The sequence below is a fragment of the Anaerostipes sp. 992a genome (assembly GCF_001940245.1).
GTDB lineage: Bacteria > Bacillota > Clostridia > Lachnospirales > Lachnospiraceae > Fimousia.
Map to the genome: position 1 here is coordinate 173015 of NZ_MJIG01000005.1, position 57671 is coordinate 230685.

A 57671-nucleotide genomic window follows, 5' to 3' on the forward strand; every position below is an offset into this window, starting at 1 on the left:
TGTGATGGCTTTTTCATTGGCAGCATGCGGAAGCAAAGAAGATGCGAAGAAAGATGACACTGCAAAGGAAAGTTCCAGTGATTGGGAAGCAATTAAGAAGTCTGGCAAGTTAAAGATTGGTATTACTATATATGAACCAATGAACTATAAGGACGAAGATGGTAAGCTGATTGGCTTCGATACAGAATATGCAGAAGCAGTATGTAAGAAGCTTGGTGTCGAACCAGAATTTATTGAAATCAACTGGGAAACAAAAGAGACGGAATTAGAATCTGGCAACATCGACTGTATCTGGAATGGATTTACCATCAGAGATGATTTAAAGGAACAGATCACATTCTCTAATCCATATATCAAGAACAAACAGGTTGTTGTTATCCAGAAGAAGAATGCAGATAAATATACAGATGCTAAGAGTTTAGAAGGTGCATCCGTATCTGCAGAAAAAGGTTCTGCAGGAGAAAAGGTAGTAACCGATGAAAAGGCATTGGGCGATGTAGAATGTGTGACTGTGTCTAAGCAGACAGATGCTTTAACAGAAGTAAAAGCAGGAACTTCTGATGCAGCAGTTCTGGATTATACACTGGCATCTTCTATGGTTGGCGAAGGAACAGATTACGATGATCTGATGATCGTTGATGGACTGGAACTGGCAGTAGAAGAATACGGAATTGGATGCCGTCTGAATAGTGATCTGGTAGATCAGTTGAACGACAAGACAGATGAATTAGTTAAGGACGGAACATTAGATAAAATTGCTGAGAAGTATGACTTAAAGGCATCATTAATTTCTAACCAGGAATAAGAAGTAACAATAGTATAAAAAGAGATCAATAAGCAACGAGGTGAGTACGAGGCAGTTCTTACCTCGTTGCTTATTGGTGATTAAAGTGAGGATGTATTTATGAGTTTGTATAATGTAACATTAAGACTTCTGGAGGGGTTTTCTGTTAGTTTTCAGCTGTTTTTTGGAACACTGATCTTTGCGATCCCTCTTGGACTGATTATTTCTTTTGGCTCTATGAGTCGGTTTAAGCCTCTTAGATGGCTGGTCCGTACATATGTATGGATTATTCGTGGAACACCGTTGATGCTGCAGCTGATCATCGTATTTTACGGGCCTGGGCTGATGTGGAATGCCACTGCTTTTTCTCGTATGAATGCAGCATTTCTGGCATTTATCATTAACTATTCTGCCTATTTTTCAGAGATTTTCCGAGGTGGGATCGAGGGTATTCCACGGGGACAGTATGAGGCAGGACAGGTTCTTGGAATGACCAAGACACAGATTTTCTTCCGGGTAGTATTGCTTCAGGTTGTAAAGAGAATCGTCCCTCCAATGAGCAATGAGATCATTACGCTGGTAAAAGATACCTCTCTTGCCAGAATTATTGCAATTCAGGAGATTACATGGTTGGCACAGGAGTATATTGCCAGTCAAGCGATCATTTGGCCACTGTTCTATTCAGGAGTTTTCTACCTGGCGTTCTGTGGTATTTTGACACTGTTGTTTGGATATATAGAAAAGAGATTAAGTTATTTCAGGGTATAAGGTATGGCAACATTAGAAGTAAAGAATATTAGTAAAAGTTTTAAAGAGACAAAAGTATTAAAGGATATTTCCTTTTCCATGGAAAAGGGAGAGGTAGTAGCGATCATCGGATCTTCTGGAAGCGGTAAGACCACACTGCTCCGTTGTCTGAATTTCCTGGAAACACCGGATAACGGACAAATTCTCGTGAATGATGAAGTGTTATATGATGCAGAAGATTCTGCTACGAAATCAGAAGCGGAGATCAGAAGAAATCGTCTGCATTTTGGTCTGGTATTTCAGTCCTTTAACTTATTTCCTCAATATACAGCAAAGGGAAATGTTATGCTGGCAGAGCAGCTTCTGGCAAAGAACAGACCAGATTATAAGAAACGGAAGAAGGAGATTTTGACAGAAATCGAAGAAAAAGCCATTCGTATATTGTCTAAGGTGGGACTTCAGGATAAGATGAATAACTATCCGCATCAGCTTTCCGGTGGACAGCAGCAGCGTGTGGCGATTGCCCGTGCACTGGCGCTTAATCCGGACATTTTATGCTTTGATGAACCGACATCCGCATTGGATCCGGAGTTAACAGGAGAGGTACTTCGGGTTATCAAGTCTCTGGCAGATCAGGATACGACCATGGTCATCGTAACCCATGAAATGGATTTTGCAAAGGACGTAGCTGACCGGGTATTATTCATGGATGGTGGAGTGATCGTGGAGCAGGGGCCACCAGAAGAAGTGTTATTAAATCCGAAAGAGGAACGGACCAAGCAGTTCTTATCACGAGTGCAGAGTATATAACGTTTTGGAATTGTAAAAAAATGAAAATCTCCTAGCCCATAAAGAGGATTTATGATAAAATAATAGTACTATATATTGTACCTAAAATTTTATGCGAGGAGGGTGAAACATGACAGTAAAAAAGGCATATGAAAATAAAGATGGCGTATTTATTGAATTTTATACGAATGATGAACTTTATTGTGGAGAGATATTAACGATTGACGGTAAAAACTATAATTCTGGTGAACACGTATTTGAGATTGTAGAGATCGATGCTGGATTAGAGAAATGTAAAATAACTGCACAGTATTTGAAGAAGGTGGATGCACCAGCAGAAGGAAAAGCGGCTAATATTACCGGTTCTCTCAAGTTAAGAAATGCAACTGGATGTTATATATACAAATTCCAGAACACAGGACAGATGTAGAATCAAGACACAAGGCCAGTGGTGATTATTACCGCTGGCTTCTTTTATTGCTAAGGAGAAGTATGTTATCAAAAAGAATTAGAACTATGACACCGTCCGCTACGAATGTATTGTTTGCCAAAGTGGCACAGCTTAGGGAGGCAGGCGAGGATATTATTTCTTTCAATGTGGGAGAACCTGATTTTCAAACACCCATAGAGGTGAGGGATGAGTGTAAAAAAGCGTTGGATGCAGGCAAGACCAAATATGCTCCTGTATCAGGGATTACCCCATTAAAAGAAGCGATTTGTGAGAAGTTTTTAAAGGACAATCGAATTGAATATGAGAAGGATCAGATCTGTATTTCTACGGGAGGAAAACAGGCAGTGTATAATGCAGTGATGGCTGTATGTGATCCGGGAGATGAGATCTTATTGCCTACTCCATGTTGGGTCAGCTATGTGGAGATGATCAAACTGGCACAGGGAATTCCAGTTCTGATACCGCCAGGAGAGGATTATCAGCTGGATTTTCATGCATTGAAGAATCGTATTACAAAAAAGACAAAAGCGATCATGATCAATACGCCCAATAATCCTACAGGTGTCTGTTATACAAAAGAAGCGTTGTTGGAGTTGGGGAAATTGGCTGTAGAGCATGATTTTTATATTATTTCGGATGAAGTATATGAGAAGCTGGTGTATGATAACAACCGTCATATTTGTATTGCAGGACTTTCAAAGGAAATTTATGACCGTTCTATTATCATCAATGGATTCTCAAAGTCACATGCAATGACTGGATGGAGAATTGGCTATACAGCAGCCTCTAAAGAAATCAGCAGGGGGATTGCTGCGCTACAGGGACATATTACTTCCAATAGTACGACTTTTGTGCAATGGGCAGCATTGGAAGGATTAAAAACCTGTGATGATTCGGTAGAGTATATGCGGAAAGAATTTGAAAAGCGCAGAGATTTTATATATGAGGCTATGAATCAGATTTCGGGTATCCATTGTACAAAGCCGGAAGGAGCGATTGTTAAGCAATCAAAAATACAGACAAATATGTTTATATGTGATACAATGTGTTTATAAAGAAAGGAGAATTATTTATGAACACATCAAATATCACAAATTATAAACCAAAAGATTTTGCTGAATTACTTGGAGTGTCAGTAAAAACTCTTCAACGTTGGGACAGAGATGGAATTCTCAAAGCAAATCGTACTCCAACTAACAGAAGATATTATACTTATGATCAATATTTACAATTCAAAGGTATCCAAACAGAGAATGATATAAGGGACACAGTAATATATGCAAGAGTTTCTACAAGAAATCAAAAAGATGATCTACAAAATCAAGTAGAGTTTTTAAAACAATTCTGTAATGCAAAAGGTATTATTGTAAATCAGTGTATTGAAGATTTTGGTAGCGGATTAAATTATAATCGAAAAAAATGGAATAAATTATTAGATGAAGTTATGGAAAATAAGATTAAAACAATAGTAATTTCAAATAAAGACAGATTTATTCGATTTGGATATGATTGGTTTGAAAAATTCTGCGAAAAATTCAATACAAAAATAATTATTGTAAACAATGAAACTCTTTCACCGAATGAAGAATTAGTTCAAGATATTATATCAATATTACATGTGTTCAGTTGCAGATTGTATGGATTTCGCAAGTATAAAAATCAGATAAAGGAGGATGAGGAAATTGCGAAAGAGTTACAAAACGGAAATAAACCCAACGCAGGAACAAATACAAAAGATAAATAAAACAATTGGAACTTGTAGATTTATTTATAATTTTTATATTGCCCATAATAAAGAACTTTATAACAAAGGTGAAAAATTTATGACGGCAAAATCTTTTAGTGTTTGGCTTAATAATGAATTTCTACCCAATCATCCGGAATATTTATGGATAAAAGATGTGAGTTCTAAGTCAGTTAAAAAATCCATGGAAAATGCGTACACTGCTTTTTCTAGATTTTTTAAAAAGCAGAGTAGATTTCCCAGATTTAAAAAAAAGAATAAGTCAGATGTGAAAATGTATTTTGTGAAAAATAATCCAAAAGACTGCTTCTGTGAAAGACATAGAATTAATATCCCTACTCTTGGATGGGTCAAATTAAAAGAAAAGGGGTACATTCCAACAACAAAGCAAGGATATGTGATCAAAAGTGGTACAGTCTCCTGCAAGGCTGGGAGATATTATGTATCAGTTTTAATAGAGATTCCTGATCAGAATAAACCACAATTAAATGATTTTGGATTAGGGATTGATTTGGGACTTAAAAATTTTGCAGTTATTAGTAATGGTATTACAAAGAAAAATATCAATAAAACTGAAAGAATAAGAAAATTAGAGAAACAATTAAAAAGAGAACAGCGTTGTCTATCGAGGAAATACGAAGACTTAAAGAAACGCAACAATAAAATGAAAGGAGAAGCCACTAGACAAAATATTCAAAAGCAGGTCTTAAAGGTACAGAAACTCCATCATAGAATAGATAATATTCGTACCGATCATATCAATAAATGTGTAAATGAGATAGTGAAAACCAAGCCATCTTATATTACCATTGAAGATTTGAATGTAAAAGGAATGATGAAGAATAGACATCTCTCTAAGGCAGTTGCTTCACAGAAATTCTATGAGTTTAGAACAAAACTTGAAGCAAAATGCAAAGAACTGGGAATGGAATTAAGAATTGTAGACAGATGGTATCCATCAAGTAAGTTATGTCATGAATGTGGTTGTATTAAGAGAGATTTAAAACTTTCTGATAGAGAATATATTTGTGAATGTGGATATCATGCTGATAGAGATTATAATGCAAGTCTTAATTTAAGAGATGCAACATCCTACAAAATAGCATAAAACAAGCGTTTGTAGGCATGTACCGATGGCTTTAGTCGGGAATTTACGACTGTGGACTGTACAAGAACTTGTGAGTAGCGTATTACTTGTAATCGCAAAAGCATACAGGATGAAGCAGTAAGAAAAGTTTGTGAAAACTTTCAATATCTCGATATGGGTATATTTGTCCATATTTTGAGTGGCAGCTTTTTATCTGATGCCGGATGTAAGCAGCTATTTTGGGAAAATGGCCTGTGGACGGAAAATAAAAACTGTGGATGATCTTTGTATGTATCTGCTGGAAGAAGCTAAAATTGCAGTTGTTCCGGGAAGTGCGTTTTGGATTCCAAGTGCCGTTCGATTTGCATATACAGATTCCATGGAACGATTGGAAGAGGGAATGGAGCGTTTTCGAAACGCTATGGAAAAATTACAATAGGATACATAGGCAGTCTTTCCTTGATATGGAAGGACTGCCGTATTTGTTACATAAGAAATTCTTCGTGAGGATTATTCTTTTTCATTCTCAAAAAAGATTGACAAAATTTTCCAAATAAATTATAATACAACTACATCAGAAAGGAGGAGATGTTATAGAAGCAAAGCTATTAACAGAGGAACAGTTTGGGCCGTTATATCCACTGATTCTGGATCATCAGATTACGGATATTAACTGGAATGGCAGACAACTTTGGATCGACCATTTAAAGCGCGGCCGATATCGTTCGGATATGACTTTAGAGACATCATTTATTCAGCAATTCACATCTCATGTGAGTAATGTTGTCAGTCTTAATTTTAATAAGCATATCCCTCTTTTGGAGGCAGAATCCAATGGCCTCCGCATTTCTATTATTCATGAAGCTTATGCCAGAAGCGGCAGGAGCATATCAATTCGAAAATCACCACCAGTCAAGCGTTTGAATGATGAATATATGATTCAACAGGAATATTGCACAAAGGAAATGCTGATATTCTTAAAGAACTGTATTCGGGCTCATATGAATCTGATCATCTGTGGTCAGGTCGGAAGTGGAAAGACAGAGCTGCTCAAGTATTTGACGGGGCAGATTCCAGCCTATGAAAGGGCGATTACCATTGAGGATAATTTAGAGATTCATTACAGTACCATTAATCCTGGAAAGGATTGTGTGGAGATTAAGGTGGATCCAGATCACTTTTCTTATACACAGGCCATTAAGGCTTCTCTGCGGCAGCTCCCCACGTGGATCTTGCTTTCCGAATCTAGAGGCGATGAGGTGCGATATTTGCTGGAATCTCTGACTACGGGCCATTATTGTCTGACGACGATGCATACCGATGATGTTCGTAAGATTCCGGAGAGAATCAAGAATATGGTTTCAGACAGCCATGCAGCCATCAGAGCAGGAAAGGAAGTGTTTATCTTTCTGGACATTTGTATTCTGCTTCGGAAGAAGGTGGATGGAAATGGGAATATCGTCAGATATATTGATCAGATTGGATGTCTCTCTTCACTGGAAGGGGGAAAACGGCAGGAAATCATTCTGCTTGCAGAGGATGGAAGGTTCGTAAATCATCAGATTCCGGCAGATGTCATGGGCAAGTTTGAGAGAAATCAGATTTATCATCCATTTGAGACAGAAGAGAGGTGAGCGGATGAAAAGAAGTTCCTGGAAATATCTTAGATTCCGACATCTGCAGACCAGAATCGAAGGATATGGATACCATTATTCTTTTTCCAGATATGCATCCATGTTGGCAGCAGGAAGTGCAGCGGTTATCGGAATCGGCAAATTAAATGGATTGGAGACCGTATTTATAGGAATATTAATGGTGGCCCTTTTGGGAGTGATACCGATACTGGTATTAAAGCAGTTTGCCTATTTGTATGATCAAAATCGTTTTCAGGATCTGGTTCGTTATATGGAGCAGATGATTTATTCTTTCCAGAAGCATCCGAAGATTATTTCTGGTCTGGAGGAGACGGAGGGGCTTTTGGATGGAGAGATTCAGTTACAGGTCCGAAAGGTCAGAGAAAGAATTGAGATGTCTCAGGCCATTACGTATAAGGAAGCGTTTTATCCCATAGAAGAAGCATATCCATGTGAGCGGTTAATGGAAATGCACGATTTCTTTATCAAGGTGGAGGAAATCGGAGGTGACTATCAGAATGCGTTAGCGGCAATCCTGGAAGACCTTAAGATGTGGACAGAACGGACATATCTTTTTCAGAGGGAACGGAGTCAGATGAAGAAAAAGATCATATGGAGCATTTTATGTGTCATGCTCTTATGTTCGGTATTATTTCGGCTTATGGCAGGCAGTTTGGAAATGATGAAGACTATGGATTCTTTCTTTTATCAGATGGGAACGACAGGGATTTTGCTAGGATTTTTATGCTTATTTGTTTTCTCTCAATGTGCATTGACCGGTACATGGCTGAAGAGGACAAAAGAGATTTCAAAGGAGCAGATACAAAAGGACTGGAGCCATATAAAGGAAGCACCAGGACAGTATCAAAGAGCGCAGAAGCGTTTACAAAGGGAAGTGGAAAAGCAATTTCCAAGGTGGCTTCGAACGATGATCTTAGGCCTTCAGACCGATAATGTATACCGGGCTATCGTAGAATCAGCGGATGATGCACCTTATGTGCTGAAGCTTCCGTTAGAAATTCTCATAGAAGAGCTAAAGGAAGATCCGGTATCCATGCGGCCATATGATCATTTCCTAAAGGAACTGCAGGTTCCCGGAATCCATTCCGCTGTAAAGATGTTATATGCTTATACAAATACGGGAACAGAAGAGGCGAAGGAACAACTTGGCCAGATCATAAAACAGAATATTCAGCTAACGGATCGGGCTGAGCGTATTCAAAATGAAGATGAGATTGCCAGGTATTTTATGCTCTTTTATGTTCCGATGTTCCTGGGAACGGCGAAAATTATGCTAGATATGTCCATGCTGTTTCTCGTAATGTTTTCGTTATGGGGAAAGATGTATTGAGAAAGAGGGAGGAAATTTAGATGAAGCATTTTTTAGAGGAATATGGAGAGACGATTTTTTTTCTTCTGTTGGCACTGACCATTGTAGCAGTTTATCGTGGACTTGTGAATCTGTCTTTGGTGTGAGGAGGAATTTTATTGAAAGAAATCATAGAAGAATATGGAACGTATGTAGCAGTGCTTTTTGTAGGAACAGGAATGCTGATTGGGTATCGACAGGTGGTAGAGTGTCTGAAAATGGCAACCTTGGTCTTTTTGGAGCAGCTCTGCTGAGGAGGAAGAAAATACGATGAAAATATGGATCGGTGAATATGGAAGATTGGTGGTTATGGTATGCTTGGGAACCTGTCTGCTGGTGTTTCTTCGGGGAGCTTTTTTGAATCAAATGAGAGAGAGGATATCCATCGGAGATGCTCCTGTAAAATCGGATCGGCCGTCTATCTCCTATGGAAGTGTACCGATTTTAAAAGGACTTGATAAGAATGGAAAGGCATTGGCACTAAAAATACCAGCAGGGGCCAAGTTTTCCCCATTGTATACAGAGGATATGATTCAGGTACAGGCAGTGGATGAAAAGGATGGGGATATTACGGACCAGATCCAGGTTTATGTCGTAGGAGAGAAAGCTGTAAAAGAACGGTTGACAGGTAATCTGGATACTTCGGGAAAGAAGCGGCATTATATCTTATCCTATGAAGTCACCAATTCTTCTGGCTTTTGGACAGGAAAGCGAATCAGTGTATTGATTACGGAAAGTGGAGGGAAAGGATGAAGCTTCCAATGTCCATGCTTTTTGGCACTATTTTATTGCTGATGACAGTGTTCGTTTTGATCGGGTGCAATCAGATTGCCTATAATACCAAAAGGGCGTGGAATTATTATGAGAAATGTGTACAGGCAATGGAAGACAGTCATTTTCAAACAGAGGTAATGGAAGAAGTCATAAAGGCGGGAAAGAAAGAGGGATACGAGATTCTGATCTGGGAGGACGGCGCCTATGAAGAGGTAAAACGGTATCGGATTACGTTGGTTTATACCATCCGCCTGCCGATACTTTCTTTGGAAAAGCAACGGGAAATCAGTGGATATGCATTATAGGAGATGAAGATGAAGCTTGGGCTGGAGACAATGATTGGAATGTTATTCTTATTAACAGGAATACTGTTCTCCTTTTCCGTCTATCACGCAGGGGTGAAAGCTTCTGATGCCAAGCAGTACCATGCGTGGGTAATGGAACGGCTGGAAGGGGCAAAATACGCCAAAGTGGTGAAGGAAGCGTGTATAGAGGAAGCCAGAGAACAGGGATATCGGCTTATCTTACAGGAAGAAACAGAAGATGAAAGAAGAATAGAAAAGGTGAGTCTGTGCTATAGTGTGGAGCTGCCATTTCTGGAAGAAGAACAGCAGTATCAGGTAAGTGGATATTCCCATATAGAGGGGAGGTGAGAAGGATGAAAGAGTTCATGGCAGAATATGGATCAGTAGTAGTAACCGTTATTATCGTATTAGCAGTCTGCGCATTTGTGGGGGCGGTATTTACTCCACAACTTCAGACCGCCCTTACAGATACCCTGAATACCTTTTTTAAGGAGTCAGGAGCAGTGCATAGCTGATGAAAATGGAGGTGCAATATGAAGCAGATGATTTTGGGAGGGTGCTGTCTTCTTCTGGTGATATATGCCGTATATATCAATGCTAATTTTACTGGAATGGCTTCTAGAGAAGTGGAGATATCGATGGCATTGTCACATGGAATCTCCCAAACATTAGAAGCTCATAAAAGTGAAAGATTTTCATCAGAGGGTGATATGGAGAAGTATTTTTACAAGGTATTTCAGGCACAGGTGATGTCGGATGGGAAGCTGGAGATTCATATAATTACCTCGAATTGTCAGTACGGCCTGCTGGATGTTGAGGTAACCCAGTATTTTCAGACATCGGATCAGAAGGAAAGGAAGATTACAGTTCGAAAATGTGGAATTATCGAAGAATAAATAAGCTGGCATTGACTGCTCTGGCTGGAATCGTCCTTGTGGGCAGCTGTTTATTGGGGGAGAACAAGACAGTAAGTGCAAAGGAGATATATGTGTGTAGTACGGAAGAGGAACTTTCCAGAGCAATTACCTACAGTAATCAGCACAAAGAGACATGGGTTTCTATAAAGATCCCTCGTATGATTGAAATCTCAAAGGGGTATGAGATCGAGGGGAAGGTGAGGATGTTTGCTTTGGAAGACTCACATGGGAAAATCAGGCGAAAAGGATTTGAGGTTTCTATGTTCTCGATTACTGGAAGGCTACAGTTGGGCAGTGCTTCTGAGGAAACCTGGATCGAAATCGATGGAGGAGCCAGACAGGGAGAACGGGGAAATGCGGCTGTAGAAGTAAAGAACGGTGGAAAACTGGAAATGCTTCAAGGGTGCAGGATTCAATATAATTATAACAAATCTGAGGATAAGGAAGTATTTCCAAGAGGTGGCGGTGTTCTGGTAAAAAGCGGCGGAACATTTATTATGAATGAAGGACAGATTCATGACTGTTGGTCTAAAAATACGAAGATTCTGGATGTAAGGGAGAAAAATGCAGCAGTGGGAGGTGGAGTGGCAGTGGAATCTGAAGATGAAAGTCATTATGGGACTTTTCTCATGTATGGTGGTAGGATTTACCATTGTGCCTCCCAGCAGGGCGGAGGAATCTTCTCTTGTGGAAAGTTTCTAATGGACGGCGGAGAGATTTGTGAAAACTATGCGGATGTAAAGAGTCATGGTAGTGAAGGCTGTCGGGTTTCTTATGAAGAATGTGCCTATAATACTGGAGGAGGAATCAAACTTCAGGGGTATTTGGATGAAAGTTCTCCAAGGTTATATGCCAGAACGGAGATTACAGGGGGAAATATCTGTCATAATGAAGCGTATAATGGAGGTGGGATCCGAATCACCAATGGAGCCAGATTAAAGATTACAGGGGGAGATATATTCCAGAACCAGGCTGCAAACAGAGGAGGAGGACTGGATATTGGAAATGGAAAATATGAAAAACGAGCGGTGACGGAAGTTCAGATCACAGATGGGAGCATTAGTGGATGCCAGGCGAAGCGGGGAGGCGCCTGTGCGGTCTCCCATGGAAAATGTCATCTTCTTGGACTTCAGGCCGGTGCGAATAAGGCAAGAGAAGATGGCAGTGGGATTTATCTTTCAGCAGATGGGAAGCTATATCTTCAAGGGACGACTTATCTGGCAGAGGACGATGATATTTATCTTATGAAGGATGCATGGATTCGTTTATCCGGGGAATTGTCTGCTGATGGAAGGGTCGCAACGGTCAGCATGGCAGAATCTCAGTATCAGGCGGGAAGAAAAGTGGCAGAAGTGATCTATGATGCCAGTGGCTCTGTGGGATTGTATGGAGATACCAGGACGTGGAGCGGAGAACATCTGGTCTTAAAAGATAACACGAAGGGGTGTTCCCTTTTGCGGCCGGGAGATTATCTGAAAGCTTCCAGAGTAAAAAAGGAACAGGAGATCAGTCTTGCAAAAGCCGATATTTTTATATCTGAGAGTTACCCGGTTCGATATAAAAGGAACAGGGAGGAAGAGGTCAGAGAACTGCCAGAGGATAGTGTAAAATACTGGTATGAGGATTATCGGATTTCCAAGAAGATACCTGTAGCGGATACGGGAAAATTTTCTTCCTGGAATACAAAGTCATCCGGTGGGGGGAAACGCTATTCTGCAGAAAGCCTTTATGAAGATAATCAGTCATTGACTTTATATGGAATCTGGGACTATGGGATGAAGATTGTAGTGAAGGATACGGCTGTATTTTATGAAAATCAGATTGTTGGAAAGAAAGAGTTGACGGGGAGCATTCTTCGTCTGGAGGATCAGGAGGATGGAACGATCAAGGACGCAGAAAGCATTGACCGGTGCGTTTCTGTATGTAAGATTAGCTATCAAAAGGCGGAGAATGGGTACCAGCCGGTGGATCAGGTGTTTCCGAAGGGAATGCAGGAGGAAAAGATGGATACATACTTCATGAATCTGAAAGAGGAAGAAAGGGTCGGCGTAACGGTACTTTTTACTGCCCAGGATCAGGCAGGGAATGTAACAGAAAAAGAAGCCTTGATAAAGGTGTGTTATAATCATCCGCCCGATATTCAGGTCTCTGATTATTCTTATTATGACTTTGAAATTGCAGATCAATGGGAAAAAGTGAAAAAGGAGTTGGAAGGAAATGGAGAGGTGAAAGATCAGGAAGATCAGATCTTGTGGAAGCGAAATCCACAGATTTCAATAAAAAAACCGGAATCGTTTCATCAGGATGATTTCCGGATTCCGGCTATGTACAAAATTATCTATGAAGCAAAAGACAGTCTGGGAAAGATTTCCCAGGCACAGGCGGTGGTCTATGTGGCGGATAGTAATCCATATGGAGATGGTATGCAAGGCTGTGTTCGTTTTATCAGTCAGAAATACCTGTCTACGTTAAAAAACAACAGTCCATGGAAGACCAATCCCGAGCAATACCAGTTATTGCAAAAAAGTCTGACTTCTACAAAAAAAGACGCAAAAAAGACAATTACGATTCCGTAAAGTAATTAGCTGCAATGCAGTACCACGGTTTGACCGGACAGGGTCTTTGGTACGTCGATGACTCTCTGATTTGAACTTCCACGCCAGTGGAGCTTGGTATCATTTTGTGCATCTATATAGTTTCCATCTACCACAACATCTACAAAGTTCATGATCGGCAGAGTCGAAACCTCTTCCCATTCAAATCCAGTGTAAAGCCAGATGGTCTTATGGGGAAAGCGTTCTCTGACTTCCTTTGCCAGTTCTGTAACAGTCTGGCAGTTGGCTGGATGCAGAGGGTCTCCACCGGATAAGGTCAGACCGGCAATATAGTCTTTCTCCAGTTCGGTAAATAGCTCTTTTCTGGCATCTTCATCAAAGGGAATACCACCTTTGATATCCCATGTAATCGGATTATGACAGTTTTTGCATTTATGAGTGCAGCCAGCTACCCATAGGACTACTCTTAAGCCATCTCCATTGAGCATATCGTCTTTTGTTATGTTATGATAATTCATGGTTATCGTCCTTTCAAAATTGTATTTTCCGTACTAGTATAAAACATAAAAAAACCACAGTCAATGTCTTGCATAGAAATCAGATAAGTGATATGATAAGATACGTGTCTGAGAAAAGGCACAATATGATGTGGAAATGAAAGGAAATAGTCACAAGATATAGTGATTGGAGAATATAAGCGAAAGGTGAGGGATTATGCGGATTGAAGATGTTCGGGTGATTAAAAAAGACAATACGAAAGAAGTATTTAATGTTCAAAAAGTGGTAATTGCAGTTAATAAATCTGCATATCGTGCTCTGGTCACATTTACGGAGGAAGAGATTGATTTTATCTGTCGCTTCGTGGAAGAGAAAGTGTTGGAATTGAATAAGCCAGAGGTTCATATTTCTGAAATGCACAATGTAGTAGAGGGAGCTTTGGAGCAGACCAATCCAGCAGTTGCAAAAAGTTATCGGGATTACCGCAATTATAAGCAGGATTTTGTTCAGATGCTGGATGAGGTATATAAAAAGAGCCAGTCCATTATGTATATTGGGGATAAGGAAAACAGCAATACGGATAGTGCTTTGGTTTCTACCAAGAGAAGCCTGGTCTTTAATGAGCTGAATAAGTCCTTATATCAGAAATTTTTTATGACGACAGAGGAGCTTCAGGCGTGCCGGGATGGTTACATCTATATCCATGACATGTCAGCAAGAAGAGATACCATGAACTGCTGTCTATTTGATGTACAGAACGTATTAAAGGGTGGATTTGAGATGGGAAATCTCTGGTATAATGAGCCAAAGACCCTGGATGTAGCCTTTGACGTGATCGGAGATATCGTCTTAAGTGCAGCAAGTCAGCAGTACGGTGGTTTTACAGTTCCAAGCATTGACAATATTTTAGAACCATACGCACAGAAGTCATATAAACGTTCCATGGAACGCTATGTATCCTTAGGATTATCCGAAGAAAAAGCCAGAGAAGAGGCCTTGAAAGATGTGGAACGGGAATTCAGACAGGGCTTCCAGGGACTGGAATATAAGTTTAACAGTGTATCTTCTAGCAGAGGGGATTATCCTTTTATTACGATTACAGCGGGAACTGGAACAAAGCCATTTGCTAAGATGGCTACGAAGATCATGTTGGAAGTGCGTAAGAATGGACAGGGCAAAGAAGGGCATAAAAAGCCGGTTCTTTTCCCAAAACTGGTATTTTTATATGATGAGAATCTTCATGGACCTGGCAAGGAGATGGAAGATGTATTTGAGGCTGGAATTGAATGCTCCAGCAAGACCATGTACCCAGACTGGTTAAGCCTGACTGGAGAAGGATATGTGGCATCCATGTATAAAAAGTATGGAGAAATTGTCAGTCCGATGGGCTGCCGGGCATTCTTATCTCCCTGGTATGAAAGAGGAGGAATCGATCCTGCAGACGAGAATGATAAACCAGTTTTTGTAGGCCGATTTAATATTGGAGTTGTAAGTCTGCATCTGCCAATGATTTATGCAAAGGCACAGCAGGAAAGCAGAGATTTCTATGAAGTTCTGGATTATTATTTGAACCTGGGAAGACAGCTGCATCTGCGTACTTATGATTATCTGGGCGAGATGAAGGCATCTACGAATCCACTTGCTTATTGTGAAGGCGGATTCTTAGGAGGTAATCTGGGACTTCATGATAAGATCAAACCGGTTTTAAAATCAGCAACAGCTTCCTTTGGAATTACCGCACTCAACGAACTTCAGCAGTTGTATAATAAAAAATCTCTGGTAGAGGATGGAGAATTTGCTCTTGAGGTCTTAACTTATATTAATAAAGAAATCAATCGATTTAAAAAAGAAGATGGAAGGTTATATGCCATCTATGGAACACCAGCAGAGAATCTGTGCGGGCTTCAGGTGAAGCAGTTCCGTAAGAAGTATGGAGTCATTGAGAATGTTTCTGACCGGGAATATGTAAGCAATAGCTTCCATTGCCATGTATCAGAGGACATTACTCCGATTCAGAAACAGGATCTGGAAGGAAGATTCTGGGATTTGAGTAATGGCGGAAAGATCCAATATGTCAAATATCCGATCGATTATAATAAAGATGCTATCCGTTCACTGGTTCGCAGAGCCATGGGCAAAGGATTCTATGAAGGAGTCAATTTGTCTTTGTCTTACTGTGATGACTGTGGTCATGAAGAACTGGACATGGATGTATGTCCGAAATGTGGCAGCAGAAATTTAACTAAGATTGACCGCATGAATGGATATCTCTCCTATTCTCGTGTAAAGGGAGACACCAGACTGAATGATGCCAAGATGGCTGAAATTGCAGAACGAAAATCTATGTAGGAAAAGAACAGGTAATTATTTAGAAAGCAGCCTTCCCGCTGTTTGAAAGAGAAAGCAGCAGGGAAGACTGCTTTTTATGATGGGATTGTAAAAAGCAGTTGACAAGACGTTTGGTTATATGCTACATTAATATAGCTATATTTTAGCAATGGAAGAGGTCTTTTTTTACGTATGGTAATCCATAGGTAAAAACACTCCGCAAGAATTGCGCTGCGAAGGAAGAATATATGAATATATATATGAGCCATCGCAGGCGGAGAATCTCGCAATGTGGGATTCTTTTTTAATGCCCAAAATTGAAATTAAGTAATGGAGGTGGAAGTTGTGCGCACAAGAATCACATTGGAATGTACAGAATGTAAACAGCGTAACTACAATATGACAAAGGATAAGAAAGCTCATCCAGATCGAATGGAAACAAAAAAATATTGTAGATTCTGTAAAAAGCATACAATGCACAAAGAAACTAAGTAGTCAGTTGATTTTTTAAATGAGGTGAAACAAATGGCAGAACCTAAGAAATCAGGAGTCTTTCAGAGAATTGCACAGTGGTGTAAAGGGCTGAAAGCAGAGTTTCAAAAAATCATTTGGCCTGACAAAGAAAAAATCTATAAGGAAACTGTTACAGTTGTATCTGCAACAGTATGTCTTGGAGTAGTCATTGCCTTATTTGATTTGGTACTACAGTATGGCATGAAACTACTCGTTGGTTAGAAGGCAAAGGTGATCGTATGGCAGAAGCAAATTGGTATGTAGTTCATACCTACTCAGGATATGAAAACAAAGTAAAAGCCAATATTGAGAAGACAATTGAAAACAGAAAATTACAGGATGAGATCTTAGAGGTCAGAGTACCGCTTCAAGAGGCAACAGAGATCAGAAACGGTGTGAAAAAACAGGTTTCTAAGAAGATGTTTCCAGGATATGTTCTTATTAATATGGTAATGAATGATGACACCTGGTATGTAGTTCGTAATACAAGAGGTGTTACAGGCTTTGTTGGCCCAGGATCAAAACCAGTACCGTTAACAGAAGCAGAGATGCGTCCGCTTGGAATCGAAGATGAACCAGAGGTTTCCATCGATATTGAAGTTGGAGATGAAGTTATCGTTACTTCAGGTGCTTGGGAAGGCACAGTCAGCGCTGTTAAAGCGATTAATCCGCATAAACAGTCAGTAACTATTGAAGTAGATATGTTTGGACGAGCTACTTCTGTAGAAATTGGATTCTTAGATATTAAGAAGAGTAACTAATAGGAATGTCTGCACAATAGAGAAACGAAAGAGAATGCAGACAGTGGGAGGGAAATCCCCGCAATTACCACAATAATCAGGAGGTGCGCTATCATGGCGAAGAAAGTAACAGGTTATATTAAATTACAGATCCCTGCAGGAAAGGCAACACCTGCTCCACCGGTTGGACCAGCTCTTGGACAGCATGGTGTAAATATCGTACAGTTTACAAAAGAATTTAATGCTAGAACAGCTGATCAGGACGGAATGGTTATTCCAGTTGTTATCACAGTATATCAGGATAGAAGCTTTAGCTTCATCACAAAGACTCCACCAGCTGCAGTATTGATCAAAAAAGCTTGTAAGATTCAGTCTGGATCTGGTACACCAAATAAAGTAAAAGTAGCTACTATTTCTAAAGAAGACATTCAGAAGATCGCTGAATTAAAAATGCCAGACTTAAATGCAGGAAGCCTTGAAGCTGCTATGAGCATGATCGCTGGTACAGCAAGAAGTATGGGTGTAGCTGTAGAAGAATAGGCATTGAACACTTAATGAAAAATGGCGAAAGCCGCATTAGGTAACTTTAGAAATGAGTCATAGACAGGTGGGAGGGTAGCTCCCGATAAGACCACAGGAGGAATTTAAAATGAAAAAAGGAAAAAGATATGCAGAAGCTGCAAAATTAGTAGATAGAGCAGCTACTTATGAAGTGGCAGAAGCAATTGATTTAGTAAAAAAATCAGCAAGTGCAAAATTTGATGAAACAATCGAAGCACATATCAGATTAGGTGTTGACGGACGTCATGCTGATCAGCAGGTTCGTGGTGCGGTAGTATTACCACACGGAACTGGTAAATCTGTAAAAGTTTTAGTATTCGCAAAAGGACCAAAAGCAGACGAAGCACAGGCTGCAGGTGCAGAATACGTTGGAGCTGAAGAATTATTACCAAAAATCCAGAAAGAAGGCTGGTTAGATTTTGACGTAGTTGTTGCTACTCCAGATATGATGGGTATCGTAGGTCGTTTAGGTCGTATCCTTGGACCAAAAGGATTAATGCCTAACCCTAAAGCTGGTACAGTAACAATGGACGTTACAAAAGCGATCAATGATATCAAAGCTGGTAAAATCGAGTACAGATTGGATAAGACAAACATTATCCATGTTCCAATTGGAAAAGCTTCTTTCTCAGAAGAACAATTAGCAGACAACTTCCAGACTTTAATAGATGCAGTTATCAAAGCTAAGCCAGCAGCTGCAAAAGGTCAGTATTTAAGAAGTGTAACAATTACTTCTACAATGGGACCTGGTATCAAATTAAATACAACAAAATTAGCTTAAGCTTAGTAAAAAAAGAGGATTGTTACGGGGCGGTAACAATCCTCTTTTTATATGTCAAAAAGTGCAATAAGTAACGTGTCTATAATTAACTGCGTTAGGAGTAGGGGGTAGAATAAGCAGTAATAGATGGTTCTTCTTTTTCCATATCAGGTCGTATACGGAGAAAAGAATGCAGGTAATTCTTAAATGCACTTCTTGCCTGCTGATAATGCGTTCTTCCGATTGGAATAAAGGTATGATCGGAAAGCTGCAAATTTGTACGTGTAAAATTAGTTATATGAGCCAGATTGACCATATAGCTTCTGTGGCATACGATGAAATTATCATTTAACTGTTTGGAAAGCTCTGAAAAATTGGCAGAAGTCTTAAAAGTGCCATCTGTCGTTATGATCATTGTAATTCTTTTCGAGCGTTCTAAATAAAAAATATCCTTCTGTGCCATAATGGTATATGCACCATTGAAGGATACGACCAACTTATCTGTATCCTGTGTCTCTATATTGTGATATGCAGCATCCAAAGCATCCGTCAGATAAAGATTCCATTGGTCTTTCAATAAATAAAATGCGTGTCTTGTGCTGTAAGCCCTGCAAATGGCTTGACTATCCCTTGTGTTAAAAATAATCTGTGTGTTAGCATTCACATGATTAATGTAATCTGCAATCTCAATACCATCTTTTGTACCAAAATGAACTTCTATAAAAACGATATCGTAAATACAGCCCTTGCGCTGTATCTCCTTTAATAAGGAATCCGGTTTCTTCAAAATAGTAATAGAAGCATTAGGGTCATAGCCCTGAACGAGCTGATATAAAGATTCTCTGTCATCTTTGTTAGAATCGCAGATGGCAATCTTGTACATAATCATTCCTCCCCTGTGCTTTATGTAGTTCGAAAGAGAACTTTATGCTAGTTCTCATCGTTATAAATAGGATACCATAAAATGGTAAAACTTAGGAAACTGTTCATTACCTAAAAGCAGTTGTTGGTGCAATATTTCCCAGATATGAAAGGGAGAAAAAAGAATTTAATGCAAAAAAGTGTTGACAAATGATAAAAATAATGATATTTTAGTTAGGTAAGACTGCCGAAGACAGTAGGTGCTCATGGAGCGTAACGTAGAACAACCTACCGAGGATATGAAGTTTTAGATGATTAGTATCGCTCTTTGTCTACAGGTATGTGGAGAAAGAGCTTTTTTTATCCAAACAGGCGGCACTACACCGAAACAAAAATTGTATAAGGAGGTGCACCAGAGAATGGCAAAAGTAGAATTAAAACAGCCTATCGTTGAAGAAATTAAAGAACTTTTAGACGGAGCTGCTTCCGCTGTATTAGTTGAATACCGTGGTATTACAGTAGAAGACGATACAAAATTACGTAAAGAATTAAGAGAAGCAGATGTAATTTATAAAGTATATAAGAATACAATGATCCGTTTCGCAGTTCAGGGAACAGAATTCGAACCATTAACAGCTGATTTAGAAGGACCTACAGCGATTGCAGTATCTAAGGATGATGCAACAGCTCCAGCAAGAATTCTTGCTAAATATGCAAAAGCAGTAAAACCTTTTGAATTAAAATCAGGTGTTGTTGAAGGAACATACTACGATAGAGATGGAATCAAGGTTATCGCTACTATCCCTTCAAGAGAAGAATTACTTTCCAAATTACTTGGAAGCTTACAGTCTCCTATGGCTAACTTCGCTCGCGTGATCAACCAGATTGCAGAAGCAAAAGAAGAAGCTTAGGAAAGATCGGAACCATAAGGTTCGTGATGTTAAATAATTAGAAAATTAATGGAGGAAATAAGAATGACAACTCAAGAAATTATTGAAGTTATTAAAGGCTTATCAGTATTAGAATTAAACGAATTAGTAAAAGCATGTGAAGAAGAATTTGGTGTTTCTGCAGCAGCAGGTGTTGTAGTAGCAGCAGGTGCAGCAGGCGGAGATGCAGCTGAAGAAAAGACAGAATTTGATGTAGAACTTACAGAAGTAGGAGCAGCTAAGGTTAAAGTTATCAAAGTTGTTCGTGAAATCACAGGTTTAGGATTAAAAGAAGCAAAAGCTGTTGTTGATGGAGCTCCTAAAGTTGTTAAAGAAGCTGTATCTAAAGAAGAAGCTGAAGAAATCAAAACAAAACTTGAAGAACAGGGTGCTAAAGTTACAATTAAATAATTTGATTGTAAAATCCGGAATTCAGGAAATGAATGACGCATCAGAAACCAGAATGGTTTCTGATGCGTTTTTTTGTTACATAAAAAATTTTTTGAATTTCTTATGTAACAAAAAACTCTGTGAGGACCGAACTGCGGCAGATAAGAAGATGTCGCAAGAGCGACCCGCCGCAGGCGTAGAATCCTGCAGAGCAGGATTCTTTTTTTCTGTTGATTGGAAAATAGTATGAAATCATGTATAATATTGATTAAAATATGAAAAGGAGTAGGAGTATGATAAAAGCAATTATCTTCGATATGGATGGCGTTTTGATCGATACGGAAAAACATTTTGTCAAAGCGTGGCAGGATGCAGCTCATGAATGCGGAGTAATGGAATTTGGCTTAGAGCATGCTCTGATGTTGCGCAGTATGGCTGCAGAATTTGCAGAGCCTGCAATGAAGGAAATCTTTGGAATAGATTTTCCATATAAAGAAATAAGAACAAGAAGAAAAGAACTCATGGAGCAGCGTCTGAAGGGACGGAACATCGAGGCAAAGCCAGAGGCGGAAGAAGTGTTACGAGCATTGCAGATTCATGGATACCGATTTGCTATTGCAACGGCCAGTGATTTTGTTCGTGCAGTCCGGTACTTGACTCAGGCAGGGTTGATAGAGTATTTTGATCGCAAGAACATCATCTGCGCCACGGAACTGGAACATGGAAAGCCGTATCCGGATATTTATTTGTATGCTTGTGAAAAATTAGGTGAAAAGCCAGAAGATTGTGTTGCCATTGAGGATTCGCCAAATGGCATTATGTCTGCATATCGGGCAGGAACGAATGTGATCATGGTTCCTGATCTGACACAGCCGGATGAAGAATTATCAAAGATGCTGACTGGTAAGATAGGTTCGCTGGGAGAACTCCTGAGCTATCTCAATATAGAAGAACAGGGAGAGAAAAGATGACAAAAGCAATTGTATTTGATATGGATGGAACCTTGATTGATACAGAGAAATTTTTGGTGGAAGGTCGGGTAAAGGCCATGCATGCGTTGGGGTATCATGACTTTACATGGGAAGATTCCCTGTATTTTCGAAGCCTGCCGCCAGAAGAAGTGGAGAGGATTCTAAAGGAACGATATGGAGAAGGATTTCCTTATATGTCCGTGCGATTAAAACGCAGGGAGATGGCAAAGCAGTTGCATGAAGAGTTTGGATTTGATAAAAAGAAGGGCAGCGATAAGGCCTTAAAGGTATTGAAGGCAAGAGGGTATAAGATTGCTGTTGCAACAGCCAGTGATTATGAGAGAGCAAAAAGGTATTTACAGAAGGTAGGGCTGTTTGAATATTTTGAGCCAGAGAATATTATCTGTGCTACGGAGCTAGAGCATGGGAAACCATATCCGGATGTTTATCTGTATGCATGCAGGCAGTTAGGGGAGCGTCCGGAGGACTGTATTGCCGTAGAGGATGGACCATTTGGAGTAATGTCTGCATATCGGGCAGGAATGCAGGTGATCATGGTTCCTGATCTGACACAGCCAGAAGAAGAACTTAGGAAAATGCTATATAAGAAGATCGACGGCTTGGAAGATTTGATCGATCTTTTTGAATAAAATACGAAAAGAGGGATTGGGTTATGCCAGGGTATATTATGCATATGGCAGAAGCGAATTTGATTATGAGTAAAATGCAAAGGAAGCAGACAGCAGAATGGAAAAGAGATTTTATTGCTGGTAATCTGCTTCCTGATACGAAGAAAAAGCTTGCGAAAGTAACATCACATTTCTGGGATCCGGCGACAATGGACCGGATGGCTATTAGTCCGGATCTTTCTCGATTTTTGCATAAATATGAGTCTATGCTTGAGAATCCGGTTGTGCTGGGCTACTATGCTCATTTATATTTGGATGAGCAGTTTGTAAAAGCATACTGGCCACAGATGGCAACCTTTTATGATAATGCCGGAAGAGTTCGAGAGAAAAAGGAGAATATTACGAAAGTAAGAATTGGAAAGAGTGGAAAAATAGTTTCCAGGGATGACTTCTTTTCTGGTGCCTATTATTATGGGGATTATTCAAAGCTGAATAATTATTTTATTGAGAAGTATCAGATCAATCTGAATATGGATTATACGAAAATCGATGACTGTCCGGTTGTGGAAGTAGATAGCAGGGATCTTTATCAGGTTATGCAGGAGCTGTCTGCAATTATGAGCCTTTGTGATCGGACAAAGGAGGATCAGATTCAGGTATTTTCCAAAGAGAAGTTATGTCAATTCTTAGAAGAGGTATCTGAATCTTTTGTGCAGATGATCTGTTAGATACCAGAAGGGAGAATGGACATGGAGCTTATAAAAATCATACAAAAATATGAGCCGTGGAATGAGGAAGAGAAAAAAGACCAAAAGATATTTTTAAAATATTTACGACAGTTTCCGGACATTCTAACAAGAGAAAATGAATTTGCACATGTGACCAGCTCATCCTGGATTGTTAATCAGGACAGGACCAAGGTGCTCATGGTCTATCATAATATTTATGATTCCTGGTCCTGGACGGGAGGACATGCAGATGGCGATGAGGATGTTCTTCACGTGGCTATGAAGGAGGCAAAGGAGGAGACAGGTATTCAGACGCTTGTACCGGTGAAGGAAGCACTTTTTTCGCTGGAGCTTATTTGTGTTCATGGGCATTGGAAGAGAGGGGCGTATGTATCTCCGCACATTCATTTGAACACCACGTTCTTATTAGAGGCGAAGGAAGGAGAAACACTTCGAATCAAACCAGATGAAAACAGCCAGGTTGCCTGGATTCCCATAGAGCAGGCGGTGGAGGTGTCTAATGAACCATGGATGCAGGTCATTTATCAAAAGTTAAATCAGAAGTTGGAGGAAAAACAATGGTAGAAGCAAATATTCATCCCAATACATGGATTGCAGATGATGCGACGGTAAAAGGGGATGTAGTCATTGGGGAAGAAGTAAGCATCTGGTACCAGGCGGTGGTCCGTGGTGCGTCCAGGCAAGATCATAATGGAAGGATTACGATTGGAAGGAGAAGTAATATTCAGGATGGATGTGTCCTCCATGTGGATGTGGATACACCGATGGAGATTGGAGAAGGTGTTACAGTAGGGCATAAGGCGATTCTTCATGGATGCAGTATCGGGGAGAATTCTTTGATCGGAATGGGCAGTATTGTATTAAATGGTGCTCAGATCGGCAAGAATTGTATTATTGGAGCTGGTTCCCTGGTGACACAAAATACCGTGATTCCAGACGGCTATCTGGCCTTTGGAAGTCCAGCCAGGCCGATTCGTCCATTGCGTCAGGAAGAAATTGAAGACAACCGGGCCAATATGGAGCATTATGTGCAGGAAGCGAAAGAATTTTACAATGACTGTGATATTTGATATAATGGTAAAAATAGAATGTACGAGGGACAACCAAAAAAGAAATAGGGTGTAAGTAGAAGTATTTTAGGAGGAAAAATTATGAAGAAAATTTTATTTGCGGCATCAGAATGTGTACCATTCATCAAAACCGGAGGATTAGCGGATGTATGTGGTGCGTTGCCAAAAGAATTTGACAAGAATGAATGGGATGTAAGAGTGGTAATTCCAAATTATGAATGTATCCCAAATAAATATAGAAAAGAGTTTAAATATATTACGCATTATTATACGAATCAGGGAAGTGTCAATAACAGCGTTCATGTTGGGATTATGGAATATGAGATGGACGGCATCAGATATTATTTTATCGATAATCTGATGTATTTTGGTGGTTCCACACCATATACCAACGATATGAAATGGGATATTGAGAAGTTCAGCTTTTTCAGCAAAGCGGTATTATCCATTCTTCCAATTATTAATTTTAAACCGGATGTGATTCACTGCCATGACTGGCAGACAGGACTGATTCCTGTTTATCTGAAGAATGAATTTTCTGCAAATTTATTCTATCATGGCATTAAGACGGTTATGACGATTCACAATCTTCGTTTCCAGGGAATCTGGGATATTGAAACGATGAAAGCGATTACTGGTCTGGATGATGGATTATTTACAGCGGATAAGCTGGAATTCTATAATAACGGAAATATGCTGAAGGGTGGATTGGTTTATGCAGATGCCATTACTACAGTAAGTGATACATATGCAGAAGAGATTAAGACGATGGAATATGGAGAAGGTCTGCAGGGTATCTTAAATGCAAGAAGTCATCAGCTTACAGGAATTGTCAATGGAATTGATTACGATTCCTACAATCCTGCAACCGATGAGAACTTATTTGTTAATTATACGAAGGACGATTTCCGTAAGAAGAAATTTAAGAACAAGCTAGAGCTGCAGGAAGAATTAGGACTTCCAGTGGACAAGAATAAGTTTATGATTGGACTGGTTTCCAGACTGACGGATCAGAAGGGATTGGATCTGATCGAAGCAGTGATGGATGGTATCATTGATGAGAATACACAGTTTGTTGTTGTAGGTACTGGACAGGAACAGTATGAAGCTATGTTCAGACATTATCAGAACCTGTATCCTGATCAGGTTTCTGCAAATATCCTCTATTCCGATAAGCTTGCCCGCAAGCTGTATGCAGCTGCAGATGCGTTCTTAATGCCATCCAGATTTGAGCCTTGTGGATTGACACAGCTGATCTCTTTCCGCTATGGAACAGCACCAATTGTTCGTGAAACAGGTGGATTAAAGGATACGGTCATTGCTTATAATGCAGAAGATAATAGTGGAGATGGATTCTCATTCGTAAACTATAATGCAGAAGAAATGCTGTATGTGATCAATCTTGCTAAGGAACTGTTCTTCGACAATAAGAGAAGATGGAATCAGTTGGTAGAACGTGGTATGAACAAGGACTTCTCATGGGGTGCATCTAAAAAACGTTATGAAGAATTATACAACCATCTGATGGCAGTACGTGCAGAAGAGTTGAGAATGCTGGAAGAAAAGCGCGCAGAAGAATTAAGAATTATGGAAGAAGAAAGAAAGCGTGCAGAAGCAGAAGCAAAGGAAGCACTTGCTAAGAAGGAAGCAGCTGAGGAAGAAGAATAAGGAAGATTCGGATTTTAGAATAAGATATACCGGTCTGGCCTTTTGGTCAGGCCGGTTTTGTCTGTTATCGCTTAGTAGGAGATGCCCCGCCACTATGTAGCGGTGGGATAAGAAACAGGAGGAAGAGAATATGCCAGGAAAAAGAAGTGATTATTTATCTTGGGATCAATATTTTATGGGAGTAGCCATGCTATCTGCACAAAGAAGCAAGGACCCCAATACTCAGGTAGGAGCCTGCATTGTCAATAAAGAGCACAAGATTCTATCTATGGGATATAATGGCATGCCAGTAGGATGTGACGATGAGGATATGCCATGGGAGAAATGCGAAAATCCATTGGAATCCAAATATCTCTATGTCTGCCATGCAGAAATGAATGCGATTCTTAATTATGGAGGAGGAAGCCTGAAAAATGCCATTCTTTATGTCACTTTATTCCCATGTAATGAATGTGCCAAAGCAATCATTCAGACTGGCATAAAGGAAGTAGTGTATTTATCTGATAAATATGCTGAATCTGACTCTACCATTGCATCAAAAAGAATGTTTGATATGGTAGGGGTGAAATATCGTGCTTTTGAAAAAGAAGAGAAAGAGATTCGTTTAAAGTTATAACTCAATACAGAGCATGGACTTGGAATAAGGAGTAAGAGCTTAAATATGGACATTATAAAGAAATTACAGGAAGAATTAAACATTCGTTACGAACAGGCCCAGGCAGCGGTCAGATTGATGGATGAAGGGAATACGATTCCTTTTATTGCACGTTATCGAAAGGAAGCAACCGGGTCTCTCAATGATGAGGTACTGAGAAATCTAAGTGAGAGACTGAGTTATTTAAGGAATTTAGAAGAACGTAAGGAAGCCGTATTAAAAAGCATTGAGACACAGGGCAAGCTGACAGCGGAATTGAAAAAGGAGATTCAGGATGCCCAGACATTGATTGCCGTGGAGGATCTGTATCGTCCATACAAACAAAAACGGAGGACCAGAGCGATGATCGCCAGGGAAAAAGGATTAGAGCCGCTGGCCAATCTGATCCTGCTTCCGACGATAAAAGGAGAAATCGAAACAGAAGCAGAAAAATTCCTGACAGAAAAGGTGGCAACCATAGAAGAAGCCATTCAGGGAGCAGAGGATATTATTGCCGAAGGGATTGCCGATCGTGCAGATTTTCGTACTTACATCCGGAAGTATACATGGAATCATGGAACGATCATTTCTGTAGCTAAGGATGAGAAGCAAAGCTCTGTATACGATATGTATTATGATTTTGAGGAAGGCGTAGCGAAAATTCCGGGATATCGAATTCTGGCTATCAACAGAGGAGAAAAGGAAAAGATTCTAACAGCAAAGATTCAGGTGGAAGAGGAACGGATCTTAGGATATCTGGAGAAAAAGCTGATTACAAAAGACTGTGTAGCCACCAATGCACTGATGAAAGAGACGATTCTGGATGCCTATAAGCGTCTGATCGCTCCCGCCATCGAAAGGGAGATTCGATCAGAATTGACCCAGAGGGCAGAGGATGATGCCATTAAGGTGTTTGGAAAGAATCTAGAGCAGCTCCTGATGCAGCCGCCAATTGCCAACCAGGTCGTTTTAGGCTGGGATCCGGCATTTCGTACTGGATGTAAGCTTGCTGTGGTAGATGCTACAGGCAAGGTGTTAGATACGGTGGTGGTATATCCTACCGCACCTCAGAATAAGGTCAAAGAGGCGAAAAAGACGGTAACGGATATGATAAAAAAATATGGAGTGACATTAATCTCCATTGGGAATGGGACAGCCTCCAGAGAATCTGAGCAGATCGTAGCGGAGATGCTAAAGGAGAATAAACTTCCAGTTTCTTATATTATTACCAACGAGGCAGGCGCATCTGTATACTCTGCCAGCAAACTTGCCATGGAAGAGTTTCCAAACTTTGATGTCGGACAGAGGAGTGCGGCATCCATCGCGAGAAGGGTACAGGATCCATTGGCAGAATTGGTAAAGATTGAACCAAAGGCCATCGGTGTGGGACAGTATCAGCATGATATGAACCAGAAGAAGTTAGAAGAAGCCCTGCAGGGAGTCGTAGAGGACGCGGTAAATGCAGTAGGCGTTGACTTAAATACTGCTTCTGCTTCTTTGCTGGAATATGTATCTGGCATCAGTAAAGCAGTGGCGAAGAACATTGTATCCTATCGGGAGGAGCATGGAAAATTTACCACCAGAAAACAGCTGTTAAAGGTTGCCAAGCTAGGACCAAAGGCGTACGAGCAGTGTGCTGGATTTTTAAGAATTTCAGAAGGGAAGAATCCGCTGGATGCCACAGGGGTACATCCAGAATCCTATGAGGCTGCAGAGCACCTTTTGGAAAAGTTGGGATATGAGCTTAACGACCTTACCAAGAATGGACTGAGCGGTATTTCCAAAAGGGTAAAAAATAAAAAAGATCTGGCAGCACAGCTAGGAGTTGGAGAGATTACCCTTGCAGATATTGTAAAAGAATTGGAGAAACCGGGAAGGGATCCAAGAGAAGAGATGCCAAAACCACTGCTTCGCCATGATGTCATGGAGATCAGTGATCTAAAAGAAGGCATGATCTTAAAGGGAACGGTGCGCAATGTCATAGATTTTGGTGCCTTTGTGGATATCGGTGTCCATCAGGATGGGCTGGTCCATATCTCCCAGATGGCAGATAAATTCATCAAGCATCCGATGGAAGTCGTATCGGTAGGAGATATTGTGGATGTCAAAGTTATGAGTGTGGATGAGAAGAAAAAGAGAATTCAGCTTACGATGAAGGGAATATAATGTGCATAGGGAACCCTCTTTTTATACAAAATTACCATAATAAATAAAACTAGTCATATTGTTTTTGAATAAAATAAAGAAAGTGTAGAAAAATAAGATTTAAAATGCAAAAAAATATACATTATGCATAATAAAATTTGATATTCAAACCAAATATATTGACAAAATAAATAAAAGTTGCTATATTGAGATTAACGTACTGCAGGGGGGAAACTGTAGTAAAGGTATTTTACATTTTGAACTGTAAACAGTTATTTAGAAAGGAGAATCAAAATGAAAAAGTTACTTGCCTCATTATTCGCGATCGTTATGTGCGTTGGTCTCTTAGCTGGATGTGGTGGAGAGAAGAAAGCAGATGACAGTAGCAAAAACAGCGACAAAAAAGGTTCTGTTTATTATTTAAACTTTAAACCTGAACAGGACGAAGCTTGGCAGAATCTTGCAAAAGCTTACACAAAAGAAACCGGTGTGAAAGTTACCGTTGTAACAGCAGCTTCCGGTGAATACGAAACTACTCTTATGGCAGAAATGGGTAAATCCGATGCGCCTACATTATTCCAGGTTAATGGACCAGTAGGTCTTGAAAACTGGAAAGATTACTGCTATGACTTATCTGACGCAGAAATCACGAAGAATCTGACTTCTGATGCTTATGCATTAAAAGATGGTGATAAAGTAGCTGGTATTGCTTACGTTATCGAATCTTATGGTATTATTGTAAACAAAAACTTATTAAAAGATGCTGGATACAAAGTAGAAGATATCAATTCTTTTGCAAAATTAAAGGAAGTAGCAGAAGATATTACAAAACGTGAAGATGATTTAGGATTTGCTGCATTCACATCTGCAGGTATGGATGGATCTTCTGACTGGAGATTCAAGACACACCTTGCAAACCTTCCAATCTATTTTGAATATCAGAAAGATGACATTGGAACAACTGATGCGATCAAGGGTACATACTTAGATAATTATCGCGATATCTGGGATCTTTACATCAACAACAGTACATGTGAACCAAAAGATCTTTCTGCTAAGACAGGTGATGATTCCCGTAATGAGTTCCTGAAGGAAAAAGCAGTGTTCTTCCAGAATGGTTCCTGGGAATATGCAAACTTAACAGGTGACGATAAGTTTAAAGACGAGGATCTTGCTATGATTCCTATCTATATTGGAGTTGGAGATGAAGAAAATCAGGGTCTCTGTACAGGTACAGAAAACTACTGGTGTGTAAATAACTCTGCATCAGAAGAAGATATCCAGGCTACATTAGATTTCATTAACTGGTGTACATCTTCTGAAAAAGGTACAAAAGCTATGGCAGAAGATATGGGATTTGTTATTCCTTTCAAAGATGCCGTTGAATCTCAGAATTTATTCGTAAAAGAAGATGCTAAAATGACTGCAGATGGTAAAACACCTGTATCATGGAACTTCCCTACAATGCCATCCGAAGAATGGAAGAATGGTGTAGGATCTGCTCTTACTGCTTATGCAGCAGATCAGACAGATGCCAACTGGGATAAAGTTGTAAAAGCATTTGTTGATGGATGGGCTGAGGAAGCTGCAAAATAATAAATATCAAGCATAGATTTAGAACTTGTAACTATTTGCGGGGAGCAGAGAAAGTCTCTGCTCCCCTTATTTAATACTTAAAAGATTAAGTATTCATTTAAAAGAAAGAGAGATGAGCTGCATGGAAAAAGCACTCAAAAGATGGTTTCCGCTGTTTGTTCTTCCGACACTGGTAGCATTCATTATCGGATTTATTTGGCCATTTATTCAAGGTGTGTATTTATCCTTTTGTCAATTTACCACCATTGATAGAACAACCTTTGTAGGCGTTCAAAACTATGTGAATGCTTTTCAAGATGCAGAGTTTGGTTCTGCATTTCGTTTTACTGTATCATTTGCAGTCGTTTCTACAATTCTGATCAATGTATTAGCATTTCTTTTGGCTTTGGCATTGACACAGAAGATGAGGGGAACCAACATATTCCGAACAGTATTTTTTATGCCAAACTTAATCGGTGGTATCGTACTTGGATATATTTGGCAGATTCTGATCAATGCTGTTCTTTCCAATCTGGGACAGCCACTGTTGGCTTTAAATTCTAAAGCAGGTTATTGGGGTATCATTATCCTCATGTGCTGGCAGCAGATTGGTTATATGATGATCATTTATATTTCCGGGCTTCAGAATGTACCTGGAGATCTGATTGAAGCAGCATCTATTGACGGTGCCACACCGCTTCAGACATTATTTAAGATTAAATTGCCGATGGTTATGCCATCCATTACGATTTGTCTGTTTCTTACGATTACAAATTCATTCAAGCTGTTTGACCAGAACCTGGCATTGACAGCCGGTGAACCCGCTCATGCAACAGAAATGCTGGCATTGAATATTTATAACACATTCTATTTCCGTGCAGGTCCACAATGGAAGGGAATTGGACAGGCAAAAGCAGTAATCTTCTTTGTTCTGGTAGTTGCGATTGCATTGATCCAGTTAAGGGCAACACGTTCTAAGGAGGTGCAGCAATAATGAAAAAGAAAAATGGAATTGGATTGTTAGGCACGATATTCTTTTCAGTACTGGCCGCTCTTTATATGTATCCAATTGTAATGGTAGTGCTCAACTCCTTAAAGGTAGAGACAGCAATTAGTACCTCCGGTGCTTTTGAGCTGCCAACAGGGGAAACTTTTGCCGGACTGACCAATTTTGTATCTGCAATCAGTTCTCAGGGATTTTTAAAGAGCCTTTTTTATAGTGTGTTTATTACGGTAACTTCTGTAGGATTGATTTTATTATGCTGTTCCATGTGTGCATGGTATATCAATCGTGTACACAATTTGATTTCCAAGTTAATGTACTTGCTTTGTGCGTTTTCAATGGTAGTACCTTTCCAGATGGTTATGTTTACCCTATCCAATACAGCAGATAAGCTGGATATTTTTGGACTTCGTTTCAATAACCCATACACGATCTGCTTTATTTATCTTGGATTTGGTGCAGGCCTTGCGGTATTTATGTTCTCTGGTTTCATGAAATCAATCCCTCTTGAAATCGAAGAAGCAGCAATGATCGATGGCTGTTCTCCACTTCAGATTTATTTTAAAATTGTGTTGCCGATCTTAAAACCTACGATGATCTCTGTAGGCGTATTAGAAGCAATGTGGGTATGGAATGACTATTTACTTCCAACATTGGTGCTTGATATTAAGAAATATCGTACGATCCCTATGTTGATTCAGTACTTCCGTGGAAGCTATGGAAAAGTAGAGATGGGACCAATGATGGCATGTATCGTTATGACCGTATTACCGATCGTTATTATTTACATTGCAGGACAAAAACATATTATTAAGGGAGTTCTGGATGGTTCTGTTAAGGGCTAAACAGATGGACTGAAAGGGAAGGAGTTTTTACACATGGCAAGTGTAACATTGAAAAATATTAGAAAAGTTTACCCAAACAATGAAAAAAAGAAAAAATCAAAAAAGGGTGAACCAGTAAAGAAAACAAATCTTAAGGTTACAAAAGAAGGCGTGTTGGCAGTCGATGATTTCAATCTTGAAATTGCAGATAAAGAATTTATTGTGTTAGTTGGACCATCTGGTTGTGGAAAATCTACATTGCTTCGTATGGTTGCCGGCCTGGAGGAAATCAGTGGTGGCGATTTATTTATCAATGATGTACATATGAATAATGTTGCACCGAAAGACCGTGATATTGCCATGGTATTTCAGAGCTACGCTTTATATCCCCATATGACCGTATATGACAATATGGCATTTCCATTAAAACTTCAGAAAATGGACAAGGCTCAGATTGATAAACTGGTTCGTGAAGCCGCAGAAACTCTGGATATTACGCAGTATTTAGAACGAAAACCAAAGGCATTGTCTGGTGGACAGAGACAGCGTGTAGCAATTGGCCGTGCCATTGTTCGTAATCCAAAAGTTCTTCTTATGGATGAACCATTATCCAATCTGGATGCAAAACTTCGTAATCAGATGCGTGCTGAGATTATCAAGTTGCGTAAACGTATTGATACAACATTCATCTATGTTACACACGATCAGACAGAAGCGATGACACTTGGTGACCGTATCGTAATCATGAAGGATGGTGTGGTTCAGCAGGTAGGAACCCCTCAGGAATTATTTGACCATCCAATTAATCTTTTCGTAGCTGGATTTATCGGAATGCCAAGAATGAATGTATTTGATGCAGAGCTGATAAAGGATGGCGGCAAATATGCAGTAAAAATGGGGAAAGTAGTAGTTGATCTTGATGAAGAAAAGCAGGCTCGTCTTGCAGCGAAAAGGGTGGAACCACAATCCATTACGCTGGGTGTACGTCCTGAACATCTAACATTGGAAAGCACGGGTGGTCCTATGCTTCATGGAACCGTAGATGTGTATGAGATGATGGGCAGTGAGATTCACTACCATGTAACAGTAGAAGGAAAAGATGTGATCATTATTGTTCCAACGATTGGTATGAAGGATGTTGTTCCTATGGGATCAGATATTCCATTTACCTTTGGTGGAAATGTAGTTCATATTTTTGAGAAAGAAAAAGGAACGAATCTGGAATTTTAAGAACGATGAAAGTTATCTGAATCATCCCAGAGTCAATCCACTTTGTTTTTTCCATAACAGTTGGAAAGGTAGATAAACTTCCCTTCCAACTGTTGTATGGAAAATCGTTTGCCTATGATTCTTCAATACTTAAGATCTTATAGTTGGCCTGACCCTCCATAGGGCTGTATGTAAAGGTAATCTTCGTATCCGGTTCCATCTCGGAAAGGGTATCTAACAGATCTTCATCTTCAATGAGCAGAACCATGTATTTGCCATTATCTAAGTTTACTTCACAGGAATTACTGTCTGCAAGGCCGTTGAAGGTGCCGGTTGCAGTCATAACATTTTTCTCATCTTCCTTTGTAGCAGTGGTTGGCTGTGATTCTTCCTCTTCTCCATTCGCGTCTTCATCTACAACATCAGAGATTTCTTCTTCCGTGGATGCTTCTTCTGTAGTTGTATCTGTGCTGGCTTCTTCTGTTGTTACAGCTTCCGTAGTCGCCTCTGTTGTAGCTGCAGGAGTTGTGTTATCGGCATCTTCTTCTTTTTTGTCACATCCTGTTAACACTGCCAGAGACAGAACAGTGAGAAAACAGGCTGTCAATAATCGTTTATGTGTCATCTTATCTACCTCCATCTTCATAAAAATACAAGGAGAAATAAATAGTTTCCCCCTTCAAGACCTGTTCGTCAGTCCTGATGTATAATTCAGTATAGCCCATTTGCCTTGAGAAAACAAGTAGCATAACTTTCCACTTCCTTTCATAAAATGAAAGAGTAATTATGGTGGGAGGAGCAGAAAAATGCAGGAAAAGCAAAAGGAATTGATCGATCAGTACGATATGGAACTGCTCCATGTGAGAAGAGGAAGGGGCGGGCTGGTCTGTGAGGATCGTAATGGACTTTATGATCTTCAAGTCTGTGATCTGTCCCCGAAAAGGCTGGAACAGGCTTTTGAGATAAAGGAACAGTTAATACAACAGGGTTTTTTATATGTAGATCAATATTATCGTAATCGGGAAGGGGAGTTGTTAACCTATGACCGGTATCAGACACCTTATATTATGAAACGGCATTTTGAGGGAAGAGAGTGCGATATTCGAAGCAAAAAGGATATCCAGACAGCTGGAGAACAGCTGGGAATTTTACATGAATTCTTGAAGAAGATTCCGACGGAAGGATATCCTCGAAAAAAAAGCCGACTGGATCTTAAGACAAAGGAATTGATACGGACAAAACAATATATTGCCAGAAAAAATGAAAAAAAAGAATTTGAAATGTTATTTTATCAGTACTTTGATCTGTTCTGGAAGGATGTAGAGCCGGCATACGAGGAAGAGCCTTATGAACCATCCCTGTGCCATGGAGCTTATCACCAGCATCATATGCTGATGCTTCCAGGACAGAGAATGGCTGTCATTCAGTTTGAGCATTTTTATGTGGGGAATCAGCTAGAGGATGTCTTTTATTTAATGCGAAAGATTCTGGAGAAGAATCAGTATGATTTTAGTTATGCGAGAAAGCTTTTAGACGCCTATGAAACAAAAAGGAGATTAAGTATGGCAGATTATCGAAGCTTATACCGGATGCTTTCCTATCCGGAAAAATATTGGAAGCTGGCAAATCAGTATATGAACCATCGAAAAAGCTTTCTTTCGCCTAAATTAACGGAAAAACTACAGGATGCGGTAAAACTACAGGAGAAAAAGGAAAAATTCCTTCGAGATTTTTGGTTATTTTATCTACAAATGAAAGATGTTTCACTTTAATTTTTAGGCGAAATGTTATATAATAAAAACAGGCAATTTTTAAGCGCTGTATTGTGTTAATCCCTAAATATAGGTAGCTAAAATAGCTGATAAAGAGGAAAAGTATAAGAATAAGTAGGAGGAGATTTGCGATGGGATACAAAGAAACTTACAATGAATGGCTGGAGAATCCATATTTTGATGAGGCAACAAAAGAAGAGTTAAAAGCGATTGCTAACGATGAGAATGAGATTAAGGAACGTTTTTATGCGGATTTAGAATTTGGTACAGCTGGACTTCGTGGAATTATCGGTGCTGGTATTAATCGTATGAATATCTATGTTGTACGGAAAGCGACACAGGGTCTGGCAAACTATATTATTGAGCAGGGAGGACAGGACAAAGGAGTTGCGATTGCATTTGATTCACGTCGTATGTCTCCAGAGTTTGCAAGTGAAGCAGCATGCTGTCTGGCAGCCAATGGAATCAAAGCATATATCTTTGAATCTTTAAGACCAACACCTGAATTATCCTTTGCAGTACGTGAATTAGGATGTATCGCAGGTATTAATATTACAGCCAGCCACAATCCACCAGAATACAATGGATATAAAGTATATTGGGAAGATGGCGCACAGTTTACACCACCTCATTCTGATGGAGTAACGGCACAGGTAAATGCAATTACTGATTTATCTTCTGTTAAGACTATGGATAAAGAAGCTGCAATGGAAGCTGGATTATATGAAGTGATCGGAGATGCCATCGATGACAGATACATCGAAGAAGTAAAGAAGCAGGTATTCAGCCAGGAAGCAATTGACAAAGCTCAGGATCAGATTAAGATCGTATACACACCATTACATGGAACAGGTAACATTCCAGTAAGACGTGTACTGAAAGAAATCGGATTTGAACATGTATATGTAGTACCAGAACAGGAATTACCAGATGGTGAATTCCCAACAGTAAGCTATCCAAACCCAGAAGCAGAAGAAGCTTTTGCATTAGGACTTAAGATGGCAAAAGAAATCGATGCAGATTTAGTACTTGCTACAGATCCAGACGCTGACCGTCTTGGTGTATACGTAAAAGATGACAAATCTGGAGAATATATTCCATTAACAGGTAATATGTCTGGTTCTTTATTAGCAGATTATGTTGTTGGACGTAAGAAAGAAGCTTATGGCGGAACACTTCCTGAAGACAGTGCTATCGTTAAATCTATTGTTACATCTAATTTAGTAGATGCCATCGCGAAAGGCTATGGGGTAGATCTGATCGAAGTATTAACAGGATTTAAGTTCATTGGACAGCAGATGCTGAAATTCGAACAGACAGGAAAAGGAACTTACTTATTTGGTCTGGAAGAAAGCTACGGATGCTTGATTGGAACTTATGCAAGAGATAAGGATGCAGTTTCCGCTTCTGTTGCTCTTTGTGAAGCAGCTGCATACTACAAGACACAGGGCAAGACATTATGGGATGCTATGATCGACATGTACGAAAAATATGGCTACTATCTGGATGCTGTTAAGGCAATCGGTCTTGCTGGTATTGAAGGTCTTGCTAAGATCAAAGCAATTATGGAAGAATTAAGAAGCAATGCTCCAACAGAAGTTGGCGGATATAAAGTATTATCTGTAAGAGATTACAGCAAGGATACGATTACAGACGTTGCAACAGGAGAAGTAACTCCAACAGGTCTTCCATCTTCTAACGTACTTTACTATGATATGGAAGATGGCGCATGGTTATGTGTACGTCCATCTGGAACAGAACCAAAAGTAAAATTCTATTATGGAGTAAAAGGTACAAGCTTAGACGATGCAAAAGAAAAATCTGAAGCATTAGGTGCAAGTGTACTGGATATGGTTAATAAGATGCTTTAATCCTTAGAAATGAAATAATATGATATAAAAGAAAGTCCATTTATGGCAGTGCCATGGATGGACTTTCTTTTGTGTTAAAATAACCATCTGCTGCATATATTATAGAGAAGTCAGAATAAGGTGCGGTCTCTATGAAACAGATGCTGATTCTTTTATGCTGTATCAGTATACTGGTATTGTCAGGTGGATGCGTGGAGAAAGAAGAGAAAGAAAAACGACAGAACAGGGATTTTACAATCTGTACCGTGGAACAGACTCCAGATGAGGTAAAAAAAATAATCGAAAATAAGAAAAAAAATCCGTTTCAGTTTACATACAGTTTACAGGAGTATATGTATATTGTAGTAGGATATGGGGAACAAAAAGGAGGAGGGTACAGCATTGAAGTGGTGGAATTTACAGAAGACAGGGAGCATGTTTATGTTAATACCAATCTGTTGGGCAGCGATGACACTGCCGGCGAGGAGCTCCATTCCTATCCGTATATTGTAATAAAATGTGTAAAGCCGGAGAAAAATATTATTTTTTTATAAAAGCAGGAGATAAATTGCTTTATTTCCATAAATTTTAGAAATGTTTTATTGATTTTATATTGCCAAAAACATATAATGAATACTATGCATACGTCCATCCGGGAGAAAGGGCGTGCTTTATGTGAAGACAAGGAAGAATATTGTCTGTATTAGATATAGGAGGAAAGAAGTTGAACGATAATAAAAAACGAAACGATAAAAAGAATTCGGACCAGATTAGGATGATCATTTTCGTTGTCGTGATTACTTTGATTTTGACAGCCTTTGTAAATCGCTGTATTACAAGATTTAATAAGGGAACAGAAACGGAAATTTCATATGACAGATTTGTGACGATGCTGGAAGATAAAGAGATTAAGTCAGTTACCATTGAGGATGACCGCTATGTGGTAGTCCCTAAGAATCAGGAAAATCCTCTGGTAAAGACTACTTATACGGTTACCAAGGTGACAGACTGGAAGATCGTGGACCGATTAAAGGACTCTGGAGCCAAATTTAAGGCAAAGGCTACGGATGGTTCGGCAGCCCTTACCAATATTTTGATTACATGGGTACTTCCGTTTATTCTGCTATATGGCTTCTTCTATCTGATGATGAGGAATGTCGGAAAAGGCGGAGGCGGAGTTATGGGTGTTGGAAAGAGCAATGCCAAGCTTTACGTTGAGAAAAAGACAGGTGTTACCTTTGCGGATGTAGCTGGCCAGGAGGAAGCGAAGGAATCTCTGACAGAGATGGTAGATTTTCTTCATAATCCAGAAAAATATTTAAAAATTGGTGCTAAGCTGCCGAAGGGTGCTCTTCTTGTAGGTCCTCCGGGTACTGGTAAGACGTTACTGGCAAAAGCAGTGGCAGGAGAAGCAGATGTTCCATTTTTCTCTTTATCCGGCTCTGATTTTGTAGAAATGTTCGTCGGAGTGGGAGCATCCCGTGTGCGAGATTTATTTAAGCAGGCACAGTCCATGGCTCCATGTATTATTTTTATCGATGAGATCGATGCCATTGGAAAAAGTCGTGATACCCGTTATGGCGGGGGAAATGACGAGCGTGAGCAGACATTGAACCAGCTGCTTGCGGAGATGGATGGATTTGATACATCAAAAGGATTGATCATCCTGGCAGCGACCAACCGTCCGGAAGTTCTGGATAAGGCTCTGCTTCGTCCGGGACGTTTTGACCGAAGAGTCATCGTGGAGCGTCCAGATTTAAAAGGACGTATCGAAACATTAAAAGTACATTCCAAGGATGTATTAATGGATGATACGGTTGATCTAGAAGAAATTGCGCTGGCAACCTCTGGAGCAGTAGGTTCCGATCTTGCCAATATGGTAAATGAAGCGGCTTTGGCAGCGGTTAAGGCAGGACGGCATGCAGTCAGCCAGAAGGATCTGTTCGAGGCTGTGGAAGTGGTAATTGCCGGTAAAGAAAAGAAAGACAGAATCCTAAGCGAAAAGGAAAAGAAGATCGTGGCATATCATGAGGTTGGACATGCCCTTGTTATGGCACTTCAGAAGAATTCTGAGCCGGTACAGAAGATTACCATCGTTCCGAGAACGATGGGAGCACTTGGTTATACGATGCAGATGCCAGAAGAAGAGAAGTATCTGTCTTCTAAGGATGAGATGCTGGCAGAACTGGTTTCTTTCTATGGAGGACGTGCTGCAGAAGAAATCAAATTTGATTCGATTACCACAGGAGCATCCAATGACATCGAACGTGCTACCGCTCTTGCAAGAGCTATGGTTACACAGTACGGTATGTCTGATAAATTCGGCATGATCGGTTTGGAAAGAGTCAGTGGACAGTATCTGGATGGCAGAAGAGTACTGGAATGCTCTGAAGTGACCGAAGCAGAGGTCGATAAAGAAGTCATGAGAATTCTAAATGAAGCATACGAAAAGGCCTTGGAATTGATTCGTGGTCATATGGATATTTTAGACAGAGTAGCGGATTTCTTATGTGAGAAAGAAACGATTACCGGGAAAGAATTTATGAAAATTTTCCATGAAGTGGAAGATAGCAAACAGAAAGAAGAATAGGGAATTTTTGCAGGATTTCCCATATGGAGAGGGGATTGTATAAGCCAATGCTTAGCAATCCTCTTTTTTTTGTATAGATTTGATTTTTTGGGACATACTAGAAATACGTACTTTTATACAGGAGATGGAAAATTTTTCTTCAAAAGTAATATTGTGAAAAAATAGTTTCAATATTTTGAATTTTCTGAAAATATATTGACGGAGAAATTGTGTTTATGATAATATAAACATATAAAATCCAACAGTCTGCACTGAATTGGGGTGGTATCATGACGCAGCAGGAATTACAGTTAATACGTCGTTCGATCAAGCAGCATATTGGTGATCGAATTAAGCTAAGTGCAAATCAGGGACGCCATCGATTTGAGACATCAGAAGGAATTATATTAGAGACGTATCCTAATATTTTTGTTGTTCAGCTTATCAGCGATAAGCCAGAACAGAATAATAGAAAAGTTTCATTTAGTTATCAAGACGTCATTACCCGTGATGTCCGCATGGTTCTGCTGTAGAAGATGCAGCAGGCATAAAATCCCTCTGCCAATCATACATTAGTATATGAAAGGCAGGAGGGATTTTTTTTATGGAGATTTTTGAAAAGAAGCTAAGGACTACAATGGTAAAGGCAGTAAAGCAGATACAGATTACGTTAGATGAAGATAAAAATGTACCGGATATAAAAATAGATATTGAAAAGATTATTCTGACCAAGGGGAATATTAAAATTCAGGAATCAGAGGTGATGGTGGATCGTATTCGCATCAATGGACAGTTAGAGGGAGAGATTCTCTATTCCGGCAGTGATGGAAATACAAGGACCAGTGTGATGGACTTTCAGTTGGAGTTTGAAGAATATTTTCATATGGAAGGTGTTGTTCCCACTGACCATGTCTCCATGATACCAGAGCTGGAGGATCTGAACATTACATTGATCAATTCCAGGAAGATAGGAATTCGGGCAGTATTGAATTTTCAGATTTCTGTCACAGATGGAAAGGAGATAGAGGCCATTGCCAGAGTAGAAGGTGACGGCGTGCAGATGTTACATAAAACGCTGTCCATGACCCAGCTGATCGTCGATAAAAAGGATATGGTAAGGCTAAAGGAGGAAGTGGTATTGCCTGCCAATAAACCGAATATATACGAACCATTATGGAGCTATCTGGAGTTTAAAAATGCGGAAAGTAAGGTTTATGACCATAAGATAGGTGTTCAGGGAGAATTGCATATCTTTCTGCTGTATTTAGGAGAGGAGGAGCATGTCCCTCTGCAATTTGTGGAATGGGAGCTTCCGGTGCGAACAGAGCTGGAATGTTATGAATGCATGGAGGGAATGATCGGATACATTGGATTTCGTGTGACAAGTCGGAATCTGGAGGTGAAGCCAGATCTGGATGGGGAGACCAGAATCCTGTCTGCAGAGATTGGCCTGGAACTGGATTTGAAGGTATATGAGGAAGAAGAAATTCAGATTTTAGATGATGTTTATCATTGGAAAAGAGAGATGATTCCTCATTATGAGGATGTATCTTTTGAACGTCTTGTTGCCAAAAATGCAGCTAAGATGAGGCTAAATCAGAGAGTTCCATTAAAACAACAGCAGGGAAAGGTGCTGCAGATCTTGTATATGGACGGAAGCTGTAAAATAGATGAGATGGAAGTCGTAGAGGGTGGCGTTCTGGTGGAAGGAGTTCTGGACGGAGTGATCCTATATCTGACAGCAGATGACAATGTTCCTGTAAACAGTATGTCCGTGGTAATTCCGTTTTCCTATAAGGTAGAGGCAAAGGAAATGAAGGAAGACGATCATTTCAGCATGCATACAGCTTTAGATCAGCTGAATGCGGTATTTTTGGATGGGGATGAAATGGAGGTAAAGGCGGAAATTACCTTTGACATGATCGTATTGTCTCCAGGAACGGAAAAAGCGATGGTGCAGATAGAGGAAAAGGATCTGGATATGGATAAATTAAATGAAATACCTGGCATTGTGGGGTATATCGTAAAACCGGAAGATACGTTATGGCAGATTGCCAAGCAATATTATACTACAATAGATTCCATACGAAAATTAAATCAGGATCTGGGAGAGGAGGTAAAGCCAGGAGACCGGATTTTGATTATGAAGGAGATTGAAGAAAGCCTGGATTGATAAAGCTTTTTGCAAATAGTATAATGAGAAAAAGGCGATAATAAAAGAGAAGGGAGGATAAAGCAGAAATCTCTTGCAAATAAAAATTGAATTGACTATAATAGTGCTGTATACATAATACTGCACAAAAATTTGTACAATTTATGATTAATGAGGAGAAGCAATGAAAGAGTTACAGTTACGAGCATACGGAAAAATCAATTTGGGGCTTGATGTTGTGCGGAGAAGAGAAGACGGATACCATGAACTCCGTATGATTATGCAGACGGTAGGATTGTTCGATGGATTGACCATGAAAGTGATTCCAGAGAATGAGATTCGTCTTACCACCAATTTGTCTTTCCTTCCTACGAATCAGAATAACTTGATCTATAAAGCAATTGCGCTTCTAAAGGAAGAATTCGGTATTAAAAAGGGCATTGAAGTCAGATTGGAGAAGAGGATTCCTGTAGCAGCTGGTATGGCAGGAGGAAGTTCCAATGCAGCAGCAGCTCTGGTTGGGATGAATCGTTTGTTTCGATTAGGGTTATCGCAAAAGCAGCTGATGGAGTACGGAGTACGATTGGGAGCAGATGTTCCCTATTGTGTCATGAGAGGAACAGCATTATCAGAAGGAATTGGAGAGATTCTTACGCCCCTTTCTCCTATGCCGGAGTGTTTTATTCTTCTTGCGAAGCCGGGAATCAGTGTTTCTACAAAATATGTGTATCAGAATCTGAAGCTGAGTGAGAAGATGCATCATCCAGACATTGATGGCATGGTGAAGGCTATCAATGAAGGAAATTTAAAAGGGATTACAGATCGTCTGGAGAATGTATTAGAAACGGTTACGATCAAAGAATATCCAATGATTGAAGAAATTAAGCAGTATATGATCGGGCAGGGAGCGATGAATGCTTTAATGAGTGGAAGCGGTCCTACGATTTTTGGTATTTTTGAGAAGAAAAGTACAGCGAAAAAGGCATTGGAAGGCTTACATCAGTTTGATTTTATCAAGCAGGCCTATGTTGTTGAGCCTTTTAATATAAGAAAAAAGTAATGGGGAGGACAAAAGAGAATGAATGATAAGCTGAAAGTAAACATGAACGAATATTTGCCACTTCGAGATGTAGTATTTAATATTTTGCGTCAGGCTATTATTACTGGCGAATTTGCACCAGGAGAACGCCTGATGGAAATTGCGCTTGCAGAACGCCTGGGAGTGAGTCGGACGCCTGTTCGTGAAGCAATTCGAAAGCTGGAGCTGGAAGGTCTGGTCGTTATGATTCCCCGTAAAGGTGCAGAGGTTGCACGGATTACAGAAAAGGACTTAAAGGACGTATTGGATGTGCGTTGTGCCCTGGAGGAATTGGGTGCATCCTTAGCAGCGGAAAGAATTGACGAAGAAGGAAAACGAAATTTGAAAAGAGCATTGATTGCATTTGAAAAGGCCATTGAACTGGGGGATACTGCGGAGATTGCAGATAAGGATATGGATTTCCATGATGTAATCTTTGATATTGTCGATAATCCTAGATTGACCAGCATTGTCAATAATCTGAGGGAACAGATTTATCGTTACCGATTGGAATATGTTAAGGATTTTGATTATCATGATACATTGCTTCGGGAGCATCGTCAGATTACAGAGGCAATCTTTCATCATAATAGTGAAAAAGCACAGAAGATTATGAAGGCACACATTTATAATCAGGAAATTACGGTTATTCGGAATATAAAGGAATAGAATAGGACAGAAACGAAAGAATTTTGGGAATTATAAAGATAACATTGTGAGAAAAGGATGAGAAGCATGAAAAATTATAAGGGAATTGTATTTTTGGATTATGATGGTACCACAGTAGATGAGGTGGACAGGATTAAAAGCGCAACACCAAAGACTATTGAGTCTTTGTGTAAATTAAAGGAAAATGGATATTTGACAATGCTCTGTTCTGGGAGAACAAAAAGATTCTTAGAGCAGGATATTGATTCCTTCCAGGGAGCGATTACGTGCAATGGAAGCTACACAGAGGTGGAAGGAGAGATATTGAGGGATATCTTCATTCCGGATGAACTATTATTTCGGGTCATCGATGAATATTTTCCGAGGGATACGATCATTCAGATGGATACACAGGAGGTAACCTATTATCTGCATTCTGACGCAGAATTTTTTAAGAGCTTCTGCCGGCTGTTTAATCTGCCGGAACGCTGGTTTGCGCCATGGAGATTTCGAAAGACAGAGAATCATATTTCCAAGCTGGTTATGAATTATAAGACACCAGATGTATTTGAGGACTTTAAGCGGGAGTTTGCCAATGAATTTGAATGTGCCAAGCATGTGAGAGAGAATTTCTTTGATATTACCCTAAAAGGTGTGACAAAAGGGGATGCAGTTACAGAGCTGATTGAAAAACTGGGAGTTGATCGGAAGAATACGTATGCTTTTGGAGATGCAGATAATGATGTGGAGATGATGAAAGCCGTTGGAACAGGCATTGCCATGGGGCGCCATAGCGATGCGGTAGGGGAAGTAGCAGCTATGGTAACAGGTACGGTAAAAGAAGAGGGGATTACTCAGGCGTTGATCAAATTAGGATTAATTGATTAGTTTCAGTCTTTCAAAAAGCATTAAAACAGAAAGGGATCGTGTGGATGAATGCAATAGAAATCAAAAAGATTGTGGATAGACAGCGAAGCTGGTTTGAGACTGGGGCAACCCTGGATGTTGAAAAGAGAATTGCTACATTAAAAAGATTGAAAGGCTGTATTTTAAAATACGAAACGAAAATACAGGAAGCCATTGAACTGGATTTAGGAAAAAGTGGTTTTGAAAGCTATATGTGCGAGACAGGACTGGTCTTAAGTGAAATCACCTATATGTTAAAGCACATCAGGAGATTTGCCAGAGAAAAGACGGTCTGGACGCCTCTTGCCCAGTTTCCTTCCAGGAGCTATAAAAAGCCTTCTCCTTATGGCACTGTATTGATCATGAGTCCATGGAATTATCCTTTTTTACTGACCATAGATCCATTGGTGAATGCTTTGGCGGCAGGAAATACAGCAGTGATAAAACCAAGTGCCTATTCCCTTCATACCAGTAAGCTGATCAAGGAACTGATCGAAGAATGTTTTGATCAAGAGTACGTAACGGTTATCACGGGTGGACGTGAAGAAAATACCTATCTGCTTCAGGAGAACTTTGATTATATTTTCTTTACTGGGAGCCAGGCGGTGGGAAAAGAGGTTATGCGTCTGGCATCCTGCCATTTAACACCGGTTACGTTGGAGCTGGGTGGAAAGAGCCCTTGCATCGTGGAGAAAAGTGCCAATATAAAGCTGGCAGCAAAAAGAATCGTATTCGGCAAATATTTAAATTGTGGGCAGACATGTGTGGCGCCAGATTATATTTACTGTGATGAGGCCATAAAGCCACAGCTGATTGCAGAGATCAAAAAGCAGATTCGAAAACAGTTTGGGAAAAACCCTCTTTCCAATCCGGATTATGGAAAGATCATTAATGAGAAGCATTTTCGCAGAGTGGCAGCCCTTATGGAAGAAAGTAAAATTATCTATGGCGGAAAAAAGGATCAGAAGTTGCGGAAGATTGAACCTACAGTCATGGATCATGTGACTTTTCAGGATGCAGTAATGCAGGAAGAAATCTTTGGACCAGTCCTTCCGATTCTCACCTTTCGTTCTCTGGATCAGGCAATACAAAAGATGAATGCGATGCCCCATCCATTGGCTTTGTATCTGTTTACTGCAGACAAAAGGGTGATTCAGAAAGTAACTACGCGCTGTAGTTATGGAGGAGGTTGTATCAACGATGTGGTCATTCATCTGGCAACCAGTGAGATGGGATTTGGCGGAGTTGGTGCAAGCGGTATGGGGGCTTACCATGGAAAGGACGGCTTTGATACCTTTACGCATTATAAAAGCATGGTGGATAAAAAGATATGGTTGGATCTGCCGATGCGGTATCAGCCATATCGAAACATTTATGAAAAGATGGTTCACATATTTTTGAGGTGATGATTGTAAGGAAACGCAATTGTTTTGTGTTGATTTTATACATAATTTTTTCATTTCTACTCATACTAACTCCAAGGATAAAGGAGTTTGTATGCAGATCAAAAAAGAAATTTCAGATGAATTACAACAGAATATAGATTATTTGGAGCAGAGATTTGCCAAATGCGCTGATATTATTAAAAAGCAGTTTTCTATCGGTAAGTACCGAGGGTATCACGTATATCTGATGTATACGGATGGACTGGTAGATGCTGTTATGATTCAGGATTCCATCATACGGCCATTGCTCAATGAGACTTTGGAGGATTATCCAAAGTCTGTGGAGGAGTGGGTCATTGAAAGTGCGGATCGAAAACAGGTTTTTGATATGGAAGAGGCGATTATCAACATTTTAGCAGGCAATACACTGCTATTTTTTGATGGATGTGATTTTGCCATTCAGGTGTCTAGTAAAAAGTTTCCGAATCGGGGGATCCAGTCTCCAGAACAGGAAGTGTCGATTCGTGGGCCGAAGGATAGCTTTAATGAGAGCCTGCGGTTTAGTACGGCACTGATTCGGAGAAGAATCCGGGACACAAGGCTTAAGGTGGAACAGATGCAAGTCGGGGTACGGAGCAAAACGGATATCGCTATCTTATACATGGAGGATCTGGTGCACGAAGAAATGTTGGCAGACATCAAAGAGGATATAGAGCAGCTGTGTGTAGATGGGATTTTAGATGGAGGGGTGTTGGAACAGTTTCTGGAAAAACGAACGAATACGCCCTTTCCACAATATCAACATACAGAACGGCCTGACAAGGTGGCAAGTGGATTAATGGAAGGGAGAATTGCCATTGTTGTGGATAACTCCCCTGGAGTTCTGCTCCTTCCAGTAACGTTAAATGTATTTTTTCAGGCAGCAGATGATTATTATAATCGCTGGGAAACGGCGTCTTTCGCCAGAGTTCTCAGATATATTTCTGCTATGATTGCAATTGGACTTCCAGGACTTTATATTGCTATTGCTAACTTTCATACGGAAGTATTGCCCACCGATCTGATTCTTTCTTTTGCAAAGGCAAGGCAGGGAGTGCCATTTCCGGTAGTAGTAGAGGTGCTCATGATGGAATTGGCTTTTGAGCTTCTGCGGGAGGCAGGAATCAGGCTTCCGGGACAGCTTGGAGGAACGATAGGGATCGTAGGTGGGCTGATCGTAGGGCAGGCGGCTGTGGATGCAGGATTGGTCAGCACCATTGTAGTTATCGTCGTATCTTTAACAGCCATTGCTTCCTTTTCGGTGCCAAGTGAAAGTTTTCGAGGAGCATTTCGACTTTTGAAGTTTTTTATGATGATTGTTTGTGCAATCTGGGGTTTATATGGGTATTTTCTGGGATGGCTTGCCATTGCGATTCATTTGTGCAGCATAGAAAGCTATGGAATTCCATATTTGGCTCCTACGGTACACGGAGGGGAAGAAAAAGATTATGTTCTTCGGATGTCATGGAAGAAGATGAAGATTCGTCCGTCATTTACCAAAGAGGGTGCCAGAAGAAGGCAAAAATAAGGGGGGGAATGCCCCGCGTTCTAAGGGAGAGAGGAAGGATATGATTTCAAATCGTCAAATGAAACGAACACTAATGATCGAATTATTTAGCACTACAGGACTTTTTTTATCTGCTATGGCGCAGAATCTTAAACAGCTTTCTTTGGGTATGCTGGCAGCAGCTTTGTATGCCGTTTATTTTTTATGTATAGGGAATCATTATCAGATTTCCCAGGTAGGAAGAATCCGAAAGACTGTTTATACGGTACGATTTTTTCTATATGCCTGCTTTTTGGGAACCTTGATGAAGCTGCTGGTTTCTAAAATGCTGTTGGGAGGTGGAAGTGGTTGGTTCATATTCTTGCCGGTATTCCTTCTGTCCATTTATGCCAATCGAGGAGGAAGAGAAGAGAGAGCCCGATTGTTAGAGTTGCTCTTTTGGTTCGTCTTTCTGCCTCTGTTCGTGGTCTTGATTCTGGCAGCGAAGGATGTTCATCTGGAATATTTGATCCAAGGTGGGTTTCATGCAGAAAAAAGTATACAGGTATTTGTGTGTTTTTCTTCTTTGGAGATTTTATTATTTTTTACTGGGGAAAGAAGGGAGAAGGTCAAGGCGCTGTTCTTTGTATTTGGATTAAATCTTCTTATATTTATCGTTACCATTGGTATGTATGGAGCAAAAATGGCAGAAGCCAGTGATCTTCCTGTAGTCACTATGATTCAGATGGTCCGTTTTCCCGGAGGTTTTGTAGAACGTCTGGATATTTTTATGCTGGCTTTCTGGATTTTAAGTCTGTTTGCGATCTTTAGTGCCTATTGCTTCTATGGCACCTTTTTTTGGGGAAAAGGGAAAGGATCATTCTGGTTGTCTTGTCTTTTTTATGGAGGGGTCTTGGCCATTGTTTCCTGGAATCAGCTGGATCTTCAGACGCTGATCGATTTCTTTCAGACCTATGTGTTGTGGCTGGATCTTCCATTGGCTGTGATCCTGCCTCTTTTGAATACAAAAAGGCGAAAAAGGGCGGTGGTAGTCACTATGTTATCTACGCTGCTTTTTATTGTAACCGGATGTGGTCCTAAAAGGGTAAATATTGAAGAACGTGCTTATGTATTAGCCATAGGAGTGGAGGCAAAAGAGGAGCGTTGGAAGGTCAGCTTCTTCCTTCCGGAAAATGAACGGATAGAGACTGAGGGGAAAAGCTGGGAGGAGATCAAGAAGGAATTTCAAAGAAGCAGTGATAAAGAACTGGAGCTTGGACATCTAAAAGCGGTGATTCTGGGAAAAGGAGTGGAAGCAGAGGATTTTAAAGAGCAATGGAAGAACGAGCAGGATTATGCAAAGACCGTATTGTTGTTTACTACGCAGGAGCCGATAAAGGAATTTGAAAAGATTGATGAAAATACAAGGGATTCTCTGGGAAGCTTTCTCGTAGAACTGGCCGAACGGAACAAAAAAGAAATCACCATTGGGGACTATTTTGCAGGAAGGGGAAAGATTCCTGATCTGAGTATTAGAAAAGGAATACCGACCCTCTGATAGGAACAATATTTCCTATTTTAGCTGGCATTATTTTATGTTAAGATAATGTCAGAAAGAAGGAGTGAGGAAAGATGAAAGCGGTAATGTATGGCGCAGGCAACATTGGGCGAGGATTTATTGGAGCTACCTTATCTCAGATTGGCTATGAGGTCGTGTTTGTAGATGTCAATGATCAGGTGATCGAGGCGATGAACCGAGATCATAAATATCCACAGGAGATCGTAGGACCGAATGCCAGAACTAATTGGATCACGGGAATCCGTGCAGTGGATGGCAAGGATCCGGAGGCAGTGGCAGAGGAGATTGCAACGGCAGATCTGATGGCAACCTCCGTTGGGGTTAATGTTCTGGAGAAGATCGTTCCCAATATTGTAAAGGGATTGGTCAGAAGATGGGAGAGAGATTCTGAAAGCACACTGGATCTTTTGATCTGTGAGAACCTGATGAATGCCAACGAAATTTTAGAGGCATGGATTTATGAAGCTATGCCAGAAGAATATAGACCTTTGATGAAGAAGAATCTTGGATTGGTGGAGACTTCCATTGGACGTATGGTTCCGATTATGACAGAGGAGATGCGAAAGGGAGATTTCTTAAGAATCTGTGTAGAAGAATATGATTATCTTCCGGTAGACAAGGATGCTTTCAAGGGACCGATTCCTCAATATGAAAAATTAGTTCCATATTCTCCATTTGGATTTTATCTGGAACGAAAATTATATGTTCACAATATGGCGCATGCCATGACAGCCTTTTTGGGAAATATTGATGGAAAAGCTTATATTCATGAAGCCATTGGTAATATCTATATTCGCAAGATCGTACAGGGAGCCATGACAGAAAGTGCTATGATGATCTCTAAAAAGTACGGAGTTTCCTATGATAGGCTTCAGGCCAATATCGATGATCTGTTGTACCGTTTTCAAAATGCGGCATTGGGAGACACCACAGCCCGTGTGGGAAGAGATCCAATGCGTAAATTAAAGCCGGAGGATCGCCTGGTAGGAGCGGCCAGAGGATGTGAAGCACAGGGGATTTTACCGGTACATCTGTCATTGGGAATTGCAGCGGCTTTATATAATGTGACTAAGACAAAGGAAGAAGCCATTGACTTAATGAAAGAAAATGCCCAGATTACGGCCAGCGAGCCATTGGGAAGAAGAGTACTGGCTTTTTATGAGGATCTACAGAACAACAAGAATCATTTTGACAGACTGATTTCAAAGATTGACTGTATAACAGTAGAAGAACGAGGAAGTCTGGCATAGCTTTAGAAAGAAGAATGCCAATGGTATTCTGAAATAATAGATACAAATAAATAGAAGAAAAGGAGAAGAACTATGTTAATTTTAATTGATGATGCAGATTTAACCAAGATTGAAGGATTTTTTGCAAAATACCCATATGATGGAGTTACAACAAACCCAACGATTTTAAGTAAGACAGGCAATCCTGATCCAATGGATCAGTTAAAGAAGATCCGTGCAATTATGCCAGAAGGAACAGACTTACATGCACAGGTAATTTCAACAGAAACAGATGATATGGTACGAGAAGCAGAACATATGGTAGAAGTTCTTGGAAAAGAACATATGTACATTAAAGTTCCTGTAACTGCAAATGGATTAAAAGCAATTTCTATTCTTTCCAAAAAAGGAATTAACGTAACAGCAACTGCAATCTATGGTGTAATGCCAGCATTTATGGCTGCAAAAGCAGGAGCGAAATTCCTGGCTCCATATGTAAACCGTCTGGATGTATTAGGATATGACGGAGTTGGGCTTGCAATTGATATTCATACAGCGGTAAAAGCAGCTGGATATGAAGCAGAAGTATTAGGAGCAAGCTTCAAAAACTCTCAGCAGGTACTGGATATGGCCAAAGCAGGCATTGGTTCTGTAACCATCGGATCTGATGCTTTAGAAAAACTTGCATATAATGGTATTGCAGAAGAAGCTGTAAAAGTATTCATCAATGATTTTGAAGGATGCTGCGGCGAAGGCAAAACAATGTTAGATTTTAACTAAAAGTGGTTTGAAAGAATCAGAACCTGGGAATCCTTATGGTATAAGGAGGACAGGGGATTGAAAAAAACAATGATAAGAGGATTCCTGGTGTGTCTGGGAATCCTTTTTTGTATTTATTTTTATGAAAAAAGAGAGCTACAGGCAAAGGATAGCAATGAATATGAGGATTTTACCGATTTGCCATTGATACGGTTTCATATACGGGCGGAAAGTAATGAAAAGATTCATCAGGAAGAAAAGATGGCAGTGAGAAAAGCTGTGCTTGAGTATCTGCGAGAAGAGCTTCCCGATAATCAAAACAAGGAGGAGGTCAGGCATCTGGTCTTAAAGAAAAGAGACCAGTTAGAGCAGATAATTCTGGATACATTAAAGCCGTATGGAACTAAGCCATCGGTTTCCATCTATTTTACCAGGGAGTTTTTCCCGATACGAAGATATGGACAGATCGTCGTTCCGGCGGGAATGTATGAATCGTTAAGAATTGATCTGGGGAAAGCCAAGGGAAAAAACTGGTGGTGTGTATTATATCCTGGATTTTGTCTGATCGATCCGGAACACGTATTGGTCGATCCAGAGGATCAGGAGAAGCTTCAGGCCATATTTGGCGATGAAGCTGTCTCTGTGAAATATAAAAGCATTGGGTTCTCCAGAGGATGGAAGCGGTTTTTCTCAAATAAATCCAGTGGTTCGAAGAACAAATACCCAGAAGGTCAGACTGACAGAAGAAAGCAGAGTGGCCATAACGATAATACTGGATGTAAGGACAGCATCGTTGCTCATATTTTTTGCCATAATATAGCAGCTTACGGTGGTAGGAGAGCCTAGCATGATCAAAATCGCGATCATGGATTCTCCATGGAAGCCCAGATACATGGCAATTGGCAAAAAGAGCACTGGAAGGACAAAAAGCTTGATCATGGTAGCGACCATGGTTGGCTTGATCTTAGCCAGTGCTTTTCTGCCCTCAAATCCGGCACCAACTAAGAGCAATCCGAGAGGGGTTGCAGTGACTGCCAGATTATTGATGCACTTATCAATGACGTTTGGAAAATCAATGTGCAAGAATGAGAAAGGAAGTCCGGCAAAGATTCCCAGGATAATTGGATTTTTTAAAATATTGATGATGGCCGTTTTTATGCTCCCATTCTCATTTCCATTTCCACGCATAGTCAGTACCAGAACCGAATATATATTATACAGGGGAACGCTGGCGACGATCATAAGCGGACCGACAGTAGAATGTCCATATATATTTTCTATAAACGCAATACCGAGGATGGCAGCGCTTCCGCGGAAGGAAGCCTGTACAAAAGCACCGATCATAGATTTATCCTTCATAAATAGCTCCGTAAAAAGCCAGATTCCCCAAAACATAAGTGATGTGACGATCATGCAGTATAATACATATTTTAAATCAAATACATTTTGGATATCCGCGCCGGAAATATCCCGGAATAAAAGTGCAGGAAGGGCGATGGAAAAGACAAATTTATTTCCTGCGGATAAAAAACCGTCATTCAGCATGCCCCTTTGCCGTAGAAACCAGCCGATAAAAATAACAAAAAAGATGGGAATGGTTGAATTCAAACTAAAAAGAAAGTCGTTCATAATATGTTCCTCCAATGGTTCTATTTTTATTCTGAATGTTCATCATAGCTTATCATATAGTAATTTTTTGTTCCATGCAAGGAAGAGGAAGAAATACTACATTGAAAAATCCCTATAGATGGAGTAAAATAAGGGTAAAATGTAACCATTTATTTTAGAAGGAGTAATATTTATGAAGAAAAATATAGTTGTATTATTTGGGGGAAATTCATCCGAGCATGATGTTTCCTGCGTATCAGCGCAGACAGTTATTAAGAATATTGATATAGATACATATGATGTCATACTGGTAGGTATTACAAAAGAGGGAAAATGGGTTTTTGTAGACAGCATAGATGCCATTGCCGATGGAACATGGAGAGAATCCAAAGTTGGTGCTGCGATTTCGCCAGATACAACGAAGAAAGAATTGCTTTTATTTAAGGATGGTACATATGAAAGCAAGAAGATAGATGTGGTATTTCCGGTTCTTCATGGACTTAATGGAGAAGATGGTACTGTTCAGGGATTACTGGAGCTGGCAAAGATTCCATATGTAGGCTGTGGTGTTTTGGCATCTGCGGTATCCATGGATAAGGTCTATACAAAGGCTATTGTAGAAAAGCTTGGTATTCGTCAGGCAGCATTTGTAGATGTGCGTCTGGAGATGCTGGATGATATGGAAGAAGCAATTATGGAGATTGAGGATCAGCTGGATTATCCAGTATTCGTAAAACCATCCTGTGCCGGTTCTTCTCAGGGAGTATCCAAAGCTCATAACAAAGAAGAATTAGAAGCAGCTCTTAAGCTTGCGGCGCAGCATGACAGAAAGATTCTGGTTGAAGAGACCATTGTTGGACGAGAAATCGAGTGTGCAGTTCTCGGAGGCAGAGATGTTAAGGCCTCTGGCGTTGGAGAGATTCTGGCAGCAGCAGAATTTTATGATTTTGATGCCAAGTATAACAATGCAGAATCCAGAACGGTAGTAGATCCAGATCTTCCAGCGGATGTTGTAGAAGAAGTCAGAGATGCTGCAGTGAAGATTTTTAAGGCAGTGGATGGCTTTGGCTTATCCAGAGTCGATTTCTTTGTAACAAAGAAAGGAAATAAAGTCGTATTTAATGAGATCAACACATTACCTGGATTTACAGCGATCAGCATGTATCCAATGTTATGGAAGGCAAGAGGAATCGAAACAGATAAGCTGGTAAATCAGTTGATCGAATTGGCTTACGAAAGATTTTAGAAGAAATATTATGACAAAAGAAGTATTGGTACATGTATCTGGAGTGCAGCATGAGGTGGAGGGTGGTGAACCCGTCGTATTGGTGACTTCTGGTACATACTATTATAAAAATGATAAGCATTTTCTGCTTTATGAAGAGATAGACGATGATGGCATGGTATCCAAGAATGTAATCAAGATTGGTGCCAACGAGGTATCTGTCATTCGGAAAGGAATTTCCAGCAGTCATATGGTATTTGAGGAGGGAAAGGAGAATCTGACCTACTATGATACACCATATGGAAGTATGTTGATGGGGATTACAACATCAAGAATCACATTTTGTGAGAAGGGTTCCGGTTGTATGGAACTGGAGATTGATTACGCCTTGTCAGTAGACGGTAATCACATGTCAGATTGCAATATCCAGATTGTGGTTACGGCAAAATAACAAGAGGAAGCGGGGAGATTCCACGCTTCCTCTTTGTTTATTACGTAATAAACACCTTCTGGGAATGCACATTTGCTCGTTTTGTTAAATCCAACCACCATCCAGCCGGATGATCTGACCAGTCAGATATTCCGGTGCCGTAGCAATGGTATAGAGCATTCGGGCAGCTTCCTCAGGATGTCCCATTCGATCTGCCGGGATTTCTTCTGTAATTGCGGCTTTATCTTCTTCAGAAAAGCAGGCATTCATTTCGGTGTCGAACATGCCCAGCGAAAGGGCATTGACCTGTATATGGCTCGGGGCCAGTTCCTTGGCCAAAGCTTTTGTAAAGGCAATGACGCCTCCTTTGGAGGCAGAATAGCCAACTTCACAGGATGCACCCACTTCACCCCAGACGGAAGTTACGTGGATGATTCGACCAGATTTTTTTGAGATCATATGGGGAAGGATTTCCTTTGAACCGTAAAAAAGTGCATTCAGATTGGTATTCATCATGGAATGCCATTCTTCCAGGCTCATGTCGGTCAGAAGCCCTACGTAGGAGAGCGCAGCATTGTGGATGATACAGTCAATGCTGCCGAAGGCAGACAGGGTTTTGTCAGTGACTTCCTTCCAAAAGGCAGGATCACCGGTGTCACCAGGAACGGAGAGGACGGAGATACCTTGGGAAGTCAATGTTTGTCTGGCTGTTTCCAGAGCGGTCAGGTTATGGCAGCAGTTAATGACAACCTGCCATCCATGGCTTCCAAAATAATTGGCAGCAGCATATCCGATACCACGGGAGCTGCCGGTAATGATTACGGTTTTCATGATTTAAGATTCCTTTCTGTATGACTTGATGATAATTATACCAGAGGCGGAAAGGAATGATAAGGGAGTGTTGAAATAAAAATCAAGATTTGTTATACTGAAGTGTAGCCTATATCAGTAAAAGAATGGATAGGGTACGGGAATGAAGCAATTATGACAGAAGGGAGAAACTATTTTGAAAACTCAGCCAAAGAAAAAGATGGTAGTTCGTATAATCGCAGCAATTTTGATTATTGTATTAGCAGGGGTTGCGTCTTACCATGGATCAAAAGCATTATTTACTCATAAATTCAGAAAAGACAAAGAAAAGGCAGAACAAAAAGAAAAAGAAGAAGCAGCTAAGAATATTAAAGAGAATTATATTTCTGTAATTCGTGTTGGAAAGTGTACAGTACTTCGAATTTTAAATACAGAGAGGAATAAACTGTCTTTTGTTTTAATGAGACCAGACTCTGATTTGTTTACCTATGATGAAGAAGGTACAGGAGAAGAGATGAAGAAGGTAGTTAACAATATTGAGAATGCATACGGAATTGCAGTGGATTCTTATGAGGACTATACACAGGAAGGATTTATTGAACTGATCAATGAAAGTGATTCTTTTGAATGTGACCTTCCATCCGCAGTATCCTTTAAGGATAACAATCAGATGACAGTCAATCTGGAAGCAGGACAGCATATTTTAAATGGAATTCAGTCCTGGGGAGTGGTAGCCGGATATGGTACCTATGATTCCTGGGAAGCTTATATGAGCAATCTGAAGGCATTTATCAAAGGATATACAGGTGTTCTCTTCGATGACGCAACCAATGAATCTATGAAAGAATACGCTGAGATCGTATTTGGAGAATGCGAAAGTGATAAGACGGTAGCAGATGTTGAGAGTTATCTGCCATACTATGCAGATGTCAAGGCAGAAGATATTGATGTGATCGAATTGAGCGGAGAAGAAAAAGGCGATCAATTCCAGATTGATATTAATGAAGCAAAATCTATAATCACAGATATTACGGAAGGAAAGGCCGTAAGTACAGAGAAGAAAGCAACTACGGAAAAAGCAACCACAGAAGAACCAACTACAGAGGAAAAGATTTCTTCTGAGGGAAAGAATATCTATATTAGAAATGCAGCTTACATCAATGGACTGGCAGGAAAGTGGAACAAAAAGCTTCAGAGTGAAGGTTATAATATTGGAAGTGTAGATAACTATTATGAAGCAACTTATGATCAGACCATTATTCGTGTTACGAAAAAAGGAATGGGTGAAGATTTAAAGAAGAAATATTTTAAAAATGCGGTCATTAAAGTAGGAGATGTAGAAGGAGACGCAGATATCTGCATTTATTTGGGAAAAGATGCGGATACACTGGACTAGAAGAATATAAGGAGATCAATACACTATGGAAATTCAGAACAACCACGAATTGATTCCTGTTCTGGGAATTACTGTCGATGCGGTTTCTGTTTCTCGTGCAGTTGAAATATCCAAAACTTATCTTGATAATGATTATTTTAACTTTGTTTTATTAGCTGGTGCCCAGTTGGCCATGAAGAGTCAGGAATCCAAGGAGACGAAGCGCTTTACGGATATTGCCAATCTGATTCTTCCAGGAGACCATAATGTGGAAGAGGCGATCGACAAGACTTGTGAAGGCAGATTCCAGGAGGAATACTTAGATCGAATGCTGATGTTGATTGCAGAAGAGGAACGGGGACTTTGTGTTTTGTGCGATACACAGGAACAATGCGACAGAGTAGCCGTTCATCTGGAAGCGGATTATCCAGGATTAAAGGTCAACGGCGTCATTTTTGAGGACACAGGGGAAGAAGGAATGGAAGCCCTTGTGAATACAATTAATGGATATTTTCCCGATTTGATATTGCCATTGGTTTCAATAGAAAAGCAGGAGAAATTATTATTGGCCCATAAGGAGACTCTAAGTACTAAGCTATGCATTAGTTCAGAGACGATCTACCAGTACATTTTTCAAGAAGAAAAAGGCGAAAAAGATTCGCCTGTGCTTGTAAAATGGTTGATGAAGCGTTTAAGACTGGGAAAAGAGGCAGTGGAAAGTGAATTTCGGCAGAAGCTGAAAGAGGAACGGGGACAGGAGAAATAGGGAAAAGATACAATCCCTATGAAAAAGTTAATCTTAATATTTGGGAAGAATATACAAAAGTAGATTGCATTATTTGTATAAAAAAGAGAGGAAAATAAAAATCTTCTCTTTTTTTTTTGGTAAATATGCTGTATAGTAATAATAGACATGGAAAGGAAGTGAAAACATGATATCAAATCAAATTTTACAGGATACGGTAGATGGGATTAAAGCCATTTCCAGAACAGATTTATGTGTAATGGATACAGAGGGGAAGGCACTGGCCAGTACGATCGCTGATGTCAGCGGATATGTGGAGTCTGTGTTGATTTTTGCCCAGTCATTAGCGGAAAGTCAGATGATGCAGGGGTACCAGTTTTTTAAAGTGTTTGATGAGAATCAATTAGAATATATTATTTTAGTAAAGGGCGAATCTGATGATGTCTATATGGTTGGAAAGCTGGCGGCATTCCAGATTCAGAATTTGCTAGTTGCTTATAAAGAACGATTTGACAAGGATAATTTTATTAAAAACCTGTTATTGGATAATCTGCTATTGGTAGACATTTATAATCGTGCCAAGAAGCTGCATATTGAAACAGATGTGAAGAGACTGGTGTATATCATTGAGACAAAGCGGGATAAAGACAGCAACGCTTTAGAGACTGTGCGAGGATTGTTTGCAGCGAAATCCAGAGATTTTATTACAGCAGTAGATGAGAAGAATATTATTTTGGTTCGTGAAGTAAAGCAGGGAGAGGATTATGATGACTTTTATAAGACAGCCAATGTAATCGTAGACATGCTAAGCAA

Annotated in this window: 61 protein-coding genes, 1 pseudogene and 1 other annotated feature (2 of these 63 running past the window's edge); of the genes and pseudogenes, 57 read left to right on the forward strand and 5 right to left on the reverse strand. The window is 40.1% G+C overall.

Features of this window, described 5'->3' with window-relative positions; genetic code table 11:
• The 17 genes from BHF69_RS12550 to BHF69_RS12620 form a co-directional block, all read left to right on the forward strand.
• A protein-coding gene (locus tag BHF69_RS12550; RefSeq protein ID WP_330393140.1) for a transporter substrate-binding domain-containing protein crosses the window boundary here: on the forward strand, positions 1–805 show its 3' portion. It extends 32 nt beyond the left edge of the window; only the last 805 of its 837 coding nucleotides appear in the window; the start codon falls outside the window, past its left edge; its stop codon occupies positions 803–805.
• 99 nt (positions 806–904) lie between these two features.
• The gene (locus BHF69_RS12555) at positions 905–1552 is read left to right on the forward strand and encodes an amino acid ABC transporter permease (protein ID WP_075672158.1); all 648 of its coding nucleotides are present in this window, start codon (positions 905–907) and stop codon (positions 1550–1552) included.
• 3 nt (positions 1553–1555) lie between these two features.
• A complete protein-coding gene (locus BHF69_RS12560) occupies positions 1556–2341 on the forward strand; it encodes an amino acid ABC transporter ATP-binding protein (RefSeq protein ID WP_075672160.1) in 786 nt (261 codons plus the stop codon).
• Between the two features lie 109 nt (positions 2342–2450).
• The gene (locus tag BHF69_RS12565) at positions 2451–2750 is read left to right on the forward strand and encodes a hypothetical protein (protein ID WP_075672162.1); all 300 of its coding nucleotides are present in this window, start codon (positions 2451–2453) and stop codon (positions 2748–2750) included.
• A gap of 62 nt (positions 2751–2812) precedes the next feature.
• Positions 2813–3826, forward strand: a complete 1014-nt coding sequence (locus tag BHF69_RS12570) for a pyridoxal phosphate-dependent aminotransferase (RefSeq protein ID WP_158022584.1) — start codon at positions 2813–2815, stop codon at positions 3824–3826.
• Between the two features lie 32 nt (positions 3827–3858).
• On the forward strand, positions 3859–4515 hold the full coding sequence (locus tag BHF69_RS12575) for an IS607 family transposase (protein ID WP_143249561.1): 657 nt from the start codon (positions 3859–3861) through the stop codon (positions 4513–4515).
• Complete coding sequence (locus BHF69_RS12580; RefSeq protein WP_075672168.1) at positions 4445–5623, forward strand: RNA-guided endonuclease InsQ/TnpB family protein; 1179 nt, start codon at positions 4445–4447, stop codon at positions 5621–5623. Before BHF69_RS12575 ends, BHF69_RS12580 begins: the two co-directional genes overlap by 71 nt.
• Positions 5624–5891: 268 nt before the next feature.
• Positions 5892–6041, forward strand: a complete 150-nt coding sequence (locus BHF69_RS14215) for a hypothetical protein (RefSeq protein WP_158022585.1) — start codon at positions 5892–5894, stop codon at positions 6039–6041.
• A gap of 334 nt (positions 6042–6375) precedes the next feature.
• Positions 6376–7236, forward strand: coding sequence for an ATPase, T2SS/T4P/T4SS family (locus tag BHF69_RS12590; protein ID WP_442855875.1), 861 nt, complete (start codon positions 6376–6378; stop codon positions 7234–7236).
• A 4-nt stretch (positions 7237–7240) separates the two neighbouring features.
• Entirely contained in the window at positions 7241–8587 is a 1347-nt protein-coding gene (locus BHF69_RS12595; RefSeq protein WP_075672174.1) for a hypothetical protein, read from the forward strand.
• A gap of 137 nt (positions 8588–8724) precedes the next feature.
• Positions 8725–8859: a hypothetical protein gene (locus tag BHF69_RS14600; RefSeq protein WP_278277077.1), complete on the forward strand. Its 135-nt coding sequence runs from the start codon at positions 8725–8727 to the stop codon at positions 8857–8859.
• A gap of 16 nt (positions 8860–8875) precedes the next feature.
• Entirely contained in the window at positions 8876–9358 is a 483-nt protein-coding gene (locus tag BHF69_RS12600; protein WP_075672176.1) for a hypothetical protein, read from the forward strand.
• Positions 9355–9684 (forward strand): hypothetical protein, encoded by a 330-nt coding sequence (locus BHF69_RS12605; protein WP_075672178.1) that lies wholly within the window; start codon positions 9355–9357, stop codon positions 9682–9684. The genes BHF69_RS12600 and BHF69_RS12605 overlap by 4 nt, the downstream gene beginning before the upstream one ends.
• 9 nt (positions 9685–9693) lie before the next feature.
• Complete coding sequence (locus BHF69_RS12610; protein ID WP_075672180.1) at positions 9694–10032, forward strand: hypothetical protein; 339 nt, start codon at positions 9694–9696, stop codon at positions 10030–10032.
• Between the two features lie 5 nt (positions 10033–10037).
• Entirely contained in the window at positions 10038–10199 is a 162-nt protein-coding gene (locus BHF69_RS14275; protein WP_192846998.1) for a hypothetical protein, read from the forward strand.
• 18 nt (positions 10200–10217) lie between these two features.
• Entirely contained in the window at positions 10218–10580 is a 363-nt protein-coding gene (locus tag BHF69_RS12615; protein ID WP_075672182.1) for a hypothetical protein, read from the forward strand.
• Complete coding sequence (locus BHF69_RS12620; RefSeq protein WP_075672184.1) at positions 10559–13177, forward strand: hypothetical protein; 2619 nt, start codon at positions 10559–10561, stop codon at positions 13175–13177. Before BHF69_RS12615 ends, BHF69_RS12620 begins: the two co-directional genes overlap by 22 nt.
• 5 nt (positions 13178–13182) lie before the next feature.
• Here BHF69_RS12620 and nrdG read toward each other — a convergent pair whose 3' ends face one another.
• Positions 13183–13674, reverse strand: a complete 492-nt coding sequence (gene nrdG / locus BHF69_RS12625; protein WP_075672186.1) for an anaerobic ribonucleoside-triphosphate reductase activating protein — start codon at positions 13672–13674, stop codon at positions 13183–13185.
• Between the two features lie 196 nt (positions 13675–13870).
• Between nrdG and nrdD the strand changes: the two genes are divergently transcribed.
• From nrdD to rplA, 6 genes are all read left to right on the forward strand, one after another.
• Positions 13871–16003: an anaerobic ribonucleoside-triphosphate reductase gene (gene nrdD, locus BHF69_RS12630; protein WP_075672188.1), complete on the forward strand. Its 2133-nt coding sequence runs from the start codon at positions 13871–13873 to the stop codon at positions 16001–16003.
• A 309-nt stretch (positions 16004–16312) separates the two neighbouring features.
• Positions 16313–16477, forward strand: coding sequence for a 50S ribosomal protein L33 (gene rpmG / locus BHF69_RS12635; RefSeq protein ID WP_278277078.1), 165 nt, complete (start codon positions 16313–16315; stop codon positions 16475–16477).
• A 30-nt stretch (positions 16478–16507) separates the two neighbouring features.
• A complete protein-coding gene (gene secE, locus BHF69_RS12640) occupies positions 16508–16717 on the forward strand; it encodes a preprotein translocase subunit SecE (RefSeq protein ID WP_075672192.1) in 210 nt (69 codons plus the stop codon).
• 17 nt (positions 16718–16734) lie between these two features.
• Positions 16735–17256, forward strand: coding sequence for a transcription termination/antitermination protein NusG (gene nusG, locus BHF69_RS12645; RefSeq protein WP_075672194.1), 522 nt, complete (start codon positions 16735–16737; stop codon positions 17254–17256).
• A 93-nt stretch (positions 17257–17349) separates the two neighbouring features.
• The gene (gene rplK / locus BHF69_RS12650) at positions 17350–17775 is read left to right on the forward strand and encodes a 50S ribosomal protein L11 (protein ID WP_075672195.1); all 426 of its coding nucleotides are present in this window, start codon (positions 17350–17352) and stop codon (positions 17773–17775) included.
• Positions 17776–17884: 109 nt separating this feature from the next.
• Entirely contained in the window at positions 17885–18577 is a 693-nt protein-coding gene (gene rplA, locus BHF69_RS12655; RefSeq protein ID WP_075672197.1) for a 50S ribosomal protein L1, read from the forward strand.
• 94 nt (positions 18578–18671) lie between these two features.
• Here rplA and BHF69_RS12660 read toward each other — a convergent pair whose 3' ends face one another.
• Positions 18672–19439, reverse strand: coding sequence for a LytR/AlgR family response regulator transcription factor (locus BHF69_RS12660; RefSeq protein ID WP_075672199.1), 768 nt, complete (start codon positions 19437–19439; stop codon positions 18672–18674).
• A 207-nt stretch (positions 19440–19646) separates the two neighbouring features.
• Positions 19647–19787 (forward strand) — a sequence feature (ribosomal protein L10 leader region).
• Between the two features lie 49 nt (positions 19788–19836).
• Here BHF69_RS12660 and rplJ point away from each other — a divergent pair.
• From rplJ to BHF69_RS12735, 14 genes are all read left to right on the forward strand, one after another.
• Positions 19837–20328, forward strand: a complete 492-nt coding sequence (gene rplJ, locus BHF69_RS12665; RefSeq protein WP_075672201.1) for a 50S ribosomal protein L10 — start codon at positions 19837–19839, stop codon at positions 20326–20328.
• Positions 20329–20391: 63 nt separating this feature from the next.
• Positions 20392–20757, forward strand: coding sequence for a 50S ribosomal protein L7/L12 (gene rplL / locus BHF69_RS12670; protein ID WP_075672203.1), 366 nt, complete (start codon positions 20392–20394; stop codon positions 20755–20757).
• Between the two features lie 272 nt (positions 20758–21029).
• Positions 21030–21707 carry an HAD family hydrolase gene (locus tag BHF69_RS12680; protein WP_083651333.1) on the forward strand — a complete coding sequence of 226 codons (678 nt, stop codon included), beginning with the start codon at positions 21030–21032 and terminating at the stop codon, positions 21705–21707.
• Positions 21704–22357, forward strand: a complete 654-nt coding sequence (locus BHF69_RS12685; protein ID WP_075672209.1) for an HAD family hydrolase — start codon at positions 21704–21706, stop codon at positions 22355–22357. Before BHF69_RS12680 ends, BHF69_RS12685 begins: the two co-directional genes overlap by 4 nt.
• 23 nt (positions 22358–22380) lie before the next feature.
• Entirely contained in the window at positions 22381–23064 is a 684-nt protein-coding gene (locus BHF69_RS12690) for a hypothetical protein (RefSeq protein WP_075672211.1), read from the forward strand.
• Positions 23065–23085: 21 nt separating this feature from the next.
• The gene (locus BHF69_RS12695) at positions 23086–23649 is read left to right on the forward strand and encodes an NUDIX hydrolase (RefSeq protein ID WP_075672319.1); all 564 of its coding nucleotides are present in this window, start codon (positions 23086–23088) and stop codon (positions 23647–23649) included.
• Positions 23643–24155 (forward strand): gamma carbonic anhydrase family protein, encoded by a 513-nt coding sequence (locus tag BHF69_RS12700; protein ID WP_075672213.1) that lies wholly within the window; start codon positions 23643–23645, stop codon positions 24153–24155. Before BHF69_RS12695 ends, BHF69_RS12700 begins: the two co-directional genes overlap by 7 nt.
• Positions 24156–24236: 81 nt before the next feature.
• On the forward strand, positions 24237–25823 hold the full coding sequence (gene glgA, locus BHF69_RS12705; protein ID WP_083651335.1) for a glycogen synthase GlgA: 1587 nt from the start codon (positions 24237–24239) through the stop codon (positions 25821–25823).
• 130 nt (positions 25824–25953) lie between these two features.
• The gene (locus BHF69_RS12710; RefSeq protein ID WP_075672215.1) at positions 25954–26439 is read left to right on the forward strand and encodes a deoxycytidylate deaminase; all 486 of its coding nucleotides are present in this window, start codon (positions 25954–25956) and stop codon (positions 26437–26439) included.
• 45 nt (positions 26440–26484) lie between these two features.
• Positions 26485–28623 carry a Tex family protein gene (locus BHF69_RS12715; protein ID WP_075672217.1) on the forward strand — a complete coding sequence of 713 codons (2139 nt, stop codon included), beginning with the start codon at positions 26485–26487 and terminating at the stop codon, positions 28621–28623.
• 267 nt (positions 28624–28890) lie between these two features.
• A complete protein-coding gene (locus BHF69_RS12720; protein WP_075672219.1) occupies positions 28891–30198 on the forward strand; it encodes an ABC transporter substrate-binding protein in 1308 nt (435 codons plus the stop codon).
• A 121-nt stretch (positions 30199–30319) separates the two neighbouring features.
• Positions 30320–31171: a carbohydrate ABC transporter permease gene (locus BHF69_RS12725; protein ID WP_075672221.1), complete on the forward strand. Its 852-nt coding sequence runs from the start codon at positions 30320–30322 to the stop codon at positions 31169–31171.
• Positions 31171–32025, forward strand: coding sequence for a carbohydrate ABC transporter permease (locus tag BHF69_RS12730; RefSeq protein ID WP_075672223.1), 855 nt, complete (start codon positions 31171–31173; stop codon positions 32023–32025). The genes BHF69_RS12725 and BHF69_RS12730 overlap by 1 nt, the downstream gene beginning before the upstream one ends.
• Before the next feature lie 33 nt (positions 32026–32058).
• A complete protein-coding gene (locus BHF69_RS12735; protein WP_075672225.1) occupies positions 32059–33234 on the forward strand; it encodes an ABC transporter ATP-binding protein in 1176 nt (391 codons plus the stop codon).
• A gap of 112 nt (positions 33235–33346) precedes the next feature.
• Here BHF69_RS12735 and BHF69_RS12740 read toward each other — a convergent pair whose 3' ends face one another.
• Entirely contained in the window at positions 33347–33838 is a 492-nt protein-coding gene (locus BHF69_RS12740) for a hypothetical protein (protein ID WP_083651337.1), read from the reverse strand.
• A gap of 181 nt (positions 33839–34019) precedes the next feature.
• On the opposite strand from BHF69_RS12740, the gene BHF69_RS12745 reads away from it, so the two are divergent.
• The 15 genes and pseudogenes from BHF69_RS12745 to BHF69_RS14605 all read left to right on the forward strand — a co-directional run.
• Positions 34020–34985, forward strand: coding sequence for a phosphotransferase (locus BHF69_RS12745; RefSeq protein WP_075672227.1), 966 nt, complete (start codon positions 34020–34022; stop codon positions 34983–34985).
• A gap of 131 nt (positions 34986–35116) precedes the next feature.
• Entirely contained in the window at positions 35117–36856 is a 1740-nt protein-coding gene (locus BHF69_RS12750; RefSeq protein WP_075672229.1) for a phospho-sugar mutase, read from the forward strand.
• Positions 36857–36987: 131 nt separating this feature from the next.
• Positions 36988–37389, forward strand: coding sequence for a protease complex subunit PrcB family protein (locus BHF69_RS12755; protein ID WP_075672231.1), 402 nt, complete (start codon positions 36988–36990; stop codon positions 37387–37389).
• 221 nt (positions 37390–37610) lie between these two features.
• On the forward strand, positions 37611–39425 hold the full coding sequence (gene ftsH, locus BHF69_RS12760; protein ID WP_192847001.1) for an ATP-dependent zinc metalloprotease FtsH: 1815 nt from the start codon (positions 37611–37613) through the stop codon (positions 39423–39425).
• A gap of 269 nt (positions 39426–39694) precedes the next feature.
• A complete protein-coding gene (locus BHF69_RS12765; RefSeq protein WP_075672233.1) occupies positions 39695–39937 on the forward strand; it encodes a Veg family protein in 243 nt (80 codons plus the stop codon).
• A 71-nt stretch (positions 39938–40008) separates the two neighbouring features.
• Positions 40009–41577, forward strand: a complete 1569-nt coding sequence (locus BHF69_RS12770; RefSeq protein ID WP_075672235.1) for a DUF3794 and LysM peptidoglycan-binding domain-containing protein — start codon at positions 40009–40011, stop codon at positions 41575–41577.
• Positions 41578–41740: 163 nt separating this feature from the next.
• A complete protein-coding gene (gene ispE, locus BHF69_RS12775; protein WP_075672237.1) occupies positions 41741–42616 on the forward strand; it encodes a 4-(cytidine 5'-diphospho)-2-C-methyl-D-erythritol kinase in 876 nt (291 codons plus the stop codon).
• Between the two features lie 18 nt (positions 42617–42634).
• On the forward strand, positions 42635–43303 hold the full coding sequence (locus BHF69_RS12780) for a GntR family transcriptional regulator (protein ID WP_075672239.1): 669 nt from the start codon (positions 42635–42637) through the stop codon (positions 43301–43303).
• Positions 43304–43369: 66 nt separating this feature from the next.
• On the forward strand, positions 43370–44170 hold the full coding sequence (locus tag BHF69_RS12785) for a Cof-type HAD-IIB family hydrolase (RefSeq protein ID WP_075672241.1): 801 nt from the start codon (positions 43370–43372) through the stop codon (positions 44168–44170).
• A gap of 44 nt (positions 44171–44214) precedes the next feature.
• Positions 44215–45594 carry an aldehyde dehydrogenase gene (locus BHF69_RS12790; protein ID WP_075672243.1) on the forward strand — a complete coding sequence of 460 codons (1380 nt, stop codon included), beginning with the start codon at positions 44215–44217 and terminating at the stop codon, positions 45592–45594.
• Between the two features lie 91 nt (positions 45595–45685).
• The gene (locus BHF69_RS12795) at positions 45686–47140 is read left to right on the forward strand and encodes a spore germination protein (RefSeq protein ID WP_075672245.1); all 1455 of its coding nucleotides are present in this window, start codon (positions 45686–45688) and stop codon (positions 47138–47140) included.
• Between the two features lie 40 nt (positions 47141–47180).
• Positions 47181–48656 (forward strand): GerAB/ArcD/ProY family transporter, encoded by a 1476-nt coding sequence (locus tag BHF69_RS12800; protein ID WP_143249560.1) that lies wholly within the window; start codon positions 47181–47183, stop codon positions 48654–48656.
• A gap of 74 nt (positions 48657–48730) precedes the next feature.
• Positions 48731–49927, forward strand: a complete 1197-nt coding sequence (locus tag BHF69_RS12805; RefSeq protein ID WP_075672248.1) for a mannitol dehydrogenase — start codon at positions 48731–48733, stop codon at positions 49925–49927.
• Between the two features lie 72 nt (positions 49928–49999).
• A complete protein-coding gene (locus BHF69_RS12810; RefSeq protein WP_075672250.1) occupies positions 50000–50686 on the forward strand; it encodes a transaldolase family protein in 687 nt (228 codons plus the stop codon).
• A gap of 69 nt (positions 50687–50755) precedes the next feature.
• A pseudogene (locus tag BHF69_RS14605) lies at positions 50756–51226 on the forward strand (stage II sporulation protein R); the annotation flags it as partial.
• Between the two features lie 129 nt (positions 51227–51355).
• On the opposite strand, the gene BHF69_RS12820 reads toward BHF69_RS14605, so the two are convergent.
• Positions 51356–52294: an AEC family transporter gene (locus tag BHF69_RS12820; protein WP_075672254.1), complete on the reverse strand. Its 939-nt coding sequence runs from the start codon at positions 52292–52294 to the stop codon at positions 51356–51358.
• A gap of 172 nt (positions 52295–52466) precedes the next feature.
• Here BHF69_RS12820 and BHF69_RS12825 point away from each other — a divergent pair, with 172 nt between their 5' ends.
• Together BHF69_RS12825 and BHF69_RS12830 are read left to right on the forward strand one after the other, a co-directional pair.
• Positions 52467–53519, forward strand: a complete 1053-nt coding sequence (locus BHF69_RS12825) for a D-alanine--D-alanine ligase family protein (protein WP_075672256.1) — start codon at positions 52467–52469, stop codon at positions 53517–53519.
• Between the two features lie 10 nt (positions 53520–53529).
• Positions 53530–53949 (forward strand): DUF1934 domain-containing protein, encoded by a 420-nt coding sequence (locus BHF69_RS12830; RefSeq protein ID WP_075672258.1) that lies wholly within the window; start codon positions 53530–53532, stop codon positions 53947–53949.
• A gap of 84 nt (positions 53950–54033) precedes the next feature.
• Here the strand turns inward: BHF69_RS12830 and BHF69_RS12835 are convergent, their stop codons facing one another.
• The gene (locus BHF69_RS12835; protein WP_075672260.1) at positions 54034–54759 is read right to left on the reverse strand and encodes an SDR family NAD(P)-dependent oxidoreductase; all 726 of its coding nucleotides are present in this window, start codon (positions 54757–54759) and stop codon (positions 54034–54036) included.
• A gap of 175 nt (positions 54760–54934) precedes the next feature.
• Here BHF69_RS12835 and BHF69_RS12840 point away from each other — a divergent pair, with 175 nt between their 5' ends.
• The 3 genes from BHF69_RS12840 to BHF69_RS12850 all read left to right on the forward strand — a co-directional run.
• On the forward strand, positions 54935–56134 hold the full coding sequence (locus BHF69_RS12840; protein WP_075672262.1) for an LCP family protein: 1200 nt from the start codon (positions 54935–54937) through the stop codon (positions 56132–56134).
• Positions 56135–56159: 25 nt separating this feature from the next.
• Complete coding sequence (locus tag BHF69_RS12845; RefSeq protein WP_075672264.1) at positions 56160–56879, forward strand: WecB/TagA/CpsF family glycosyltransferase; 720 nt, start codon at positions 56160–56162, stop codon at positions 56877–56879.
• A 166-nt stretch (positions 56880–57045) separates the two neighbouring features.
• Positions 57046–57671, forward strand: partial view of a PucR family transcriptional regulator gene (locus tag BHF69_RS12850; RefSeq protein WP_075672266.1) — the 5' portion only. 463 nt of this gene lie beyond the right edge of the window; the window shows 626 of its 1089 coding nt (coding positions 1–626); it begins with the start codon at positions 57046–57048; the stop codon falls past the right edge of the window.

Coding starts and splice junctions, on each gene's coding strand:
- BHF69_RS12565 (WP_075672162.1), top strand. CDS start 2,451: ATGACAGTAAAAAAGGCATATGAAAATAAAGATGGCGTATTTATTGAA.
- BHF69_RS12615 (WP_075672182.1), top strand. CDS start 10,218: ATGAAGCAGATGATTTTGGGAGGGTGCTGTCTTCTTCTGGTGATATAT.
- BHF69_RS12610 (WP_075672180.1), top strand. CDS start 9,694: ATGAAGCTTGGGCTGGAGACAATGATTGGAATGTTATTCTTATTAACA.
- nrdD (WP_075672188.1), top strand. CDS start 13,871: ATGCGGATTGAAGATGTTCGGGTGATTAAAAAAGACAATACGAAAGAA.
- BHF69_RS12825 (WP_075672256.1), top strand. CDS start 52,467: ATGAAGAAAAATATAGTTGTATTATTTGGGGGAAATTCATCCGAGCAT.
- BHF69_RS12745 (WP_075672227.1), top strand. CDS start 34,020: ATGCAGGAAAAGCAAAAGGAATTGATCGATCAGTACGATATGGAACTG.
- BHF69_RS12560 (WP_075672160.1), top strand. CDS start 1,556: ATGGCAACATTAGAAGTAAAGAATATTAGTAAAAGTTTTAAAGAGACA.
- BHF69_RS12810 (WP_075672250.1), top strand. CDS start 50,000: ATGTTAATTTTAATTGATGATGCAGATTTAACCAAGATTGAAGGATTT.
- BHF69_RS12680 (WP_083651333.1), top strand. CDS start 21,030: ATGATAAAAGCAATTATCTTCGATATGGATGGCGTTTTGATCGATACG.
- BHF69_RS12795 (WP_075672245.1), top strand. CDS start 45,686: ATGCAGATCAAAAAAGAAATTTCAGATGAATTACAACAGAATATAGAT.
- BHF69_RS12725 (WP_075672221.1), top strand. CDS start 30,320: ATGGAAAAAGCACTCAAAAGATGGTTTCCGCTGTTTGTTCTTCCGACA.
- BHF69_RS12820 (WP_075672254.1), bottom strand. CDS start 52,294: ATGAACGACTTTCTTTTTAGTTTGAATTCAACCATTCCCATCTTTTTT.
- BHF69_RS12660 (WP_075672199.1), bottom strand. CDS start 19,439: ATGTACAAGATTGCCATCTGCGATTCTAACAAAGATGACAGAGAATCT.
- BHF69_RS12715 (WP_075672217.1), top strand. CDS start 26,485: ATGGACATTATAAAGAAATTACAGGAAGAATTAAACATTCGTTACGAA.
- BHF69_RS12750 (WP_075672229.1), top strand. CDS start 35,117: ATGGGATACAAAGAAACTTACAATGAATGGCTGGAGAATCCATATTTT.
- BHF69_RS12600 (WP_075672176.1), top strand. CDS start 8,876: ATGAAAATATGGATCGGTGAATATGGAAGATTGGTGGTTATGGTATGC.
- BHF69_RS12570 (WP_158022584.1), top strand. CDS start 2,813: ATGTTATCAAAAAGAATTAGAACTATGACACCGTCCGCTACGAATGTA.
- BHF69_RS12805 (WP_075672248.1), top strand. CDS start 48,731: ATGAAAGCGGTAATGTATGGCGCAGGCAACATTGGGCGAGGATTTATT.
- BHF69_RS12555 (WP_075672158.1), top strand. CDS start 905: ATGAGTTTGTATAATGTAACATTAAGACTTCTGGAGGGGTTTTCTGTT.
- rplL (WP_075672203.1), top strand. CDS start 20,392: ATGACAACTCAAGAAATTATTGAAGTTATTAAAGGCTTATCAGTATTA.
- BHF69_RS12620 (WP_075672184.1), top strand. CDS start 10,559: ATGTGGAATTATCGAAGAATAAATAAGCTGGCATTGACTGCTCTGGCT.
- BHF69_RS12690 (WP_075672211.1), top strand. CDS start 22,381: ATGCCAGGGTATATTATGCATATGGCAGAAGCGAATTTGATTATGAGT.
- rplJ (WP_075672201.1), top strand. CDS start 19,837: ATGGCAAAAGTAGAATTAAAACAGCCTATCGTTGAAGAAATTAAAGAA.
- BHF69_RS12700 (WP_075672213.1), top strand. CDS start 23,643: ATGGTAGAAGCAAATATTCATCCCAATACATGGATTGCAGATGATGCG.
- secE (WP_075672192.1), top strand. CDS start 16,508: ATGGCAGAACCTAAGAAATCAGGAGTCTTTCAGAGAATTGCACAGTGG.
- BHF69_RS12780 (WP_075672239.1), top strand. CDS start 42,635: ATGAATGATAAGCTGAAAGTAAACATGAACGAATATTTGCCACTTCGA.
- BHF69_RS12755 (WP_075672231.1), top strand. CDS start 36,988: ATGAAACAGATGCTGATTCTTTTATGCTGTATCAGTATACTGGTATTG.
- BHF69_RS12770 (WP_075672235.1), top strand. CDS start 40,009: ATGGAGATTTTTGAAAAGAAGCTAAGGACTACAATGGTAAAGGCAGTA.
- BHF69_RS12790 (WP_075672243.1), top strand. CDS start 44,215: ATGAATGCAATAGAAATCAAAAAGATTGTGGATAGACAGCGAAGCTGG.
- BHF69_RS12595 (WP_075672174.1), top strand. CDS start 7,241: ATGAAAAGAAGTTCCTGGAAATATCTTAGATTCCGACATCTGCAGACC.
- BHF69_RS12735 (WP_075672225.1), top strand. CDS start 32,059: ATGGCAAGTGTAACATTGAAAAATATTAGAAAAGTTTACCCAAACAAT.
- nusG (WP_075672194.1), top strand. CDS start 16,735: ATGGCAGAAGCAAATTGGTATGTAGTTCATACCTACTCAGGATATGAA.
- BHF69_RS12835 (WP_075672260.1), bottom strand. CDS start 54,759: ATGAAAACCGTAATCATTACCGGCAGCTCCCGTGGTATCGGATATGCT.
- rplK (WP_075672195.1), top strand. CDS start 17,350: ATGGCGAAGAAAGTAACAGGTTATATTAAATTACAGATCCCTGCAGGA.
- rplA (WP_075672197.1), top strand. CDS start 17,885: ATGAAAAAAGGAAAAAGATATGCAGAAGCTGCAAAATTAGTAGATAGA.
- BHF69_RS12785 (WP_075672241.1), top strand. CDS start 43,370: ATGAAAAATTATAAGGGAATTGTATTTTTGGATTATGATGGTACCACA.
- BHF69_RS12765 (WP_075672233.1), top strand. CDS start 39,695: ATGACGCAGCAGGAATTACAGTTAATACGTCGTTCGATCAAGCAGCAT.
- BHF69_RS12710 (WP_075672215.1), top strand. CDS start 25,954: ATGCCAGGAAAAAGAAGTGATTATTTATCTTGGGATCAATATTTTATG.
- BHF69_RS14215 (WP_158022585.1), top strand. CDS start 5,892: ATGTATCTGCTGGAAGAAGCTAAAATTGCAGTTGTTCCGGGAAGTGCG.
- ispE (WP_075672237.1), top strand. CDS start 41,741: ATGAAAGAGTTACAGTTACGAGCATACGGAAAAATCAATTTGGGGCTT.
- BHF69_RS12845 (WP_075672264.1), top strand. CDS start 56,160: ATGGAAATTCAGAACAACCACGAATTGATTCCTGTTCTGGGAATTACT.
- rpmG (WP_278277078.1), top strand. CDS start 16,313: ATGGAGGTGGAAGTTGTGCGCACAAGAATCACATTGGAATGTACAGAA.
- nrdG (WP_075672186.1), bottom strand. CDS start 13,674: ATGAATTATCATAACATAACAAAAGACGATATGCTCAATGGAGATGGC.
- BHF69_RS12695 (WP_075672319.1), top strand. CDS start 23,086: ATGGAGCTTATAAAAATCATACAAAAATATGAGCCGTGGAATGAGGAA.
- glgA (WP_083651335.1), top strand. CDS start 24,237: ATGAAGAAAATTTTATTTGCGGCATCAGAATGTGTACCATTCATCAAA.
- BHF69_RS14275 (WP_192846998.1), top strand. CDS start 10,038: ATGAAAGAGTTCATGGCAGAATATGGATCAGTAGTAGTAACCGTTATT.
- BHF69_RS12740 (WP_083651337.1), bottom strand. CDS start 33,838: ATGACACATAAACGATTATTGACAGCCTGTTTTCTCACTGTTCTGTCT.
- BHF69_RS12730 (WP_075672223.1), top strand. CDS start 31,171: ATGAAAAAGAAAAATGGAATTGGATTGTTAGGCACGATATTCTTTTCA.
- ftsH (WP_192847001.1), top strand. CDS start 37,611: ATGATCATTTTCGTTGTCGTGATTACTTTGATTTTGACAGCCTTTGTA.
- BHF69_RS12605 (WP_075672178.1), top strand. CDS start 9,355: ATGAAGCTTCCAATGTCCATGCTTTTTGGCACTATTTTATTGCTGATG.
- BHF69_RS12800 (WP_143249560.1), top strand. CDS start 47,181: ATGATTTCAAATCGTCAAATGAAACGAACACTAATGATCGAATTATTT.
- BHF69_RS12685 (WP_075672209.1), top strand. CDS start 21,704: ATGACAAAAGCAATTGTATTTGATATGGATGGAACCTTGATTGATACA.
- BHF69_RS12830 (WP_075672258.1), top strand. CDS start 53,530: ATGACAAAAGAAGTATTGGTACATGTATCTGGAGTGCAGCATGAGGTG.
- BHF69_RS12580 (WP_075672168.1), top strand. CDS start 4,445: ATGAGGAAATTGCGAAAGAGTTACAAAACGGAAATAAACCCAACGCAG.